Source organism: Pseudomonas entomophila (assembly GCF_013523125.1).
In the GTDB taxonomy this organism is placed as follows: Bacteria; Pseudomonadota; Gammaproteobacteria; order Pseudomonadales; family Pseudomonadaceae; genus Aquipseudomonas; species Aquipseudomonas entomophila_B.
On the sequence record NZ_JAAMQJ010000003.1, the window covers coordinates 110813 to 167213 of the forward strand.

The 56401-nt window shown below is 65.1% G+C and carries 53 protein-coding genes, 1 tRNA gene and 1 other RNA gene (1 of these 55 only partly in view); 41 read left to right on the plus strand and 14 right to left on the minus strand.

The window, feature by feature from the left end; translation table 11 throughout:
• The first annotated feature begins 192 nt into the window (after positions 1-192).
• The 4 genes from G7007_RS03070 to phnE are packed head-to-tail and all read left to right on the plus strand — an operon-like array spanning position 193 to position 3423.
• Entirely contained in the window at positions 193-1047 is an 855-nt protein-coding gene (locus tag G7007_RS03070; RefSeq protein ID WP_181098971.1) for a putative selenate ABC transporter substrate-binding protein, read from the plus strand.
• Positions 1044-1838: a phosphonate ABC transporter ATP-binding protein gene (locus G7007_RS03075; protein WP_181098972.1), complete on the plus strand. Its 795-nt coding sequence runs from the start codon at positions 1044-1046 to the stop codon at positions 1836-1838. The genes G7007_RS03070 and G7007_RS03075 overlap by 4 nt, the downstream gene beginning before the upstream one ends.
• A complete protein-coding gene (locus G7007_RS03080; protein WP_181098973.1) occupies positions 1832-2659 on the plus strand; it encodes a PhnE/PtxC family ABC transporter permease in 828 nt (275 codons plus the stop codon). The genes G7007_RS03075 and G7007_RS03080 overlap by 7 nt, the downstream gene beginning before the upstream one ends.
• Positions 2656-3423, plus strand: a complete 768-nt coding sequence (gene phnE / locus G7007_RS03085) for a phosphonate ABC transporter, permease protein PhnE (protein ID WP_181098974.1) — start codon at positions 2656-2658, stop codon at positions 3421-3423. The genes G7007_RS03080 and phnE overlap by 4 nt, the downstream gene beginning before the upstream one ends.
• Here the strand turns inward: phnE and G7007_RS03090 are convergent.
• Positions 3386-4315, minus strand: coding sequence for a bestrophin family protein (locus G7007_RS03090; protein ID WP_219858928.1), 930 nt, complete (start codon positions 4313-4315; stop codon positions 3386-3388). The two genes, phnE and G7007_RS03090, sit on opposite strands and share 38 nt — an antisense overlap.
• A 284-nt stretch (positions 4316-4599) precedes the next feature.
• Between G7007_RS03090 and G7007_RS03095 the strand changes: the two genes are divergently transcribed.
• From G7007_RS03095 to G7007_RS03120, 6 genes are all read left to right on the plus strand, one after another.
• Positions 4600-5664 (plus strand): diguanylate cyclase, encoded by a 1065-nt coding sequence (locus tag G7007_RS03095; protein ID WP_181098976.1) that lies wholly within the window; start codon positions 4600-4602, stop codon positions 5662-5664.
• A 164-nt stretch (positions 5665-5828) separates the two neighbouring features.
• On the plus strand, positions 5829-6311 hold the full coding sequence (locus G7007_RS03100; protein ID WP_181098977.1) for a thiol-disulfide oxidoreductase DCC family protein: 483 nt from the start codon (positions 5829-5831) through the stop codon (positions 6309-6311).
• A gap of 100 nt (positions 6312-6411) precedes the next feature.
• Complete coding sequence (locus tag G7007_RS03105; RefSeq protein ID WP_181098978.1) at positions 6412-7140, plus strand: CatB-related O-acetyltransferase; 729 nt, start codon at positions 6412-6414, stop codon at positions 7138-7140.
• Positions 7141-7237: 97 nt separating this feature from the next.
• Positions 7238-8041: a matrixin family metalloprotease gene (locus G7007_RS03110; RefSeq protein WP_181098979.1), complete on the plus strand. Its 804-nt coding sequence runs from the start codon at positions 7238-7240 to the stop codon at positions 8039-8041.
• Between the two features lie 49 nt (positions 8042-8090).
• A complete protein-coding gene (locus G7007_RS03115) occupies positions 8091-8840 on the plus strand; it encodes a hypothetical protein (protein WP_181098980.1) in 750 nt (249 codons plus the stop codon).
• Positions 8841-8968: 128 nt separating this feature from the next.
• Positions 8969-9349, plus strand: a complete 381-nt coding sequence (locus G7007_RS03120) for a hypothetical protein (protein ID WP_181098981.1) — start codon at positions 8969-8971, stop codon at positions 9347-9349.
• 261 nt (positions 9350-9610) lie between these two features.
• Here the strand turns inward: G7007_RS03120 and G7007_RS03125 are convergent, their stop codons facing one another.
• The 3 genes from G7007_RS03125 to G7007_RS03135 form a co-directional block, all read right to left on the minus strand.
• Positions 9611-10204, minus strand: a complete 594-nt coding sequence (locus G7007_RS03125; protein WP_181098982.1) for a hypothetical protein — start codon at positions 10202-10204, stop codon at positions 9611-9613.
• Entirely contained in the window at positions 10204-10734 is a 531-nt protein-coding gene (locus tag G7007_RS03130; RefSeq protein WP_181098983.1) for an ImmA/IrrE family metallo-endopeptidase, read from the minus strand. The genes G7007_RS03125 and G7007_RS03130 overlap by 1 nt, the downstream gene beginning before the upstream one ends.
• 293 nt (positions 10735-11027) lie before the next feature.
• Positions 11028-11112 (minus strand) — tRNA-Leu (locus G7007_RS03135).
• A gap of 108 nt (positions 11113-11220) precedes the next feature.
• On the opposite strand from G7007_RS03135, the gene queA reads away from it, so the two are divergent.
• The 6 genes from queA to G7007_RS03165 all read left to right on the plus strand — a co-directional run bounded on the left by queA (position 11221) and on the right by G7007_RS03165 (position 17323).
• Positions 11221-12270 carry a tRNA preQ1(34) S-adenosylmethionine ribosyltransferase-isomerase QueA gene (gene queA / locus G7007_RS03140; protein WP_181098984.1) on the plus strand — a complete coding sequence of 350 codons (1050 nt, stop codon included), beginning with the start codon at positions 11221-11223 and terminating at the stop codon, positions 12268-12270.
• Between the two features lie 14 nt (positions 12271-12284).
• On the plus strand, positions 12285-13400 hold the full coding sequence (gene tgt / locus G7007_RS03145) for a tRNA guanosine(34) transglycosylase Tgt (protein WP_172798486.1): 1116 nt from the start codon (positions 12285-12287) through the stop codon (positions 13398-13400).
• A gap of 64 nt (positions 13401-13464) precedes the next feature.
• Positions 13465-13803 carry a preprotein translocase subunit YajC gene (gene yajC, locus G7007_RS03150; RefSeq protein ID WP_060392656.1) on the plus strand — a complete coding sequence of 113 codons (339 nt, stop codon included), beginning with the start codon at positions 13465-13467 and terminating at the stop codon, positions 13801-13803.
• Positions 13804-13867: 64 nt separating this feature from the next.
• Positions 13868-15733, plus strand: coding sequence for a protein translocase subunit SecD (gene secD, locus G7007_RS03155; RefSeq protein WP_181098985.1), 1866 nt, complete (start codon positions 13868-13870; stop codon positions 15731-15733).
• A gap of 9 nt (positions 15734-15742) precedes the next feature.
• A complete protein-coding gene (secF, locus tag G7007_RS03160) occupies positions 15743-16651 on the plus strand; it encodes a protein translocase subunit SecF (protein WP_181098986.1) in 909 nt (302 codons plus the stop codon).
• A 123-nt stretch (positions 16652-16774) separates the two neighbouring features.
• Positions 16775-17323 (plus strand): glycine zipper 2TM domain-containing protein, encoded by a 549-nt coding sequence (locus G7007_RS03165; protein ID WP_060392659.1) that lies wholly within the window; start codon positions 16775-16777, stop codon positions 17321-17323.
• Positions 17324-17806: 483 nt separating this feature from the next.
• On the opposite strand, the gene G7007_RS03170 is transcribed toward G7007_RS03165, so the two are convergent.
• The 4 genes from G7007_RS03170 to G7007_RS03185 all read right to left on the minus strand — a co-directional run bounded on the left by G7007_RS03170 (position 17807) and on the right by G7007_RS03185 (position 21264).
• Complete coding sequence (locus tag G7007_RS03170) at positions 17807-18385, minus strand: BON domain-containing protein (protein WP_181098987.1); 579 nt, start codon at positions 18383-18385, stop codon at positions 17807-17809.
• A complete protein-coding gene (locus tag G7007_RS03175) occupies positions 18382-18975 on the minus strand; it encodes a phosphoheptose isomerase (protein ID WP_181098988.1) in 594 nt (197 codons plus the stop codon). Before G7007_RS03175 ends, G7007_RS03170 begins: the two co-directional genes overlap by 4 nt.
• 88 nt (positions 18976-19063) lie before the next feature.
• Positions 19064-19435 (minus strand): YraN family protein, encoded by a 372-nt coding sequence (locus G7007_RS03180; RefSeq protein WP_181098989.1) that lies wholly within the window; start codon positions 19433-19435, stop codon positions 19064-19066.
• Positions 19435-21264: a penicillin-binding protein activator gene (locus G7007_RS03185; RefSeq protein ID WP_181098990.1), complete on the minus strand. Its 1830-nt coding sequence runs from the start codon at positions 21262-21264 to the stop codon at positions 19435-19437. Before G7007_RS03185 ends, G7007_RS03180 begins: the two co-directional genes overlap by 1 nt.
• A 190-nt stretch (positions 21265-21454) precedes the next feature.
• Between G7007_RS03185 and rsmI the strand changes: the two genes are divergently transcribed.
• The 18 genes from rsmI (at position 21455) to lpxC (ending at position 40869) form a co-directional block, all read left to right on the plus strand.
• A complete protein-coding gene (gene rsmI, locus G7007_RS03190; RefSeq protein ID WP_181098991.1) occupies positions 21455-22330 on the plus strand; it encodes a 16S rRNA (cytidine(1402)-2'-O)-methyltransferase in 876 nt (291 codons plus the stop codon).
• Between the two features lie 55 nt (positions 22331-22385).
• Positions 22386-22745: RNase P RNA component class A (rnpB, locus tag G7007_RS03195), an RNA gene on the plus strand.
• Between the two features lie 307 nt (positions 22746-23052).
• A complete protein-coding gene (gene mraZ, locus G7007_RS03200; protein WP_181098992.1) occupies positions 23053-23508 on the plus strand; it encodes a division/cell wall cluster transcriptional repressor MraZ in 456 nt (151 codons plus the stop codon).
• The gene (gene rsmH / locus G7007_RS03205) at positions 23505-24452 is read left to right on the plus strand and encodes a 16S rRNA (cytosine(1402)-N(4))-methyltransferase RsmH (RefSeq protein WP_375139472.1); all 948 of its coding nucleotides are present in this window, start codon (positions 23505-23507) and stop codon (positions 24450-24452) included. Before mraZ ends, rsmH begins: the two co-directional genes overlap by 4 nt.
• Positions 24449-24742: a cell division protein FtsL gene (ftsL, locus tag G7007_RS03210; protein ID WP_060392667.1), complete on the plus strand. Its 294-nt coding sequence runs from the start codon at positions 24449-24451 to the stop codon at positions 24740-24742. Before rsmH ends, ftsL begins: the two co-directional genes overlap by 4 nt.
• Positions 24742-26475 carry a peptidoglycan D,D-transpeptidase FtsI family protein gene (locus tag G7007_RS03215; protein ID WP_181099054.1) on the plus strand — a complete coding sequence of 578 codons (1734 nt, stop codon included), beginning with the start codon at positions 24742-24744 and terminating at the stop codon, positions 26473-26475. Before ftsL ends, G7007_RS03215 begins: the two co-directional genes overlap by 1 nt.
• Positions 26475-27959: a UDP-N-acetylmuramoyl-L-alanyl-D-glutamate--2,6-diaminopimelate ligase gene (locus G7007_RS03220; RefSeq protein ID WP_181099055.1), complete on the plus strand. Its 1485-nt coding sequence runs from the start codon at positions 26475-26477 to the stop codon at positions 27957-27959. Before G7007_RS03215 ends, G7007_RS03220 begins: the two co-directional genes overlap by 1 nt.
• Positions 27956-29323 (plus strand): UDP-N-acetylmuramoyl-tripeptide--D-alanyl-D-alanine ligase, encoded by a 1368-nt coding sequence (locus G7007_RS03225; protein WP_181098993.1) that lies wholly within the window; start codon positions 27956-27958, stop codon positions 29321-29323. The genes G7007_RS03220 and G7007_RS03225 overlap by 4 nt, the downstream gene beginning before the upstream one ends.
• Positions 29323-30405 (plus strand): phospho-N-acetylmuramoyl-pentapeptide-transferase, encoded by a 1083-nt coding sequence (gene mraY / locus G7007_RS03230; RefSeq protein ID WP_181098994.1) that lies wholly within the window; start codon positions 29323-29325, stop codon positions 30403-30405. The genes G7007_RS03225 and mraY overlap by 1 nt, the downstream gene beginning before the upstream one ends.
• Before the next feature lie 6 nt (positions 30406-30411).
• Complete coding sequence (gene murD, locus G7007_RS03235) at positions 30412-31758, plus strand: UDP-N-acetylmuramoyl-L-alanine--D-glutamate ligase (protein WP_181098995.1); 1347 nt, start codon at positions 30412-30414, stop codon at positions 31756-31758.
• The gene (gene ftsW, locus G7007_RS03240; protein ID WP_060392672.1) at positions 31755-32969 is read left to right on the plus strand and encodes a putative lipid II flippase FtsW; all 1215 of its coding nucleotides are present in this window, start codon (positions 31755-31757) and stop codon (positions 32967-32969) included. Before murD ends, ftsW begins: the two co-directional genes overlap by 4 nt.
• Positions 32959-34038 (plus strand): undecaprenyldiphospho-muramoylpentapeptide beta-N-acetylglucosaminyltransferase, encoded by a 1080-nt coding sequence (murG, locus tag G7007_RS03245; RefSeq protein ID WP_181098996.1) that lies wholly within the window; start codon positions 32959-32961, stop codon positions 34036-34038. Before ftsW ends, murG begins: the two co-directional genes overlap by 11 nt.
• On the plus strand, positions 34031-35485 hold the full coding sequence (gene murC, locus G7007_RS03250) for a UDP-N-acetylmuramate--L-alanine ligase (protein ID WP_181098997.1): 1455 nt from the start codon (positions 34031-34033) through the stop codon (positions 35483-35485). Before murG ends, murC begins: the two co-directional genes overlap by 8 nt.
• On the plus strand, positions 35482-36441 hold the full coding sequence (locus G7007_RS03255) for a D-alanine--D-alanine ligase (protein ID WP_181098998.1): 960 nt from the start codon (positions 35482-35484) through the stop codon (positions 36439-36441). The genes murC and G7007_RS03255 overlap by 4 nt, the downstream gene beginning before the upstream one ends.
• Before the next feature lie 6 nt (positions 36442-36447).
• On the plus strand, positions 36448-37317 hold the full coding sequence (locus G7007_RS03260) for a cell division protein FtsQ/DivIB (protein ID WP_181098999.1): 870 nt from the start codon (positions 36448-36450) through the stop codon (positions 37315-37317).
• Between the two features lie 15 nt (positions 37318-37332).
• Positions 37333-38586: a cell division protein FtsA gene (gene ftsA / locus G7007_RS03265; protein ID WP_060392677.1), complete on the plus strand. Its 1254-nt coding sequence runs from the start codon at positions 37333-37335 to the stop codon at positions 38584-38586.
• A 56-nt stretch (positions 38587-38642) separates the two neighbouring features.
• On the plus strand, positions 38643-39845 hold the full coding sequence (gene ftsZ / locus G7007_RS03270) for a cell division protein FtsZ (protein ID WP_181099000.1): 1203 nt from the start codon (positions 38643-38645) through the stop codon (positions 39843-39845).
• Positions 39846-39957: 112 nt separating this feature from the next.
• Positions 39958-40869 (plus strand): UDP-3-O-acyl-N-acetylglucosamine deacetylase, encoded by a 912-nt coding sequence (lpxC, locus tag G7007_RS03275; RefSeq protein WP_060392679.1) that lies wholly within the window; start codon positions 39958-39960, stop codon positions 40867-40869.
• Positions 40870-40927: 58 nt separating this feature from the next.
• On the opposite strand, the gene G7007_RS03280 is transcribed toward lpxC, so the two are convergent.
• Positions 40928-41383: a DUF721 domain-containing protein gene (locus tag G7007_RS03280; RefSeq protein ID WP_181099001.1), complete on the minus strand. Its 456-nt coding sequence runs from the start codon at positions 41381-41383 to the stop codon at positions 40928-40930.
• Between the two features lie 396 nt (positions 41384-41779).
• On the opposite strand from G7007_RS03280, the gene secA reads away from it, so the two are divergent.
• The 3 genes from secA (at position 41780) to G7007_RS03295 (ending at position 47039) form a co-directional block, all read left to right on the plus strand.
• Positions 41780-44518 carry a preprotein translocase subunit SecA gene (gene secA / locus G7007_RS03285; RefSeq protein ID WP_181099002.1) on the plus strand — a complete coding sequence of 913 codons (2739 nt, stop codon included), beginning with the start codon at positions 41780-41782 and terminating at the stop codon, positions 44516-44518.
• A 124-nt stretch (positions 44519-44642) separates the two neighbouring features.
• Positions 44643-45860: a bifunctional glutamate N-acetyltransferase/amino-acid acetyltransferase ArgJ gene (gene argJ / locus G7007_RS03290; protein WP_181099003.1), complete on the plus strand. Its 1218-nt coding sequence runs from the start codon at positions 44643-44645 to the stop codon at positions 45858-45860.
• 234 nt (positions 45861-46094) lie between these two features.
• Positions 46095-47039: a Nudix family hydrolase gene (locus G7007_RS03295; RefSeq protein WP_181099004.1), complete on the plus strand. Its 945-nt coding sequence runs from the start codon at positions 46095-46097 to the stop codon at positions 47037-47039.
• A gap of 195 nt (positions 47040-47234) precedes the next feature.
• Here the strand turns inward: G7007_RS03295 and G7007_RS03300 are convergent, their stop codons facing one another.
• Genes G7007_RS03300 through G7007_RS03310 form a run of 3 tightly spaced genes read right to left on the minus strand, consistent with a single transcriptional unit; the run spans position 47235 to position 50785 of the window.
• The gene (locus G7007_RS03300; protein ID WP_181099005.1) at positions 47235-47801 is read right to left on the minus strand and encodes a cob(I)yrinic acid a,c-diamide adenosyltransferase; all 567 of its coding nucleotides are present in this window, start codon (positions 47799-47801) and stop codon (positions 47235-47237) included.
• Between the two features lies 1 nt (position 47802).
• The gene (locus G7007_RS03305) at positions 47803-49830 is read right to left on the minus strand and encodes a sensor histidine kinase (protein ID WP_181099006.1); all 2028 of its coding nucleotides are present in this window, start codon (positions 49828-49830) and stop codon (positions 47803-47805) included.
• A gap of 37 nt (positions 49831-49867) precedes the next feature.
• Positions 49868-50785: a putative 2-dehydropantoate 2-reductase gene (locus G7007_RS03310; protein WP_181099007.1), complete on the minus strand. Its 918-nt coding sequence runs from the start codon at positions 50783-50785 to the stop codon at positions 49868-49870.
• Positions 50786-50889: 104 nt separating this feature from the next.
• Between G7007_RS03310 and G7007_RS03315 the strand changes: the two genes are divergently transcribed.
• From G7007_RS03315 to G7007_RS03325, 3 genes are all read left to right on the plus strand, one after another.
• Entirely contained in the window at positions 50890-51375 is a 486-nt protein-coding gene (locus G7007_RS03315; RefSeq protein ID WP_181099008.1) for a YajQ family cyclic di-GMP-binding protein, read from the plus strand.
• 111 nt (positions 51376-51486) lie between these two features.
• Positions 51487-52329 carry a mechanosensitive ion channel family protein gene (locus G7007_RS03320; RefSeq protein WP_181099009.1) on the plus strand — a complete coding sequence of 281 codons (843 nt, stop codon included), beginning with the start codon at positions 51487-51489 and terminating at the stop codon, positions 52327-52329.
• A gap of 251 nt (positions 52330-52580) precedes the next feature.
• Complete coding sequence (locus tag G7007_RS03325) at positions 52581-53843, plus strand: MFS transporter (protein WP_181099010.1); 1263 nt, start codon at positions 52581-52583, stop codon at positions 53841-53843.
• On the opposite strand, the gene G7007_RS03330 is transcribed toward G7007_RS03325, so the two are convergent.
• Entirely contained in the window at positions 53844-55391 is a 1548-nt protein-coding gene (locus G7007_RS03330) for an AmpG family muropeptide MFS transporter (RefSeq protein WP_181099011.1), read from the minus strand. It abuts the gene before it with no gap.
• Between the two features lie 43 nt (positions 55392-55434).
• A complete protein-coding gene (locus G7007_RS03335; RefSeq protein ID WP_181099012.1) occupies positions 55435-55788 on the minus strand; it encodes an MGMT family protein in 354 nt (117 codons plus the stop codon).
• Between the two features lie 151 nt (positions 55789-55939).
• Here G7007_RS03335 and G7007_RS03340 point away from each other — a divergent pair, with 151 nt between their 5' ends.
• Positions 55940-56401 carry the 5' end (the start) of a DUF481 domain-containing protein gene (locus G7007_RS03340; protein ID WP_181099013.1) on the plus strand. It continues 546 nt past the right edge of the window, so 462 of the gene's 1008 nt are visible here — the first part of the coding sequence; the start codon lies at positions 55940-55942; its stop codon lies off the right edge, out of view.

Below are 56401 nucleotides of genomic sequence, written 5' to 3' on the forward strand. Positions count from 1 at the left end.
CCTTTGCGCCCGTGGCTCTTATAATCAGCCGACACGCGGCGACGGGTGTCAATCGGTGACAGGGCCTCAGGCGCGGTGGTTTTTCCATTACGGTCCGGGTTCTTCGGTCTTTCCGTCCAGTGTCATGCCAAGGCCGCGGGATCGCGGCCTGCGCCGCCTCTTTCGTTCGCTCATCCTCGATTCGGAGCTTTCATGTTCAAACGTCCTCTCCTGCTGGCTGCAGGTTTCATGCTGGCGTGCAGCGCCGTGCTCGCCCAGGCTGCCGACACCCTGCGCGTCAGCGCCATCCCCGACGAGGCGCCGACCGAGCTGCTGCGCAAGTTCAAGCCGCTGGGTGACTACCTCGAACAGCAACTGGGCATGAAGGTGCAGTTCGTGCCGGTCAGCGACTACCCCGCCGTGGTCGAGGCGCTGGCCACTGACCGCCTGGACATGGCCTGGCTAGGCGGCTTCACCTTCGTCCAGGTGCGCCAGAAGGACAAGACCGTGACGCCGCTGGTCCAACGGGAGCAGGATGCACGCTTCACCAGCACCTTCATCACCGCCAATCCCGACGTCCACAGCCTGGCCGACCTCAAGGGCAAGACCTTCGCCTTCGGCTCGATCTCCTCGACCTCGGGCAGCCTGATGCCGCGCTACTTCATGCTCAAGCACGACCACATCAAACCTGAGGGCTACTTCAGCCGCATCGCCTACTCCGGCGCCCACGACGCCACTGCCGCCTGGGTGCAGGCCGGCAAGGTCGATGCCGGGGTGCTCAACTCCAGTGTCTGGGACAAGCTGGTCGCCTCGGGCAAGGTCGATATCGACAAGGTCAAGGTGTTCGCCACCACGCCGACCTACTTCGACTACAACTGGACCGTACGCGGCAGCCTGGACCCGGCCCTCAAGGACAAGATCAAGGCCGCCTTCCTCGCCCTCGACCCGGCCAAGCCGGAGCAGAAGGCGATCCTGGACCTGCAGGCGGCCAGCCGCTTCATCGAGACGCGCCCCGAGAACTACGACGGCATCGAGCAGGCCGCGCGTGCCGCCGAGTTGCTCAAGTGAGCATCCACCTGCGCGGGGCCGGCCTGCGCCATGGCCAGGTCGAAGCCCTGCGCGGCGTGGAACTGCGCATCGAAGCGGGGGAGCGGGTCGCCATCATTGGCCCGTCCGGTGCAGGCAAGTCCAGCCTGCTGCACGCGATGGGCAGCGCCACGCGCTTGAGCGCAGGTCAGGTGGAGGTGCTGGGTGAAAACCCCTGGGCCTTGTCCAGCCGTGCCCGGCAACGGCTGCGCGCGCGCATCGGGCTGGTGCACCAGGCACCGCCGTTGCCGCCGCGCCAGCGGGTGGTCACGGCCGTCCTGGCTGGACGCCTGGGGCAATGGAGCAGCCTGCGTGGCCTGCTCAGCCTGCTGTACCCCACCGATGTCCCCGGCGCCCGCCAGGCGCTCGCCGAGCTGGGCCTGGCCGACAAGCTGTTCGTCCAGTGCGGCCAGCTGTCGGGCGGGCAGTTGCAGCGCGTGGGCATCGCCCGCGCCTTGTATCAACGCCCGGCGCTGTTACTGGCCGACGAGCCGGTCTCGGCCATGGATCCGGTGCTGGCCACCCACAGCCTGGCGCTGCTCAATCGGCAAGCCGAGGCTCACGGCATGACCTTGGTCGCCAGCCTGCATGCGGTCGACCTGGCCGTGGCGCATTTTCCGCGCATCGTCGGTATCCGCGCCGGGCAGGTAGCGTTCGACTGCCCGGCCGGCGCCGTCACCGATGCGTTGCTGGAAGGGTTGTACGCCAATGAACAGCTGACCTCGCCGCTGCGTTCGGGCCCCACGCCAGGCGTGCAGATGCCACGATGCTGACGGCCAACCCGCGTGATCCCGCGGCATTGCCGCGCCTGTTGCTGATAGCGGTGGCCCTGCTGGTGCTATGGCCCGGGGTGCACCTGAGCGAGTTGAACCCGGCCGTGTTGTGGCAGGCCGACAACCGTCAGCAGATGGCCGTATTCGTCGGCGCCTTCTGGCCACCGGCCCATGATTCGGAGTTCCTGACGCTGTTGCTCGACGCCACCGTGCAGACACTGGCCGTCGCCACGGCCGGGCTGTGCCTGGCGCTGGTGCCGGCCATTCCCGCCAGCCTGCTGGCCAGCCGTGCCCTGTCGTTGAGCGCGGCCTCCCGCGGCGGCCGGCCCATGTTGTTGGCGCAGCTGGCACGCTGGCCAGTGCGCGGGCTGCTGATCTTCCTGCGCAGCGTGCCGGAGATCGTCTGGGCGCTGTTGTTCGTGCGCGCCGTAGGGCTGGGGCCGACGGCCGGGGTGCTGGCCATCGCCATCACCTACAGCGGCATGCTCGGCAAGGTCTACGCCGAAATCTTCGAGTCGGTCGACCAGCGCCCGGCCCATGCCCTGCTGCAGGCAGGCAGCGGCCGCCTGGTCGCCTTCTGCTACGGCATCCTGCCCAGCGCCATGGCCGAGCTGGTGTCCTACACGGTCTATCGCTGGGAATGCGCGGTGCGCGCCTCAGTGGTCATGGGCTTCGTCGGTGCCGGTGGACTGGGCCAGCAGATCGACCTGTCGATGCGCATGTTCGACGGTGCGCAGGTGGCCAGCATGCTGTTGGCGTTCCTCGTGCTGGTGATGCTGGCCGACGGCTTGAGCCGGTTGCTGCGTCGGAGGCTGACATGAGCCGGGTGATCAATGGGCTGCTGCTGGTGGCGATCCTGGCCGCGATGCTGGCGTCGTTCGGCTATCTGGGCCTGGACCTGCCGGCGCTGATCGGCGACGGGGGCCTGGGCCAGATGGCCGATTACGCGGGGCGCTTTGCCCACCCGGACCTTTCGGCCGCCGCACTGCGCGCTGTCGCCCACGGCGCCTTGGAGACCTTGGCCATGTCCGGGCTCGGCACGCTGCTGGCCGTGATCATCGGCGTGCTGCTGGCGCTGCCGGCGGCGGGACGCTTCGGTTGGCCCCTGCAGGGCGCGGCGCGCCTGCTGCTCAACGCCTTGCGCGCCATCCCCGAACTGGTCTGGGCGGCGTTGACCGTGCTGGCGGCCGGGTTGGGACCGAATGCCGGCACCCTGGCCCTGGCGCTGCACACGGCGGGCGTGCTCGGGCGGCTGTTCGCCGAGTCGCTGGAGAACGCCCCGGTCGAGCCGGCCCGGGCCATTCGCCAGCAGGGCGGTGGGCAGCTCGTGGCGTTCTGCTATGGCACCTTGCCCAACCTCTGGCCGCAATGGCTGGCCTACAGCCTGTACCGCTGGGAGAACAACATCCGCATGGCCAGCGTGCTGGGCTTCGTCGGTGCCGGTGGGCTGGGGCAGATGCTCTACACCACCTTGAGCCTGTTCCAGGAAGCCCAGGCCAGCACGGTGATCCTGGCCATGCTGGCGCTGGTGGTGCTGGTCGATGCCTTCAGTGGCTGGTTGCGTCAGCGGTACGTTCGGGCGTGAGGACCGGCGCCTGCTCCGCCATGTCCACGTGCTGGGCTTCGCGCTGCATCGATTCGAGGTTGCGCTCGATGGTCTCGCAGATGGTGTCCATCGGGATCTGATGCTCGCTGGCGCGGAATGGACTCTGCAGGTCGGTGCCGATCCGCTCGATGGCCAGCAGCATGAAGCCCACCACCGTGGAGGCCAGCGGCGTGAACCAACCCAGGGACTCCACCAGGCCGACCGGCACGATCAGGCAGAACAGGCTGATGAACAGCCGTGGGAAGTACACGTACGGGTAGGGCAGGGGCGTGTTGGCGATGCGCTCCATGCCACCCTGGGCATTGGACAGGTCGACCAGCGTCGACTCCAGGCGCGCCAGGCGAATACTGTCCACCCGGCCTGCCTGGTACTCCTTGGCCAGTAGCGTGGCCGAGCCGCTGAGAATGTCGTTGGCAAAGTTGTTCGAGCTGTTGCGGCGATCGAATTCCGCGGGCGGAATGAAGGCCACCAGTTCAGGGGGGCAGGGCTCGCGACGCAGGTGCGCGGCCAGACAGTTGACGTAGGCCACGTGCCGACGCAGCAGGGTCGCCTTGACCGGGTTGGTGCCGTCTGCGTCGTTGTCGATCAGCGTCAGCACCTGGCGCGCGAAACTGCGCGAGCTGTTCACCAGGGCGCCCCACAGCGTGCGCGCTTCCCACCAGCGGTTGTAGGCGCTGCTGTTGCGAAAGCTGACCAGCACCACCAGGGCCGAGCCGAGCAGCGTCAGCGGAATCAGCGGCAGGGAGAACTTGCTGTCGAAGAACAGCATGAAGTCGATGGTGACCAGGATGTCCCAGATCAGCAGCCAGAACAGCGACCAGCCGATGTAGCCGATCGTCTTCACCACCAGGCGGTACTTGTGGATCAGCATGTCTTTCACAGGAAATGTCTCGCGCAGCGTCGGATCAGCTTCGGACGTTGCCGAGAGGACAAGGTTCGCGCCATACCGACGTGCGGCGCGTGCTAGACGGCCTGCTCGCTGAATGTTGGGGTGAAGGGCGCCATGCCTGGCGAAGGCTTCCGGCGTCCCTCGTCCGGGAGGTTTGAACTCCGCATTTCAATGGTGGCACAATAATGTTACCGCCGAGCCGCAAGCCTGCCTTGCCGACTGTCCGGTGCAGTAGCCATGGACAGCTCACAATTCGGTGAACCTCGATGAACGAACGAACAGGCAAGGGCCTTTCCTTTGTCAAACGCATGTACGTGCCCCGCGCCCTCGGCACGGGGCTGGGGTTCTTCTGCGTGATGATTGGCCTGTTGCCGCAACAGCCCGCGCCGTGGCTATGGGGGCTGTTGCTGGCCCACGGCTTCCTCTGGCCACACCTGGCCTACCAGCTGGCGCGTCGCTCCACCCAGCCGTTTCGCGCCGAGCAGCGCAACCTGGTCTGCGACGGCCTGCTCGGCGGCTGCTGGGCCGGCGCCATGGGCCTGAACCCGTTGCCGAGCGTGATCATCCTGTCGATGATCGCCATGGACAAGATCGCGGCCGGTGGCGTACACATGCTGGTCAAGGTGCTGCTGGCGCAGGGCGTGGGCATCGCGACGGTCCTGTGGCTCTATGCGCCGCCGCTGTTCCCGGAGACCACCCAGCAGCAGATGCTCGCCTGCCTACCGATCCTGCTGATCTACCCGATGGCGGTCGGCCTGGTCTGCTACCGCATCACCACCCAGCTCAGCGCACACAAGCGCACCCTGACGCACTTGAGCAAGACCGACAGCCTGACCGGGCTGATCAACCATGGCGCCTGGAAAGCGCTGTTGCGCCTGGAATTCCAACGCTGTCGCGACGCAGCCCACGTCAACACCCTGGCCCTGATCGACATCGACCATTTCAAGACGGTCAATGACCGCTACGGGCACCTGGTGGGCGATGAAGTGCTCAAGGTCATCAGCACCGCGCTCACCGGACAGCTGCGCAAGAGCGACCCGGCCGCCCGCTATGGCGGTGACGAGTTCTGCGTGATGCTGCCCGACGTGACGCCCCGCGACGCCATCGAGGTGCTCGAGCGCCTGCGCCAGGCCGTCGAAGCCTGGCAAGACCCGCAGCTGCCCGGCCTGCGCCTGAGCCTGAGCATCGGTGTCGCGCCGTTCGACCCCCGCCTGAGCAGCGCCGACGCCTGGCTGCACGCTGCGGACATGGCGCTGTACGAGGCCAAGGACGCTGGACGTAATCGGATCGTGATGACGGCCCCGGGGCAGCCGCAGCAGGCGGCGGGTTGAGCGCGGCCTGAGCGGCGAGTGGCAAGTTGCAAGCTGCAAGTGGCAAGCCGCAAGCTGTCAGCGAAAACTGCTAGCTTGTAGCTTGTAGCTTGTAGCTTGTAGCTTGTAGCTTGCAGCTTGCAGCTTGCAGCTTGCAGCTCGCCCCGCCATTGGAGACCGTCGCGATGCCCGTGCCCGAACGACGACCGACCCCCGCGCCCCTGCTTCGACCCGGTGAAACCGTCGTGCTGTACGACGGGGTCTGCAACCTCTGCAACGGTGTCGTGCGGTTCCTGCTGCGCAACGATCCCCAGGCACGCCTGCGCCTGGCCACCGTGCAGTCACCCGAGGGTCAGTCATTGCTGGCCTGGGCTGGGCTGCCCCAACAGCATTTCAATACCGTGGCCGTCATTCGCGACGATCAGGTCTGGGTGCGCTCCGATGCGTTCTTCGAACTCGTCCCGCAGTTGTCCAGGCGCTGGCATTGGCTGAGGGTGTTTCAGTGCGTGCCCAAGGCCGTGCGCGATGCGGTCTATGACCTCGTGGCGCGACACCGTTACCGCTGGTTTGGCCGGCACGAGCGCTGCCAGGTGCCGGACGCACGGGATCAAGAGCGCTTTCTGAGTGCCGACAGGCAAGCACCCGCGGGCAGGCGAGTCCCTGACTGAAGCGTGCCGCCGCGTGCGGATACAGGACAAGCCAGACCAGGCCGTTTAGTATCGACACCCTGCCGTCGGGCAGGGAACGCTGAGCCGAAGAGATCGATACATGAACCAGAACACCACCCCCTCTCCAGTCGACGATCCGGTCGATCAGGTCCTGACCGCCGCGCGCACCGCCTGGCAGGTCCGCCTGACGCGCCGACTGCTGGGGCCGTCGGCCGCCAAGAAACGCTTCCACAAGGTGCTGAAAAAGGGCATCAAGGGGCTGTCCAAGGTTGATCGGGGCCGCGCCGAGTTCCTCGCCCGCTATCCCCGCTACAGCATGGGGCGTGGCTCCTACGGTACGCCGACGGTGCAGGACTACCGCGCCGGGCAGACCCTGAGGGTCGGCGCCTACACCTCGCTGGCGGGCACCTCGCGTATCCTGCTGGGCGGCAATCACCGCATCGACTCGGTCACCTCGTACCCGTTCCACGCCTTCCTGTCCCTGGACATGCCCGACCCGACCCCGCCCACGGGCGATGTGGTGATCGGCAACGATGTCTGGGTCTGCACCGCCGCGACGATCCTGTCCGGCGTGACCGTCGGCGACGGCGCCGTGGTCGCCACGGGCGCGGTCGTGACCCGAGACGTGCCGCCCTACGCGATCGTCGGCGGCGTGCCAGCCAAGGTCATCGGCTACCGCTTCCCCGAAGACATCCGCCAGCGCCTGCTGGCGTTGGCCTGGTGGACCTGGCCTCACGAGGAGGTGCTGTCGATCGCGCCCCTGCTGTCGGTGCCGGACCTGCAGGCGTTCTTCGCCTATGCCGAGCAGCGCGCGCGTCGAGCGGGATGACACAAGGCAGGGCGGACGACCTCTGCCCGGGCTGCCTTGCGCTCGGCGCCTGCTCGACTAGGGTTTCAAGCATCCCCCTCGACGCAGGTAAGCGACCATGGCGCCCAGAATCCCCAAGCAGCCGCCCGACGAGCCCGTGACGGCAGACCCCTTCCGTCTCAAGTCCCACACCACGCCCGACACGGCGCACTCGAACGTGCACCGCTACGGGCCGCACAGCTCGATCATCTGCGACACCGAGTCCCGCGGCGGCGTGCGCAACATCGCCGAGCTGCAACTCGACGCCACCCAGGGCTTCATCCCGTTGTGGAGCGAAGGTTCGATCCTGCGCTGGCGCTTTCGCGAGCAGTCGCTGTTGCCGTTCGAGGACCCCGAGGCAGTCAAGGCCGCCATCGAGGCGCTGTTCTGCAAGGCGTTGCGCGCCTGGAGCGAGGCAGTCCCGGTGCGTTTCGCCCGCGACGACGACGCCTGGGACTTCCAGGTCGTGGTGCAGGCCGTCGAGCGCTGCGACGATAGCGGTGGCTGCGTGCTGGCCAGCGCGTTCTTCCCCGATCCCGGTCGGCATGACCTGGTCATCTACCCGACCCTGTTCAGGCAGGACGAAGCCGAGCAGATCGAGACGCTCGCCCACGAACTGGGCCATGTGTTCGGCCTGCGCCACTGGTTCGCCCCGCAGCGCGAAGCCGATTTCCCTTCGACGCCCTACGGCGCGCAGAACGCCGTGTCGATCATGAACTACGGCCCGGACAGCCAGCTGACCGACGATGACCGCCAGGACCTCAAGCAGCTGTACGAAGACGCCTGGAACGGTCGCCTGACCCAGATCAACGGCACCCCGATTCGCCTGGTCAGCCCGTTCCATACGCTCAGGGAACAGCCCAAGCGGGTCGTGATGATCTAGCGCGTGCGCGGTCGAACCGGCAGGCCTGTTCGAGCGGACGAGGATTCAGATGAGCGCGATGGTGTTCGTGGGGTGGGATGTAGGCGGTTGGAATTGCGACAAGAACCCCAGCAGCCGGGATGCGCTGGTGCTGCTCGACGACCAGCGACGGCCCCTCGGCAAGCCCTGGCGTGGCAATCTCAGGGCCGTATTCAACGATGCCACGACCGGCGCCGAATTGGTCGAGGCAGTGCTCGACTTGTGCCAGGTCGAGACCGCGATCGGCGAACGGCCCACGCTGCTGTTCGCCATCGACACGCCCCTGGGGTTTTCGACGCCTTTCATCGGCCTGGTGGTCCACGGGCGTGCCGTCGACACCCTTGGCGCGTCGTCCAGCAACCCGTACCTGCACCGCAAGACCGAGCACTTCCTGTTCCAGCGCGGGCTGTCACCGTTGTCACCGCTCAAGGACATGATCGGCAGCCAGGCCACCAAAGGCCTGCACTTTCTGGCCCGCTACGCAGCCCAGGTGGAACGCTGCGGCGTCTGGACCGATGGCCAGGGCCTCACCGCGATCGAGGCCTACCCGTCGGCCTGCAAGCGTTCGGCGTACATCGAGACGCTGAGGGCGCCGTTTCGAACAGCGCGTGAGGCAACGCATACCGAGGCGCTGCCGGTGCATCAGGACATCGACGATGCCCTGACCTGCGCCCTGATCGGCTGGACCTTCCGCCATGCGCCGGACCGGCTGGCACAGCCTGACGCGAGTATCGACCCCCGTGAAGGCTGGATCTTCGTGCCGCTTGATGGGCTGCGCTGATCAAGGCACGAAAGGGCAGGCATGAGCCGGCTGGCTGACCCTTCATGCCAGGAACGAAGTGCCAGCGGTCCACTCATAGCTGGCATGCCCCCGTCGTCCCCGTGCGACCTCAACCGTTGGAGCTTCCCATGAAGTGTGTGATCGCTGCCCTCCTGACCTCGATCAGCCTCGGCGCGCTGGCCGCCGGCCCTCAGCCTGACCTGCCCAGCTGCGACCTGGCCCAGCAGCGCCAGATCGCCGGCCAACCCGGCGGCGAGCTCTCCGACCCACGCCACGCGCATATCACGATGCGCGCCAACATCCTGCAGGCCGACATCGGCAACCTGCGCCGGGCACAACGCTTGACCCACGAGCAGGCGGACGTGTTGTGGAAGCAGGTGGATGCGATTCGCCAGCAGAGCGCCGGGTTCGTCAAGCAGCAGGGGTTCCTGAGCGCGGCCGAGCGGGCGAGCCAGGATCGGACGTTCGATGAGATTGCGCGGGTGATGTGTCCGGGGGTGAGTGGTTAGATAAGCACCTGAAAGCGAGCTCTGATGTCGAGGTCGAGCGAATTTGACGAAAGCAGGCTGAGATCAAAGGAAGAAAAAGCATGCTTCAGCATGTCTGTCGGTTGTCTAAGGTAGTCCTGAAATGACAGGAGTAATGTCGAGCTTGCAGGGCTACGAAACGGGCTCGCCGATGACTGCATGACACAGGTGGTGATCGGTTCTTGTGCGTTTCCTAGTGAAGGAAAGGTAGTGAATGTTGCGCAGGTGCCAAACGGCATGCATTCACTTGTCTTTTCCTCGTAGCGTATGGACAACGGCCCCAATCTCTTTGATCAATACGGCAAGGGCACCATACTCTTGATCTTTCGGCGGGTTGTGTTTGTCCGAAAGAACGAAGTTGGAGATGAATCGGGCAAGCGTGACCAGAATCAGAAGGCCTAATGCTGAAGAAAAGGTGGCCGGGATCAGAGGCGAAAGCAAGGTTATGCTGGAGAGGGGCGCTTCATTTCTCCCTGACGCAAGCATGTCAATAGACGCCGCGCTGGATAGCGCTTCACGGACATTTTTGTTTGGATCGGCCTGCACGAGCCCAGGGGCGTCAATCAATGTGCGGGCGTGTCGGGATACGGTTTCTTGATAGAGGGCATCATCGAACGTTGAAAGAAAGCGGTAGCCAGTCCACAAAGCGAAGCCGATACAGACGATACACAATACGCCCATGACCGTGGCGAAAACGATTGCCATCTTCCGCCCCAGCCGGTCTTTTTCGATTTCTTCATTGGCCAGTCGATCAGCGATAGAGTGAGAGCACCTGTTTCCAGAAAGGCCGGCCAGATCATCCTTTATGGCAAGGTCATTATCTGCCTCATCGCGCATTAGATAATCCCTAGATTCTTCAACCTGAAACGCATCGCTGCAGTGGATACACCAAAGGCCTCTGCCAGCTGTTGAATGTCTCGCGCAGACCTGTACAGTTTGCGGACGAACTTTTCAGGCATGAGTAGGGCAGCGGCAAACGCATTGGCATAGCGTTCGTCTGGATCGTCGTTGGCAAAGGTCGTGTCGCGCTTAGGTGAGCGTTCATCGGTCACATGGCCTAGCACGACGTGCCCTAATTCATGCGCAAGGGTGAAGCGCGTGCGATAACTGATTTCGTCACGGTTGAACTCGCACAGGTAGTACCAACCGTCTTCGTCATCGTGGCGAAGACGGGCTTGCCCGCTAGCACCTTCTAGATGCTGTGACGATCGTGCCTTGACGACAACAGGAATTTTTCCCCCGTTCGCTCGCCCATAATCCCTAACGAGCAAGTTTTCCGCCAGCGCCTTTGGGTTGACTGGAAGTCTTCCATCCCAACACATGTCGAGGATCTTGCCCGCCTTGGAGGCGGCTTTCTGTACTGACATGGTTCCTGCCTCCTGATCGATGAAACGAGCGCCACATGCAGAGGTTTGAATGCTGTACTGTCGAGGCCAAGAAGCGAGCAGGTACCTGCCGAGACGTTGCGATCATTGGGTAGCAAAAGCATCAAGGACGCTATGCAATCTGCCCCAAAGACATTTTTTATGCAAATGGGGCGCTGGCGCTGCCGGGACCGTCTGACGCATAGGTAGGAAAGATCCGGTAAAGCCTATGCCATCGCATCCTAAAAGCGGCAGGCACAAAAAAACCGACCATCAGGTCGGTTTTTTCTGGATCTTGGTGCCCCGAGGGAGACTCGAACTCCCACTCCTTTCGAAAACGGATTTTGAATCCGCCGCGTCTACCAATTCCGCCATCAGGGCTTGTGGGGGCGCAGTATAGAGAGGCGCCAAGAGCCGGTCAATCGGCTTTCATGGTGAATTTTCACGCGTTGGGCTAAACTTCCCGGCCCTGTCGAACCGAACATCATCATGCGCGTCGCCGATTTTTCTTTCGAACTCCCTGATTCCCTGATCGCCCGCCATCCGCTGGCTGAGCGCCATGGCAGTCGTCTGCTGGTCCTGGATGGGCCGAGCGGGGCGCTGGCGCACCGGCAGTTCACCGACCTGCTGGAGTACCTGCAGCCCGGTGACCTGATGGTGTTCAACAACACCCGGGTGATCCCGGCGCGGCTGTTCGGCCAGAAGGCCTCCGGCGGCAAGCTCGAGGTGCTGGTCGAGCGCGTGCTCGACAGTCACCGGGTGCTGGCCCACGTGCGCGCCAGCAAGGCGCCCAAGGCTGGTACCGTGCTGCTCATCGACGGCGGCGGCGAGGCCGAGATGGTCGCGCGCCACGAGACCCTGTTCGAGCTGCGCTTCAGCGAAGAGGTGCTGCCGCTGCTCGAACGCGTCGGGCACATGCCGCTGCCGCCCTACATCGACCGCCCGGACGAGGGCGCCGACCGTGAGCGTTACCAGACCGTCTACGCCGAGCGCGCCGGGGCGGTGGCGGCGCCCACGGCAGGCCTGCACTTCGACGAGGCGCTGCTGGCCAAGATCGCCGCCAAGGGTGTCGAGCAGGCCTTCGTGACCTTGCACGTCGGAGCTGGCACCTTCCAGCCGGTGCGGGTCGATCGCATCGAAGACCACCACATGCACAAGGAGTGGCTGGAGGTCAGCCAGGACGTGGTCGACGCGGTGCAGGCCTGCCGTGCCCGCGGCGGGCGCGTGGTCGCCGTGGGCACCACCAGCGTGCGCTCGCTGGAGAGCGCGGCGCGTGATGGCGAGCTCAAGGCCTTCAGTGGCGACACCGACATCTTCCTGTACCCCGGCCGGCCCTTCCACGTGGTCGACGCCCTGGTCACCAACTTCCACCTGCCGGAGTCCACGCTGCTGATGCTGGTCTCGGCCTTCGCCGGTTACCCGCAGACCATGGCCGCCTATGCCGCGGCGGTGGAGCAGGGGTACCGCTTCTTCAGTTACGGTGATGCCATGTTCATCACCCGCAATCCCGCGCCACGCGGCCCAGAGGATCAAGCATGAGTCGCACCTGTCGTATGTCCTTCGAACTGCTGGCCACCGACGGCAAGGCCCGTCGCGGCCGGCTGACCTTCCCCCGTGGCACCGTGGAGACCCCGGCGTTCATGCCGGTGGGCACCTATGGCACGGTCAAGGGCATGCTGCCGCGGGACATCGAGGCCATCGGCGCGGAGATCATCCTGGGCAACACCTTCCACCTGTGGCTGCGCCCGGGCACCGAAGTGATCAAGAAGCACGGCGGCCTGCACGACTTCATGCAATGGAAAGGCCCGATCCTCACCGACTCCGGCGGCTTCCAGGTGTTCAGCCTGGGCGCCATGCGCAAGATCAAGGAGGAGGGCGTCACCTTCGCCTCGCCGGTCGACGGCTCCAAGGTGTTCATGGGTCCGGAGGAGTCGATGCAGGTCCAGCGCGACCTGGACTCGGACATCGTGATGATCTTCGACGAGTGCACCCCGTACCCGGCCGAGCCGGACGTCGCGCGCACCTCGATGGAGCTGTCGCTGCGTTGGGCGCAACGCTCGAAGAACGCCCATGGCGACAACACCGCTGCGCTGTTCGGCATCGTCCAGGGTGGCATGCACGAAGACTTGCGCATGCGCTCGCTGGAAGGCCTGGACAAGATCGGCTTCGACGGCCTGGCGATCGGCGGCCTGTCGGTGGGCGAGCCCAAGCACGAGATGATCAAGGTGCTGGACTACCTGCCGGGGCAGATGCCGGCTGACAAACCTCGTTACCTTATGGGGGTAGGCAAACCGGAAGATCTGGTCGAGGGTGTGCGCCGCGGCGTCGACATGTTCGACTGCGTGATGCCGACGCGCAATGCGCGCAACGGCCATCTGTTCATCGACACCGGGGTGATCAAGATCCGCAACGCGTTCCATCGCCACGATGATTCGCCGCTGGATCCGACCTGCGACTGCTACACCTGCACGCACTTCTCCCGCGCCTATCTGCACCACTTGGACAAGTGCGGTGAAATGCTGAGCAGCATGTTGAATACCATTCACAACTTGCGCCATTACCAGCGCCTGATGGCTGGTTTGCGCGAGGCTATTCAACAGGGTAAATTGGCCGCCTTCGTCGACGCCTTCTATGCCAAACGCGGGCTTCCCGTGCCGCCTTTGGCGTGACTGTCCTTCCTGTGACATCGCAGACGATGACGTCGCGATCACGAGTTAACAACCGGAGTGTCAAATGAGCTTTCTGATTCCAGCCGCCTATGCGGATGCTGCCCCTGCTGCTGCCGCAGGCCCTGCCGGTACCGGCTTCGAGTGGATCTTCCTGGTCGGTTTCCTGGTCATCTTCTACCTGATGATCTGGCGTCCGCAGGCCAAGCGTGCCAAGGAGCAGAAGAACCTGCTCGGTGCCTTGCAGAAGGGCGACGAAGTGGTGACCACCGGTGGCATCGCCGGCAAGATCGTCAAGGTCGCCGACGACTTCGTGGTGCTGGAAGTGTCCGACAACGTCGAACTGAAGTTCCAGAAGGGCGCCGTGGCGGCGACCCTGCCGAAAGGTACGCTCAAGGCTATCTGAGTTACCGGTTTTATTTTTCCAGTCGGGGCGCGCAACGCGCCCCGCGTCTTGAACGGGCGGCGTGATGCTCAACAAATACCCTCTGTGGAAATACGCACTGATCGTGCTGGTACTGGCGGTCGGCTTCATTTATTCCGCTCCCAACCTCTATCCGGACGATCCGGCGGTGCAGATCAGCGGTGCCAGTACGGCGCTGCAGATCAACCAGGCCGATCTCGACCGTGCCAGCAAGGCCTTGACCGATGCCGGCATCACCGTCAAGGGCACCAACCTGGGCGAGCAGGGCAAGGGCGCGCTGTTGCGTCTGGCCAACCAGGAAGACCAGCTGCCTGCCAAGGACGTAGTCCGCAAGGTGCTGGGCGATGACTACGTGGTGGCGCTGAACCTGGCTCCGACCACCCCGCAATGGCTGCGCAACCTCGGCGCCAGCCCCATGAAGCTCGGCCTGGACCTGTCCGGTGGCGTGCACTTCCTGCTGGAAGTGGACATGGACAAGGCCATGAGCGCGCGCATGAAAGTGTACGAAGGCGAGGTCAAGACCTTGCTGCGCAAAGAACGCATCCGTTACCGCAGCCTGCCACAGCAGGACGGCGCGATCATGCTCGGCTTCGCCGACGATGCGACCCGCGAACAGGCCCGCAGCCTGGTGCGCAAGAATTTCAACGATTTCGACCTGACCACCAATGAGCGCAACGATCTGGCGGTCCTGCGCCTGGCCCTGACCCAGGCCAAGGTCACCGAGATTCGTGACTATGCGGTCAAGCAGAACCTCACCACCGTGCGCAACCGTGTCAACGAGCTGGGCGTCGCCGAGCCACTGGTGCAGCGCCAAGGCGCCAACCGCATCGTGGTCGAGCTGCCGGGCGTGCAGGACACGGCCGAAGCCAAGCGTATCCTCGGCAAGACCGCCAACCTGGAGTTCCGCTTCGGCGCCGAACCCGGTGCCTCGCGCGCGACCACCGAGGTCTTCGAGTTCCGTGATGGCGGTCGTTCCGCTGCCGTCGAGCGTGGCCTGATCATCACCGGTGACCAGGTGACCGATGCCCAGGCGGGCTACGACGAGCACGGTCGCCCGCAGGTCAACATCCGTCTGGACGGCCATGGCGGCGAACTGATGAACCGTGCCACGCGCACCAACGTCGGTCGCAGCATGGCGGTGATCTTCATCGAGCAGAAGCCGGTCACTCGCTACGAGAAGAAAGTCGTCGACGGCGTCGAGAAGGACGTCGCGGTGCAGACCTTCCAGGAAGAGAAGAAGATCATCAGCCTGGCGACCATCCAGTCCGCTCTGGGCAGCCAGTTCCGCATCACCGGCCTCAACGGCCAGGGCGAATCGTCCGAACTGGCCCTGCTGCTGCGTGCCGGTGGCCTGGCCGCACCGATGTACTTCGCCGAAGAGCGCACCATCGGCCCGAGCCTGGGTGCCGACAACATCACCAAGGGTATCGATGCGTCGCTGTGGGGCATGCTGTTCGTCTCGCTGTTCATCATCGCCATCTACCGCGGCTTCGGCGTGATCGCCACCATCGCCCTGGCGGGCAACATGGTCCTGCTGCTGGCGCTGATGTCGCTGCTCGGCGCGACCCTGACGCTGCCAGGCATCGCCGGTATCGTGCTGACCATGGGCATGGCGGTCGACGCCAACGTGCTGATCTTCTCGCGGATTCGCGAAGAGCTGAAGGCGGGCATGTCGGCGCAACGCGCCATCCATGAAGGCTTCAACCGCGCCTACACCGCGATCATCGACGCCAACCTGACCAGCCTGCTGGTCGGCGGCATCCTGTTCGCCATGGGCACAGGGCCGGTCAAGGGCTTCGCGGTCACCATGTCCCTCGGGATTTTCACCTCGATGTTCACCGCCATCATGGTGACCCGTGCCATGGTCAACCTGACCTGCGGCGGGCGTGACATCAAGAAGCTGTGGGTTTAAGGGGCTGCCATGAAAACCATCAACTTCATGGGCGTACGCAACGTCGCGTTCGCCATTACCGTGCTGCTCACCGTGCTGGCCTTGTTCAGCTGGTGGCAGAAGGGCCTGAACTTCGGCCTGGACTTCACCGGCGGTACCCTGATCGAGCTGACCTACGAGCGCCCGGCGAACTTGCAGACGGTGCGTGACGAGCTGTCCAAGTCGGGCTTCCACGAAGCGGTCGTGCAGAGCTTCGGTGCCACCACCGACCTGCTGGTGCGCATGCCGGGCGATGACCCGCAACTGGGCACCAAGGTCGCACAGGCCCTGCAACAGGTCGGCGGCGACAACCCGGCCGTGGTCAAGCGCGTCGAGTTCGTCGGCCCGCAGGTGGGCGAGGAGCTGCGTGACCAGGGCGGTCTGGGCATGCTGCTGGCCCTGGGTGGCATCCTCATCTACCTGGCCTTCCGCTTCCAGTGGAAGTTCGCGGTCGGCGCGATCATCTCGCTGATCCACGACGTGGTGGTGACCCTGGGGATCCTGTCGTTCTTCCAGATCACCTTCGACCTGACGGTGCTCGCGGCGGTACTGGCGATCATCGGCTACTCGCTCAACGACACCATCGTGGTCTTCGACCGTGTGCGCGAGAACTTCCGCGTCATGCGCAAGGCCTCGCTGATCGAGAACATCAACGTCTCTACCACCCAGACGCTGCTGCGCACCATCGCCACCTCAGTGTCGACCTTGCTGGCCATCGCCGCCTTGCTGTTCTTCGGCGGCGACAACCTGTTCGGCTTCTCGCTGGCCCTGTTCATCGGTGTTCTGGCCGGTACCTACTCGTCGATCTACATCGCCAACGTGGTGCTGATCTGGCTGAACCTGAACAGCGAAGACCTGATTCCGCCGGTCAAGGCCGAGGGTGTGGACGACCGTCCATGATCCTGCCCTGACGCCCCTGGGCGGACACGAAGAAGGCGCGAGCATTGAACTCGCGCCTTTTTTTTCGCTCCAAGGCCGGGAAGAGCGCGGGCGCGGACCCGCAGACAAGATCAGGAGGTTCAGGTGAACAAATCAATGCTCGTGGGTGCGGTCCTGGGTGCTGTCGCAGTGACTGCCGGAGGTGCATTCGCCACCTACAGCTTGGTCAACAAGGGGCCTGAGTATGCCCAGGTGACCGACGTTCAGCCGATCAAGAAAACCATCAAGACCCCTCGCCAGGTGTGCAAGGACGTGACCGTCACGCGCCAGCGGCCGGTTCAGGACCAGCATCAGATCGCAGGGAGCGTGTTGGGCGCTGTGGCCGGTGGCCTACTGGGCAACCAGATCGGCGGCGGTACCGGCAAAAAGATCGCCACCGTGGCGGGTGCCGTGGGTGGCGGTTACGCAGGTAACAAGGTGCAGGAGCACATGCAGAACGGCGACACCTACACCACCACGCAGACGCGCTGCAACACGGTCAATGACGTGAGCGAAGAGGTGGTGGGGTACAACGTGAAGTATTCGATTGGCGACAAGGCCGGGCAGGTGAAGATGGACCGTGACCCAGGCTCGACCATCCCGCTGGATGACAACGGTCGGTTGGTGCTAAGCGAGGCGCGGACCGGGCAGTGAGTCGGGGCTGATACGAGGCAGGCTTGCGCGTGCAGGAGCAGCCCCGACAGGGCCTCATCGCTGGCAAGCCAGCTCCCATCCAGATTTCTGCAACTTGTCGATGTAGATATGGCTGCGCAAGCAATCTGTGGGGCGGGCTTGCCCGCGATGCAGGCGGCGCCTGACAGGGCCCTATCGCTGGCAAGCCAGCTCCCACCCAGCTCTCTGCAACTTGTCGATGTAGATATGGCTGCGCAAGCAATCTGTGTGGGCGGGCTTGCCCGCGATGCAGGCGGCGCCTGACAGGGCCCTATCGCTGGCAAGCCAGCTCCCACCCAGCTCTCTGCAACTTGTCGGTGTAGGCATGGCTCGCAAGCAGTCTGTGTGAGCCCCTGTGCCGCGATTGGGTCCGCAGGACCCATAAGATCAGCCATGCAAGGCATGCTGGGCCCGCAGGGCCCATGAAATCATTTCTTCAGGCGTCCTAGGTGAGCGCCCGCCTCATCAGTCGATGTACTCGAACAATTTCACGATCTTCTGCACACCGGCCACGCCCTGGACCACAGCGGTCGCCTGGTTGGCTTCCTGCTGGCTCACCAGCCCCAGCAGATAGACGATACCGTTCTCGGTGATCACCTTGATTCGCGAACTGCGGACGTCGGCATTGCCCAGCAGCTGAGCCTTCATCTTGGTGGTCAGCCAGGCGTCGTTGTTGCGCGCCAGGAGGGAGGAGGGCTGCATCACTTGCAGCTCGTTGTGTACTTTCTTGACCCGCTGGACCTGGCCAGCGGTCTGCTCGGCCAGGCTCTTGAGGTCGGCCCGCGGCGTCTGGCCGGCGAGCAGCACCACGCCGTTGTAGCTGCTGACGACGATGTGCGAGTTGTTGTCCAGGTCAGGGCTGGCCTTGGCGATGTTCACCTCGACCTTGGTCTCGATCAGCGAGTCGTCGATCTTGCTTCCCAGGGTGCGGGTGCTGCGATCGTCCTCGATCGGCTTTTCCCGTGCAGTGTTGATGACCGAGCTGCAGCCCGAGAGGCTCAGGCAAAGGGTCAAGGTCATCAGGCCGAAACGTCGTGGGCTCATTCTTCACTCCCGAACAGTTGGCTGTCGATCAGATCGCACAGGCAATGGATCGTCAGCAGGTGGACTTCCTGGATACGTGCGGTGACCGTCGAGGGCACGCGGATCTCGACGTCCTCGGGCAACAGCAGCGAGGCCATGCCGCCACCGTCGCGTCCGGTCATGGCTACGACAATCATTTCGCGATCATGTGCCGCCTGGATCGCCTGAATGATGTTGGCGGAGTTGCCGCTGGTGGAGATCGCCAGCAAGACGTCGCCAGGCTGACCCAGCGCGCGGATCTGCTTGGAGAAGATCTCGTTGTAGCTGTAGTCGTTGGCGATCGAGGTCAGTGTGGCGCTGTCGGTGGTCAGGGCGATCGCCGGCAGGCTTGGACGTTCGCGCTCGAAGCGGTTGAGCAGCTCGGACGAGAAGTGCTGGGCATCGCTGGCAGAACCGCCATTGCCACAGGCGAGCATCTTGCCCTCGTTGAGCAGGGCGTTGACCATGACTTCGCTGGCCAGCTCGATGTGCGGTGCCAGGATGTCCATCGCCTGTTGCTTGGTGTCGATGCTGGCCTGGAACAGCCGGCGAATTCGGGATTGCATGTCCATCTGGTGAGACCTTAAAGGGGGCGGTGGCCGGCGCGGCGCGCACCACGAGACCAGCCCGCGAAACACGGAGCAGAGTGATAGAACGGATTCAGCATTCGAAGGCGTTTTTCAGCCATTGAAGCGGTTGGCCGGCATGATGGCTGCCCTGCAGGGCGACCACGTCGAACCGGCAGGGGTAGCTGGCCCAGCGAGGTGCCTGGTGCAGGAAGTGGCTGGCGGCCAGCGCCAGTCGCTTCTGCTTGCGCCCATCGATGCTGCCCAGGGCGCCGCCGAAGTCCGCGTGCAAGCGGTAGCGGACTTCGACGAATACTACTGTATCGCGGTCGAGCATGACCAGATCGAGCTCGCCACCCCGACAGCGCCAGTTCTGTGCCAGCAACTGCAGGCCCTGCGCCTGGAGAAAGGCCAGGGCCTGGCGTTCAGCCAGCTGGCCTTGCGACGTGGGGGACGACACGGGCATCAGCGTGGGGTGTCCGGCAGACGTTGAACCTGGCCTCCGGTGAACTGCGCCCAGGGCAACTGACGCTCCACACGCTGGTTCTGGTTGACGCTCAGGCTGCCGGACAGGCCATCGATGCGGTTGTCAGGCAAAGCCTTGAGCTGCCCCAGGCGCGGCGCCAGGGCGTAGGCATCGGCGCCCATGGCGTACAGGCGGCCCAGGCTGCCTGCCGCTTGCGGCCACTGCTGAACCACCTGCTGACGCAGCGCATTGCCGTTGCTGGTATCGAGCAGCCATGGGGTCTCGCAGAACACGACGCCGTTCAGGTCGTTGTACTGGTTGACGTCACCGCTGGCGCTGTACAGGTTGGAAGTGGCATACACCGGCAGGTTGCCAGCGTACTGGAAGTTCAGGGTCGGCTTGATCTGCTGGGCCTGTTGCGGTGTCGCGGCCAGGAACAGGAAGTCGATGTCCTGACGGCGTGCCGGCTGGGCGGCGACATCGCCGCCGACGGCGCTTTGCAGGCTCTTGGCACGGCCTTCGCTTTGGCGTAGTTGCAGCAGGTCGGCGATCTGTTGGGCCAGGGCCACGGGCTGGGCGATGTGGTCGGCGGCCAGCAAGGTACCGCCACGGGCTTCCCAGTCCTGGCGGAAGGCCTTGAGCACACGATCGCCCCATTCACCGCTCGGCACCAGCGCCACGGCGCGCACTCGACCATCGGCATGGGCGCGGCGGGAGACTTCACGGGCCTCGTCTTCGGCCGCCAGGCCGAACTGGAACAGCTGGGCGGGCGCTTTCTGGCCGGCGTCGGCGTAGTTCAGGGCCAGCGTGGTGATCGGCAGTTGCGGGTAGTCGGCCAGCTTCTTGACCAGCGGCTTCTCCAGCGGGCCGACCACCAGCTGAATACCGGCAGCCTGGGCGTCACGGTAGAAGTCGTCCAGCGAGGTGATGCGCGAGCTGTCGAACACCTGGATCTTCGGCGCGGGCTGACCGGCCTGGGTGGCCTGGAAGTGCGCGGCCATGAAGCCGTCGCGCAGGGCCTTGGCCACGTTGGCCAGGGGACCTTCCTGGGGCAGCAGCAAGGCGATGCTGGTCAGCGGCTGGTTGGCCAGTTCGCGCAGCTTGGCCAGGGATTCAGGCAGTTGGCGGGCGGCAGGATGGTTCGGATACTTCGCGCGCCAGGCGTCGATCGCGGCCTGCTGGGTTTCCAGCGTGCCGGCGCGCTTGACCGCCAGGGCCAAGCTGGCCCAGCCCGCCAGGTCGTCGGTGCCCTGGCTGGCGCCTTCCAGTTGTTCGGTGGGCAGGGCGGCGACCAGCGTCCAAAGGGCTTCCTGGTTCTTGGCCGCTTGCGCCGGCTCGCTCAGCAGGGGCGCCAGCAGCGTGCGCTGGCGGGCGGCCTCGAGCGGTTGGCCATCGGCTTCCAGAGCAGCCGCATGAACGCTGTACGTACGTACCTGCAGCTCGGGCGGCAACTGACCGACGTACTGCAGGCTCGGGTGCGACAGGGCGTCGACCGCGGCCTTGGGCTGGTTGCGGCTCATGGCCAGCTCCGCCGACAGGGCGCTGGCGAAGACCTGCTGGGCCGGCTTGAGCGAGTCGAGCTTCACCTGCTCGAGGATGTGCGTGGCGCGCGGATAGTCTTTCTGGCGATAGGCTTGATCGGCCGCGCTCAGGCGCAACAGGGCAGCTTCTTCCGGCGACTGGCTTGCAGCCGCCTGTTCGAGCAGTTGCTCGATGCTGGCATCCGGGGTGCGCGGCAGCTCGCCCAGGCGGGACGAGGGCGAGCTGGCGCAGGCTGCCAGCAAGGCAGCGAAACAGAGGGCTGCAAGCAGCCGCAGGCAAGCGATCATGGAAAGGTCCTGTTACCTGATCAAATAGGTCGACGATTGTACCCAAGCCGTGGCCGGGGTGCGATGTCGCTGACGTGGATCCTCCAATATAGGCGGTATGCGCCCGTCGGCGGGCAAAGATGTTTGCGCCTTGTGACCGACGGTCGGGCTACAATGGCGCTTTCGATTCGAATCAAGACAGGTGTACGCAGTGACAGAGGTTCCAGGCGCTTCGAAATCCACGACCGGGACGTTGTACGTCGTCGCCACGCCGATCGGCAACCTGGACGACATCAGCGCGCGCGCGCTGAAGATCCTGGGTGCGGTGAAGCTGATTGCCGCCGAGGACACGCGTCATTCGGTACGCCTGCTGCAGCATTTCGGCATCCAGACACCGCTGGCGCCCTGCCACGAGCACAACGAGCGAGATGAAGGCAGCCGTTTCATCGCTCGCCTGCTGGCCGGCGACGACGTGGCCCTGGTGTCCGATGCCGGCACACCGCTGATCTCCGATCCGGGTTATCACCTGGTACGCCAGGCACGCGCGGCCGGCATCGCCGTGGTGCCGGTGCCGGGTGCCTGTGCGTTGATCGCCGCGTTGTCGGCCGCCGGGCTGCCGTCCGATCGCTTCATGTTCGAAGGGTTTCTGCCGGCCAAGGCCGTGGGGCGGCGTGCCAGGCTCGAACAGGTCAAGGAAGAGCCGCGCACCCTGATCTTCTACGAAGCGCCCCATCGCATCCTGGAGTGCCTGCAGGACATGCAGGCCGTGTTCGGCGACGAGCGTCCGGCCGTGCTGGCCCGCGAACTGACCAAGACCTTCGAGACCCTCAAGGGGCTGCCGTTGGCCGAGTTGAGCGCCTTCGTGGAAAATGACAGCAATCAGCAGCGCGGCGAGTGCGTGGTGCTGGTGGCGGGTTGGAGCGCACCGGAGGACGATCAGGCCGTCAGCACCCAGGCCCTGCGCGTGCTCGACCTGCTGCTGGCGGAAATGCCGCTCAAGCGCGCAGCCGCCCTGGCGGCGGAAATCACCGGTGTGCGCAAGAACCTGCTGTACCAGGCAGCGCTGGAAAAACAGAAGGGCGACTGATCCGACGCATCTAGCGCTTGTCCCGCGTGGCGTCTGTCGGTACCCTTGTCGGCGGAGAGTCGATTGGACAGTCGCTGCCAGCATTCGTTCCGCGAAGGCTGGGGGAGGAAAGTCCGGGCTCCATAGGGCAGAGTGCCAGGTAACGCCTGGGAGGCGCGAGCCTACGGAAAGTGCCACAGAAAACAACCGCCTAAGCGCTTCGGCGCCGGTAAGGGTGAAAAGGTGCGGTAAGAGCGCACCGCACGTCTGGCAACAGTGCGTGGCTAGGTAAACCCCACTCGGAGCAAGACCAAATAGGGTTCCATATGGCGCGGCCCGCGTTGGAACCGGGTAGGTTGCTAGAGGCGTCCAGTGATGGCCGTCGTAGAGGAATGACTGTCCTCGACAAAACCCGGCTTACAGATCGACTCTCCACCTCTTTTCCCTCGGCCAGTGCCCGCCGAGCGGTCCTGGGTAAGATGAAAAAATCTTACTCCTGATGCAGTGCCTCAGCATTGTCGCCCAAGTCCTTGAAAGGGCAGCCAATCGCTCTTCGATTCGTCTTCAAAAGCCCTGTCCTTCGATCGTTTGCGACGCTAAATCTTGGCCCCGTAAAGGATTTCCTTATGAACGTGCCTTGACGGTGCGGCGAGCGGATTCCTATAGTGTGCGCGAGTGGCGAAAAGTGGGATGAAGTGGGTTTTTTTGCCATCATCCAGCTCACAATGTAGGGAATCGCAGCCGTGTTTCGCGGAGCCAATGCCATCAGCCTCGACGCAAAAGGCAGGCTCGCCATGCCGAGTCGGTATCGCGACGAGCTGGATTCGCGGTGTGCTGGTCAGCTGATCGTGACGATCGATGCCTCCGACCCCTGCCTGTGCGTGTACCCGCTCGACGAGTGGGAGCATATCGAAGCCAAGTTGCGCGCGTTGCCTTCCTTGCGCGAAGAGAACCGTCGCCTTCAGCGTCTGCTGATCGGCAATGCGGTGGATCTTGAGCTCGATGGCAGTGGGCGCTTTCTGGTGCCACTCCGACTGCGTGAGTACGCGCGGCTCGACCGCAAGGCCATGCTGGTAGGGCAACTGAATAAATTCCAGCTGTGGGATGAAGAGGCCTGGGACACCGTCTCGGCCGCCGACCTTGCAGCTATTCGACAACCGGGCGCCATGCCCGATGATTTGCGTGATCTGATCCTGTGACCATAGATAGCGGCTTCAACCATATCACCGTGCTGCTCAACGAGGCTGTCGATGCCCTGGCCCTACGTGCCGATGGCTGCTACCTCGACGGTACTTTCGGCCGCGGTGGGCATAGCCGTCTGATCCTCGAACGACTGGGGCCACAGGGCCGACTACTGGGCTTCGACAAAGACCCACAAGCGATTGCCACGGGGCAAGCGCTGGCGGCCGAAGACGGCCGCTTTGTCATTGTGCAGCGCAGTTTTGCCGAGATGGGCCAGGAGCTGGCCGCGCGTGATCTGGCGGGCAAGGTCAACGGCGTGCTGCTCGACCTGGGCGTGTCCTCGCCCCAGCTGGACGACCCCGAGCGCGGCTTCAGCTTCATGAACGATGGCCCCCTGGACATGCGCATGGACCCCGAACGTGGCCAGAGCGCCGCACAGTTCATCGCCAGCGCGCCGGAAGAAGAAATCGCCCGGGTGTTCAAGGAGTACGGCGAAGAGCGCTTCGCCAAGCGCATGGCCCGGGCCGTGGTCGAGCGCCGCGAGCAGACCCCGTTCACCCGCACCAGCGACCTGGCCGACGTGATCAAGGTCGCCAACCCGGCTTGGGAGAAGGGCAAGAACCCGGCGACCCGTGCGTTCCAGGGGTTGCGCATCCACGTCAACAACGAACTGGGCGACCTCGAGGCCGGCCTGCAGGCCGCGCTGGATGCCTTGGAAGTGGGCGGTCGCCTGGTGGTCATCAGCTTTCACTCCCTGGAAGACCGTATCGTCAAACTGTTCATGCGCAAGCTGGCCAAGGGCGAGGCCGACAACCTGCCGCGCAACCTGCCTGTGCGCCATGAGCCGTTCCAGCCCTTCATCAAGGTCCATGGCAAGGCCCAGTTCGCCTCCGAGGCCGAGCTCAAGGCCAACCCACGGGCACGCAGCGCCGTCATGCGCGTGGCGGAGAAGCTCAGGTGAGCCGTCTGTTCGCCAAGCCGCTGCCCGGTGGGAGCTTTCTCATGCTGCTGATGTTCATCGGCGTGCTGGTCTCGGCCATCGCCGTGTCCTACAGTGCGCACTGGAACCGCCAATTGCTCAATACCCTCTATGGCGAGCTCAACGAGCGCGACAAGGCGCAGGCCGAATGGGGCCGCCTGATCCTCGAACAGAGCACCTGGACTGCCCATAGCCGCATCGAAAGCCTGGCGACCGAGCAGCTCAAGATGCGCGTGCCTGCGGCGGACGAAATCCGGATGATCGCGCCATGATGAAGCTCGAAGGCGCACTGTATCCCTGGCGTTTCCGTGTGGTCATCGCCCTGCTGGCGCTGATGGTCGGTGCCATCGCCTGGCGCATTATCGACCTGCAGGTGGTCGACCGCGACTTCCTCAAGGGGCAGGGTGATGCCCGCAGCCTGCGCCACATTCCGATCCCTGCGCACCGTGGTCTGATCACCGACCGCAACGGCGAACCGCTGGCGGTCAGTACTCCGGTGACCACCTTGTGGGCCAACCCCAAGGAAATGCAGGCCTCCAAGGACCGTTGGCCGGAACTGGCCCGTGCGCTGGGGCAGGATCCGCGACAGCTGACCGAGCGCCTGACGCACCTGGCCAACAAGGAGTTCATCTACCTGGTGCGCGGCCTCACGCCCGAGCAAGGCCAGCAGGTGGTCGACCTCAAGGTGCCGGGCGTCTACGGCATGGAGGAGTTCCGCCGCTTCTACCCGGCGGGCGACGTGACGGCGCACATGGTCGGCTTCACCGACCTGGACGACCACGGTCGCGAAGGCGTCGAACTGGCCTACGACGAATGGCTGGCCGGCGTGCCGGGCAAGCGCCAGGTGATCAAGGACCGTCGCGGTCGCCTGATCAAGGACATCCAGGTCACCAAAAACGCCAAGGCCGGCAAGACCCTGGAGCTGTCGATCGACCTGCGCCTGCAATACCTGGCCACCCGCGAGCTGCGCAACGCGATCGCCGAGCAGGAAGCCAAGGCCGGCAGCCTGGTGATCATGGACGTCAAGACCGGCGAAGTCCTGGCCATGGTCAACCAGCCGACTTACAACCCCAACAACCGCCGCAGCATGTTCCCCGCCGCGATGCGCAACCGGGCCATCATCGACGTGTTCGAGCCCGGCTCGACGGTCAAGCCGCTGTCGATGAGCGCCGCGCTGGAAAGCGGCCGCTGGAAGCCGACCGACAAGGTCGAGGTCTACCCCGGCAGCCTGCAGATCGGCCGCTACACCATCAAGGACGTGTCGCGCAGCGAGGGCCCGGTCCTCGACCTGACCGGCATCCTGATCAACTCCAGTAACGTGGGCATGAGCAAGGTCGCCTTCGACATCGGCGGCGAAGCCATCTACCGGGTGATGTCGCAGCTGGGGCTGGGTCAGTACACCGGCCTGGGCTTCCCGGGCGAGCGTGTCGGCAACCTGCCCAACCACCGTGAATGGCGCAAGGCCGAGACGGCGACTTTGTCCTACGGCTACGGCCTTTCGGTGACCGCGTTGCAGCTGGTGCACGCCTATGCGGCCCTGGCCAACGACGGCAAGATGGTGCCGCTGAGCATTCTCAAGGTGGACAAGGAGCCTGAGTCGACCCAGGTCGTGCCGAAAGAGACGGCCGAGACGATCCAGGGCATGTTGCAGCAGGTGATCGAAGCACCACGTGGCGTCTACCGGGCCCAGGTGCCGTTCTATCACGTGGCCGGCAAGAGTGGTACGGCGCGTAAGGCGACGGTCGGCGCCAAGGGCTACACCGAAAACGCCTACCGCTCGCTGTTCGCCGGGTTCGGCCCGATGAGCGATCCGCGCTACGCCGTCGTTGTGGTCATCGACGAGCCGAGCAAGGGCGGCTACTTCGGCGGCCTGGTGTCGGCCCCGGTGTTCAGCAAGGTCATGTCCGGCACCCTGCGCCTGATGAACGTACCGCCTGACAACCTGCCTGCGCCGACCGAGCCGCAGCAGGCCAGCGCAGACCCCGCCAAGGGAGGGCGTGGATGATGACGATGCCATTGAGCAAACTGTTTCCCCAGGCCAGTCGCGATCCGCTGATCCGTGAATTGACCCTGGACAGCCGGCAGGTGCGCCCAGGCGACCTGTTCCTGGCGGTGCCCGGGGCCAAGGTCGATGGCCGAGCACACATCGCCGACGCTCTGGCGCGCGGCGCTGCCGCCGTGGCCTACGAAGAGCAGGGGGCGAGCGTGCTGCCCTTGACCGACGTGCCCCTGATTCCAGTGCGCGGCCTGATCGCCCAGCTGTCGAGCCTGGCAGGCCACTTCTACGGTGAGCCGAGCCGCCAGGTGCCGATGATCGGCGTGACCGGGACCAACGGCAAGACCAGTGTCACCCAGCTGGTGGCGCAGGCGCTGGACCTGCTGGGGCAGCGCTGCGGGCTGATCGGCACCTTGGGCACCGGCTTCTACGACGCCTTGCAGAGCGGCCGCCTGACCACGCCCGACCCGATCGCCGTGCAATCGACCCTCAACGACTTGAAAAAGGCTGGGGCCAAGGCCGTGGCCATGGAAGTGTCGTCCCACGCGCTCGAGCAGGGCCGCGTGGCGGCCGTCGACTTCGATGTCGCCGTGCTGACCAACCTGTCGCGCGACCACCTCGACTACCACGGCAGCATGCAGGCCTACGAAGCGGCCAAGGCCAAACTGTTCGCCTGGCCGAGCCTGCGCAGCCAGGTGGTGAACCTGGACGATGCGTTCGGCGAGCGGCTATGCCAGGCCTACGCACAGCGTCCTGCCAGCGATCATGTCGAAACGCGCCTGATCACCTACAGCCTGGTACGTCCCGAGGCGTCCTTGTACGCACGCGAGGCCCTGTTCAGCGATGAAGGCGTGCGCGCCACGCTGGTCACCGCACAGGGCGAGCGCACGCTGCGCAGCCCGCTGCTGGGCCGATTCAACCTGAGCAACGTGCTGGCCGCCGTCGCCACGCTGCTGGCACTGGACTACACGCTCGACGAGATCCTGGCCGTCACGCCGCGACTGCAGGGCCCGCTGGGTCGCATGCAGCGCCTGGGCGGCGGCGAGCGACCGCTGGTGGTGGTCGATTACGCCCACACCCCCGACGCCCTGGAAAAGGTCCTCGACGCCTTGCGCCCCCATGCGCGTGGCAGGCTGTTGTGTCTGTTCGGCTGCGGCGGCGACCGCGACCGTGGCAAGCGTCCGTTGATGGCCGAAGTGGCCGAGCGCCTGGCCGATCAGGTGTGGGTGACCGACGACAACCCGCGCAGCGAGGCGCCGCAGCAGATTTTCGACGACATCCGCCCAGGGTTCACGGCCTCGGCCGACGTCACCTTCGTCGCCGGTCGCGGCGACGCCATCGCCTCGTTGATCGCCAGCGCCCATGCCGATGACGTGGTCGTGCTGGCCGGCAAGGGCCATGAGGACTACCAGGAGATCGCAGGCCAACGCCACGCGTTCTCCGACCTGATCGAAGCCGACAAGGCGCTGGCAGCCTGGGAGGCTCATCCATGATTCACCCCTTCACCCTGAGCACACTGGTCGAACCGCTGCACGCCCGTCTGGTCGGGGGCGACGCCACCTTCACCGGCGTCAGCATCGACAGCCGCAGCGTTGTCCAGGGCCAACTGTTCGTGGCCTTGAGTGGGCCGCGTTTCGATGGCCACGATTACCTGGCCGAGGTCCAGGGCAAGGGCGCGGTTGCCGCCCTGGTGCAGCGCGAAGTGCCGGGCATCGACCTGCCCCAGTTGCTGGTCGACGACACGCGCCTGGCACTCGGCCAACTCGGCGCACTCAACCGTGAGGCCTTCGACAAGCCCGTGGTGGCGATCACCGGCTCCAGTGGCAAGACCACGGTCAAGGAGCTGCTGGCCAGCATCCTGCGCACCGCTGGGCCGGTCCTGGCCACCCGGGGCAACCTCAACAACGACCTGGGCGCGCCGTTGACCCTGCTGGAGATCGGCCGCGAGCACACTGCCGCGGTGATCGAGCTGGGCGCCTCGCGGCTGGGCGAGATCCGCTACACCGTGGGCCTGGCCCGACCTCAAGTGGCGATCCTCAACAACGCCGGGACCGCCCACGTCGGCGAGTTCGGCGGTCCGGACAAGATCGTCGAGGCCAAGGGCGAGATCATCGAAGGCCTGGAAGCCGACGGCACCGCCGTACTCAACCTGGACGACAAGGCCTTCCCAATCTGGCAACAGCGCGCCGCGGGTCGTCCGATTCTCACCTTCGCGCTGCGTGACCCGCACGCCAGCTTCCATGCCTCGGACATCGCCCACGATACCCGTGGCTGTCCGTCCTTCCAGCTGCATGGCCCGGAGGGTTCGGTGGCCGTGCAACTCAACCTGCTTGGCACCCACAACGTGGCCAATGCCTTGGCCGCCGCCGCCGCGGCCCATGCCCTGGACGTCGAGCTGGACGCGATCGCCGCCGGGCTGGGTGCACTGCAGCCGGTCAAGGGCCGCACGGTGGCGCACGTGACGCCCAGCGGCGCGCGCGTGATCGACGACACCTACAACGCAAATCCCACCTCCATGTGCGCGGCGATTGATATACTCGCCGGCTTTTCCGGCCGCACCGTCCTGGTGCTGGGGAATATCGGCGAATTGGGTGACTGGGCCGAGCAAGGCCACCGCGAGGTCGGGGAGTATGCCCGCGGCAAGGTCGATGCGCTGTATGCGACGGGCGTCGACATGCGGCATGCCGTGCAGGCCTTCGGGGCCGACGGCCGCCATTTCGCCACTCAGGCTGAGCTGATCGACGCCGTGCGCGCCGAGAACGCCAGCGACACCACCATTTTGATCAAAGGCTCACGCAGCGCCGCGATGGAACACGTCGTGGCGGCATTGTGCGGTGCCGGCGGGGAGAAACATTAATGCTGCTGCTGTTGGCCGAGTACCTGCAACAGTTCTACAAAGGCTTTGCGGTCTTCCAGTACCTGTCCCTGCGCGGGATTCTCGGCGTCCTGACCGCCTTGTCGCTGGCACTGTGGCTGGGGCCCTGGATGATCCGTACGCTGCAGACCCGCCAGATCGGCCAGGCCGTTCGCAATGACGGCCCGCAATCGCACCTGTCCAAGTCCGGCACGCCGACCATGGGCGGTGCCCTGATCCTGTCCGCCATCGGCATCAGCACGCTGCTGTGGGCCGACCTGACCAACCGCTACGTGTGGGTCGTGCTGATCGTCACCCTGCTGTTCGGCGCCATCGGCTGGGTCGACGACTACCGCAAGGTGATCGAGAAGAACTCCCGTGGCCTGCCGAGCCGCTGGAAATACTTCTGGCAGTCGGTGTTCGGCCTGGGCGCTGCGGTCTTTCTCTACGTGACCGCGCCCACCAGCGTCGAGACCACGCTGATCGTGCCGATGTTCAAGGACCTGACCCTGCCCCTGGGCGCAGGCTTCATCGTGCTGACCTACTTCGTCATCGTCGGCTCGAGCAACGCGGTCAACCTCACCGACGGCCTCGATGGCCTGGCGATCATGCCGACCGTGATGGTCGGGGGTGCCCTAGGCATCTTCTGCTACCTGTCGGGCAACGTGAAATTCGCCGAATACCTGCTCATCCCGTACGTGCCAGGCGCCGGCGAGCTGATCGTGTTCTGCGGCGCGCTGATCGGGGCAGGCCTGGGCTTTCTCTGGTTCAACACCTACCCGGCCCAGGTGTTCATGGGTGACGTCGGCGCCCTGGCGCTGGGCGCGGCCCTGGGCACCATCGCGGTCATCGTCCGTCAGGAAATCGTGCTGTTCATCATGGGCGGCGTGTTCGTGATGGAGACCCTGTCGGTGGTCATCCAGGTCGCTTCGTTCAAGCTGACCGGCAAGCGGGTCTTCCGCATGGCGCCCATCCATCACCATTTCGAACTCAAGGGCTGGCCCGAGCCGCGCGTGATCGTGCGCTTCTGGATCATCACGGTGATCCTGGTGCTCATCGGCCTTGCCACCCTGAAACTGAGGTAGTCGCGCGTGTCATTGATCGCATCTGACCACTTCCGCATCGTCGTCGGCCTCGGCAAGAGCGGCATGTCCCTGGTTCGCTTCCTGGCGAGCCGGGGCATCGCCTTTGCGGTCGCCGATACGCGCGCGCGCCCGCCAGAGCTCGAAACGCTGCGCCGCGACTACCCGAACGTGGACGTGCGCTGCGGTGAACTGGACGTCGAGTTCCTCTGTCGGGCCGACGAGCTGTACGTCAGCCCGGGCCTGGCCCTGAGCACGCCTGCACTGCAAGCGGCGGCAGCGCGGGGCGTGCGGCTGTCGGGGGACATCGAACTGTTCGCCCGGCAGACCAAGGCACCGATCGTGGCCATCACCGGCTCGAATGCCAAGAGCACCGTGACCACCTTGGTCGGCGAGATGGCAGCCCAAGCAGGCAAGCGTGTGGCGGTCGGCGGCAACCTGGGCACGCCGGCGCTGGACCTGCTGGACGACGATGTCGAGCTGTACGTGCTCGAGCTGTCGAGCTTCCAGCTGGAAACCACCGATCAGCTCGACGCCGAGGTGGCGACCGTGCTGAACATCAGCGAAGACCACATGGACCGCTACAGCGGCCTGCCGGCCTACCACTTGGCCAAGCACCGGATCTTCCGTGGGGCACGCCAGGTGGTGGTCAACCGTCAGGACGCCCTGAGCCGACCGTTGCCGGTCGAAGGCCAGCCCTGCTGGACCTTCGGCCTCAATGCGCCGGACTTCAAGGCGTTCGGGCTACGCGAGGTAGCGGGCGAGAAGCACCTGGCGTTCGAATTCCAGCCCTTGATGCCGGTTCGCGAGCTGAAGGTCCGCGGCGCCCACAACCAGAGCAATGCCCTGGCCGCGTTGGCCTTGGGCCATGCGGTCGGTCTTCCCTTCGCACCGATGCTCGAAGCCCTGCGTGCCTTCACCGGGCTGGCCCACCGCTGCCAGTGGGTACGTGAGCGCGAGGCGGTGAACTGGTACGACGACTCCAAGGCCACCAACGTCGGCGCGGCCCTGGCCGCGATCGAAGGCCTGGGCGCCGACATCGACGGCAAGCTGGTGCTGATCGCCGGTGGCGACGGCAAGGGCGCCGACTTTTCGGCCCTGCGCGGCCCGGTGGCGCGTCATTGCCGCGCCGTGGTGCTGCTGGGGCGAGACGCCGAGCGCCTGGCCGAGGCGCTGGGCGACGAGGTTCCTCAGGTGCGCGTGGCCACCCTTGACGAGGCCGTGCAGCGCTGTGCTGCGCTGGCCTTGCCGGGCGACGCCGTACTGCTGTCGCCCGCCTGCGCCAGCCTCGACATGTTCCGCAATTTCGAAGAGCGTGGGCGTCTGTTCGCCCAGGCCGTGGGAGCACTGGCATGATCTTCAACGTCATCAAGCCATATCCCTCGCCGCTGATCAGCGGCCGTGGCATCGACCTGGACTTCGCCTTCCTGGCCGGCTGCCTGGCATTGCTCGGCCTGGGCCTGGTGATGATCACCTCGGCATCGTCGGAAGTGGCGGCCGTGCAATCCGGCAACCCGCTGTACCACATGTTCCGCCACCTGGTGTACGTGGCCTTGGGCCTCGGCGCCTGCGGCGTGACCATGCTGGTGCCGATCGCCACCTGGCAGCGCATGGGCTTCACCATGTTGCTCTGCGCCTTCGGGCTGCTGGTGCTGGTGCTGGTGCCCGGCATCGGCCGTGAGGTCAACGGTTCGATGCGCTGGATCGGTTTCAGCTTCTTCAACGTGCAGCCCTCGGAGATCGCCAAGGTCTTCGTGGTCATCTACCTGGCCGGTTACCTGGTCCGGCGCCAGCAGGAAGTGCGTGAGAGCTGGATGGGCTTCTTCAAGCCGTTCATCGTGCTGCTGCCCATGGCCGGCCTGCTGCTGATGGAGCCTGACTTCGGCGCTACCGTGGTCATGATGGGCGCTGCGGCGGCCATGCTGTTCCTCGGCGGGGTGGGGCTGTTCCGCTTCAGCCTGATGGTGGTGCTGGCCGTGGTGGCGGTGTTCGTGCTGGTACAGGCCCAGCCTTACCGGATGGCCCGTCTGATCACCTTCACCGACCCCTGGTCCGACCAGTTCGGCTCGGGCTACCAGCTGACCCAGGCCCTGATCGCCTTCGGCCGTGGCGAATGGCTGGGCGTGGGCCTGGGCAACAGCGTGCAGAAGCAGTTCTACCTGCCCGAGGCACACACCGACTTCGTGTTCTCGGTGCTGGCCGAAGAGCTGGGCGTGGTCGGTTCGCTGGTCACCGTGGCCCTGTTCGTGTTCGTCACCGTGCGCGCCCTGTACATCGGCCTGTGGGCCGAGAAAGCCAAGCAATTCTTCGCGGCCTACATGGCCTTCGGCCTGTCGTTCCTGTGGATCGGCCAGTTCCTGATCAACATCGGCGTGAACGTCGGCCTGCTACCGACCAAGGGGCTGACCTTGCCCTTCCTCAGCTACGGGGGCAGCTCGCTGGTGATCTGCTGCGCCTGCGTCGGGCTGTTGCTGCGCATCGAGTGGGAAAGCCGAACGCACCTGGGCAGCGAAGAGCACGAATTCAACGAGAGTGATTTTGCCGAGGAGCCTGCCCATGGCCGATGACGGCAAGAACGTATTGATCATGGCCGGCGGCACGGGTGGGCATGTCTTCCCGGCCCTGGCCTGTGCGCGTGAGTTCCAGGCCCGCGGTTACCGTGTGCACTGGCTGGGCACGCCGCGCGGCATCGAGAACGAGTTGGTGCCCCAGGCGGGGCTGCCCCTGCACCTGATCCAGGTCACCGGGCTGCGCGGCAAGGGCAAGCTGTCCCTGCTCAAGGCGCCATTGACCCTGGTCAAGGCGGTGGCCCAGGCCCGACGCATCATCCGGCAGATCAAGCCGGTCTGCGTGCTGGGGTTCGGGGGGTACGTGACCGGCCCTGGCGGCGTGGCGGCGCGTCTGTGCGGGGTGCCGCTGGTGATCCATGAACAGAATGCCCGCGCCGGTACGGCCAACCGCCTGCTGGCGCCGTTGGCGGCACGTGTCTGCGAAGCCTTCCCCGAGACGTTCCCGCCGAGCGAGAAACGCCGCACCACCGGTAATCCAGTGCGCGCCGAGCTGTTCCTGAATGACGCTCGCGTGCCCCTGAGCGGGCGCCGTGCACGCCTGCTGGTGCTGGGCGGCAGCCTGGGGGCCGAGCCGTTGAACGTGCTGCTGCCCCAGGCGTTGGCCAAGGTGCCGGGCGAGGTGCGCCCGGAGGTCTTCCACCAGGCCGGCCGGCAGCATGCCGCGATCACCGCCGAGCGCTACCGCGAGGCCGGGCTCGAGGCCCAGGTCGAACCGTTCATCAAGGACATGGCCCAGGCCTATGGCTGGGCCGACCTGGTGGTGTGCCGCTCCGGCGCGCTGACCGTGAGCGAACTGGCTGCCGCCGGGCTGCCGTCGGTGCTGGTGCCCTTGCCCCACGCCATCGACGATCACCAGACCCACAACGCTCATTATCTGGCACGCGAAGGCGCCGCCTTCCTGATGCCACAAGCGACAACCGGCGCAGCGCAGCTCGCTGAACGCCTGAACGAGGTGCTGATGCAACCCGAGAAACTCAACGCCATGGCCGGCACCGCACGCCGCCTGGCCACGCCTGACGCAACCGGCACCGTGGTCGACCTCTGCCTGGAGGTCGCCCATGGTTGAAAGTCAGAAAGCCATGCCGCAACCCGAGATGCGCCGCATCCGCACGATCCACTTCGTCGGCATCGGCGGCGTCGGCATGTGTGGCATCGCCGAGGTGCTGCTCAACCTGGGCTACCAGGTGTCCGGGTCGGACCTCAAGGCCTCGCCCGTGACCGAGCGACTGCAGTCGTTCGGCGCCGAGATCTTCGTCGGCCACCGCGCCGAGAACGCCGCCAAGGCCGATGTACTGGTGGTGTCCAGCGCGGTCAACAAGGCCAACCCCGAGGTGGCCACCGCACTGGAGCGGCGTATCCCCGTGGTGCCGCGTGCAGAGATGCTCGCCGAACTGATGCGCTACCGCCATGGCATCGCGGTCGCCGGCACCCACGGCAAGACCACCACCACCAGCCTGCTGGCGTCGGTGTTCGCCGCCGGTGGCCTGGACCCGACCTTCGTCATCGGTGGTCGCCTGAACGCAGCGGGTACCAACGCGCAGCTGGGCACCAGCCGCTACCTGATCGCCGAGGCGGACGAGAGCGACGCCAGCTTCCTGCACCTGCAGCCGCTGGTGGCGGTGGTGACCAACATCGATGCCGATCACATGGCCACCTACGAAGGTGACTTCAACCGGTTGAAGAAGACCTTCGTCGAGTTCTTGCACAACCTGCCGTTCTACGGGCTGGCGGTAATGTGCCTGGACGATCCGGTGGTGCGCGAGATCCTGCCGCAGGTCAAGCGCCCGTCGGTCACCTACGGCTTCAGCGAAGAAGCCGACGTGCGCGCCATCAACGTGCGCCAGCAGGGCATGCAGACCTACTTCACCGTGCTGCGCCGTGATCGTGCGCCGCTGGACGTGTCGGTGAACATGCCCGGCAACCACAACGTGCTCAACGCCTTGGCGACCATCGCCATCGCCACCGACGAGGGCATCAGCGACGAAGCCATCGTCCAGGGCCTGTCGGGCTTCCAGGGCGTCGGTCGACGCTTCCAGGTCTACGGCGAGCTGCCGGTGGACGGTGGCAGCGTGATGCTGGTGGACGACTATGGTCACCACCCGACCGAAGTCGCCGCCGTGATCAAGGCCGTGCGTGGCGGCTGGCCGGAGCGCCGCCTGGTGATGGTGTACCAGCCGCACCGCTACAGCCGTACCCGCGACCTGTACGACGATTTCGTCCAGGTGCTGGGCGATGCCAACGTGCTGCTGCTGATGGAAGTCTACCCGGCGGGCGAAGAACCGATCCCGGGCGCCGACAGCCGCCAGTTGTGCCACAGCATTCGCCAGCGTGGCCAACTCGACCCGGTCTACATCGAGCGTGGCACCGAGCTGGCCCCCGTGGTCAAGCCGATGCTGCGTGCCGGTGACATCCTCATCTGCCAAGGCGCCGGCGACATCGGCGGCCTGGCTCCGCAATTGTTGCGCAGCCCGCTGTTCGCGGCTGCCCAGGTGAACCAGGAGCATTCGACATGACGGCGGCCCAGTACCAAGCCCTGCATTCGACCCTCGACCCCAAGGCCTTCGGCCGAGTCGCGGTGCTGTACGGCGGCACGAGCGCCGAACGTGAGGTATCGCTCAAGTCCGGCGCCGCCGTGCTCGACGCCTTGCAGAGCGGTGGCGTCGATGCATTCGGCATCGATGTCGGCGACGACCTGCTGACCCGCCTGCAGCAGGAACGCATCGACCGCGCCTTCATCATCCTGCATGGCCGTGGCGGCGAAGACGGCAGCATGCAAGGTCTGCTGGAGTGCCTGGGCATTCCCTACACCGGCAGCGGCATCCTGGCCTCGGCCCTGGCCATGGACAAATTGCGCACCAAGCAGGTCTGGCAGAGCCTGGGCATTCCCACGCCACGTCACGCCGTGCTGGGCAGCGAAAACGATTGTTTTTCCGCTGGCCAGGAACTGGGCTTTCCTTTGATCGTCAAACCCGCGCATGAAGGTTCAAGTATCGGCATGGCCAAGGTGAACAGCGTGCAGGAACTGGTCACCGCATGGAAGGAGGCTGCCACGTACGATTCGCAGGTACTCGTCGAGCAATGGATTCACGGCCCCGAGTACACCATCAGCGTATTGCGCGGGCAGGTGTTGCCGCCAATCGCCCTCGGCACGCCGCACGTGTTCTACGACTACGATGCCAAGTACCTGGCCAACGACACGCAGTACCGCATTCCGTGCGGATTGAGCAGTGAGCGTGAGCAGGAACTGGTCGAGCTGACCGCACGTGCCTGCGAGGCCATCGGCATCGAAGGCTGGGGGCGACTCGACGTCATGCAGGACGAGCAGGGCCGGTTCTGGCTGCTCGAAGTCAACACCGCACCGGGCATGACCGATCATAGCCTGGTGCCCATGGCGGCGCGTGCTGCCGGCCTGGACTTCCAGCAACTGGTGCTGGCGATCCTGGCGGACAGCGTCGAGAAACGAGGTTAACGAGCCATGCAAGGCGCGATGGTACGTCAGCAGCAACCCGCCCCCGGCCGCAACAAGCCGGTGCCGCGTGGTGCCAGTCGTCTGGTGGCTGAGGAGCCGGTCGCGGCGCGCCTGAAGAAGACCCACTTCGGCTTCTTCAAGCGGCTGTTCTGGCCCGTGCTGCTGGTGGCGGCAGGTTTCGGCGCCTACGAGGGCGCCATTCGCCTGATGCCCTATGCCGACCGTCCCATCACCAAGATCGCCGTGCAGGGCGACCTGAGCTACATCAGCCAGCAGGCCGTGCAGCAGCGGATCGCCCCGTACGTCGCCGCCAGCTTCTTCACCGTCGACCTGAGCGCGATGCGCGCCGAACTCGAGCAGATGCCCTGGATCGCCCATGCCGAAATGCGCCGTGTCTGGCCGGACGAGGTCGTGGTGCGGCTCGAAGAGCAACTGCCCGTGGCGCGGTGGGGCGACGACGCCTTGCTCAACAACCAGGGCCAGGCCTTCGCGCCGCGCGAGCTGGCCAACTACGAACACCTGCCCAAGCTGGCCGGGCCGCAGCGTGCGCCGCAGCAGGTCATGCAGCAATACCAGGTGCTGAGCCAGATGCTGCGTCCGCTGGGCTTCTCCATTGCCCGGCTGGAGCTGCGCGAGCGCGGCAGCTGGTTCCTCACCACCGGCTCCGGCACCGCCGGGCCGGGGATCGAATTACTGTTGGGACGTGACCACCTGGTAGAAAAGATGCGCCGTTTCATTGCCATTTACGACAAGACACTCAAAGAGCAGATCACCCACATCGCCCGCATCGATCTGCGTTACGCCAACGGCCTGGCCGTTGGTTGGCGGGAACCGATTGCACCGACGACGGCCCAACCCGCCGTTGCCAAGAATTAGAGAGAGGCAGGACAAATGGCAAACGCGCATAGCGGAAAGATGATCGTCGGGCTGGACATCGGCACCTCCAAGGTGGTGGCGCTGGTGGGCGAAGTCGGTGAAGACGGGACGCTGGAAATCGTCGGCATCGGGACCCACCCGTCCCGCGGCCTGAAGAAGGGCGTGGTGGTGAACATCGAATCGACCGTGCAGTCGATTCAGCGCGCCGTGGAAGAAGCCCAGCTGATGGCCGGCTGCCGCATCCACTCGGCCTTCGTCGGCGTGGCGGGCAACCACATCCGCAGCCTGAACTCCCACGGCATCGTCGCCATCCGCGACCGCGAGGTCAGCACCGCCGACCTGGAGCGTGTGCTGGACGCCGCCCAGGCCGTCGCCATCCCGGCCGATCAACGCGTCCTGCACACCCTGCCGCAGGACTACGTGATCGACAACCAGGAAGGCGTGCGTGAGCCCCTGGGCATGTCCGGCGTACGTCTGGAAGCCAAGGTGCACGTGGTGACCTGTGCGGTCAACGCCGCGCAGAACATCGAGAAGTGCGTGCGTCGCTGTGGCCTGGAAATCGACGACATCATCCTCGAGCAACTGGCTTCGGCCTACTCGGTGCTGACCGACGACGAGAAAGAGCTGGGCGTGTGCCTGGTGGACATCGGCGGCGGCACGACCGACATCGCCATCTTCACCGAAGGTGCCATTCGTCACACAGCCGTGATTCCCATTGCCGGTGATCAGGTTACCAACGACATTGCCATGGCCTTGCGCACGCCGACCCAGTACGCTGAGGAGATCAAGATCCGTTATGCCTGCGCCCTGGCCAAACTGGCCAGCGCGGGCGAAACGATCAAGGTGCCGAGCGTCGGTGATCGCCCACCGCGCGAGTTGTCGCGTCAAGCCTTGGCCGAAGTGGTCGAGCCGCGCTACGACGAGCTTTTCACCTTGATCCAGGCAGAATTGCGCCGCAGCGGCTATGAAGACCTGGTGCCTGCGGGCATCGTGTTGACCGGTGGTACCGCGAAGATGGAAGGTGCCGTGGAACTGGCCGAAGAAATTTTCCACATGCCGGTGCGCCTGGGCGTACCGCATAGCGTTCGGGGGCTGAGCGACGTCGTGCGCAACCCGATCTATTCCACAGGCGTGGGATTGCTCGCCTACGGTCTGCAGAAGCAGTCCGACGACATCCCGCAGGCCGGGCACGGCGGCAACAGTTACGGCGAAGAAACGAAGGCCCCAGTGCTTGAGCGCTTCAAGCGCTGGGTCCAAGGCAATTTCTAAGTTTCAAAAGCAGTAGTGGCAGGCGCACAAAACTAGAGAATGTAAGGAGAGGGAAAATGTTCGAGCTCGTAGACAACGTCCCGCAAAGCCCGGTCATCAAGGTGATCGGCGTCGGTGGCGGCGGTGGCAACGCCGTCAACCACATGGTCAAGAGCAACATCGAAGGCGTCGAGTTCATCTGCGCCAACACCGATGCTCAGGCGCTCAAGAACATTGGTGCGCGCACTATCCTGCAGCTGGGGACCGGGGTCACCAAGGGCTTGGGCGCTGGCGCCAACCCGGAAGTCGGTCGTCAGGCCGCGCTGGAAGACCGCGAACGCATCGCCGAAGTGCTGCAAGGCACCAACATGGTGTTCATCACCACCGGCATGGGTGGCGGTACCGGCACCGGTGCGGCCCCGATCATCGCCGAAGTGGCGAAGGAGATGGGCATCCTGACCGTGGCCGTGGTCACGCGTCCGTTCCCGTTCGAAGGCCGCAAGCGCATGCAGATCGCCGACGAGGGGATTCGCTCGCTGGCCGAGAGCGTCGACTCGCTGATCACCATTCCCAACGAAAAACTGCTGACCATTCTCGGCAAGGACGCCAGCCTGCTGTCCGCTTTCGCCAAGGCCGATGACGTACTGGCCGGTGCCGTGCGCGGTATCTCCGACATCATCAAGCGTCCCGGCATGATCAACGTCGACTTCGCCGACGTGCGCACCGTGATGGGCGAGATGGGCATGGCCATGATGGGCACCGGCTGCGCCAGCGGTCCGAACCGTGCGCGCGAAGCGACCGAAGCGGCCATCCGCAACCCGCTGCTCGAAGACGTCAACCTGCAAGGCGCCCGCGGCATCCTGGTCAACATCACCGCCGGTCCCGACCTGTCCCTGGGCGAATACTCCGACGTTGGTAGCATCATCGAGGCCTTCGCCTCCGACCACGCCATGGTCAAGGTCGGTACCGTCATCGACCCGGACATGCGCGACGAGCTGCACGTGACCGTCGTGGCCACCGGCCTGGGCGCGCGCATCGAGAAGCCGGTCAAGGTGATCGACAACACGCTGCAGTCGACGGCCGCTTCGGCCTCCCAGCAGACCCCGGCACCGGCGCCCGTACGCAACGAGCAGTCGTCGGTCAACTACCGCGACCTCGAGCGCCCGACCGTCATGCGCAACCAGGCGCACCAAGGTGCCGCAGCCGCTGCCAAGCTCAACCCGCAAGACGACCTGGATTACCTGGACATTCCAGCCTTCCTGCGCCGTCAGGCCGATTGATGGAATTTATCAGGGCTATGCAGGTGATTGGTGTTCAGCAAAGGTCGGGTCTGTTATCATCCCTGGCCTTTGTTGATACCTGTTCGCAATTTGCGCTGAAGCGGCCGAAGCCATGATTAGACAACGCACCCTGAAGAATACCATCCGTGCCACAGGCGTCGGCCTGCACTCGGGGGAAAAGGTCTACCTGACCCTCAAGCCCGCGCCTGTCGACACTGGCATCGTCTTTCGCCGCGCCGACCTGAACCCGGTCGTGGAAATCGCCGCCTGGGCGAAGAACGTCGGTGAGACCACCATGTCGACGACCCTGGTCGACGGTGGAGTGAAGGTCGATACCGTCGAGCACCTGCTGTCGGCCATGGCGGGCCTGGGCATCGACAATGCCTATGTGGAGCTTTCCGCGTCGGAAGTCCCGATCATGGACGGCAGCGCCGGTCCATTCGTGTTTCTGATTCAGTCGGCCGGCCTGGAAGAGCAGGACGCGCCGAAGAAATTCATCCGGATTCTGCGTGAAGTCACCGTCACCGACGGCGACAAGCGCGCCACCTTCAAGCCGTTCGAGGGCTTCAAGGTGAGTTTCGAAATAGACTTCGACCACCCGGTGCTGCGCAACCGCACGCAGACGGCCAGCGTCGACTTCTCCAGCACCTCGTTCGTCAAGGAAGTCAGCCGCGCCCGTACGTTCGGCTTCATGCGCGACCTGGAATACATGCGCAAGCACAATCGCGCATTGGGTGGCAGCGTGGCCAACGCCATCGTCGTCGACGAGAGCGGTGTACTCAACGAAGATGGCCTGCGGTACGAGGACGAATTCGTCAAGCACAAGATCCTCGACGCCATCGGCGACCTGTACCTGCTGGGCAAGAGCCTGATTGGCGAGTTCTATGGCTTCAAGTCCGGCCACGCGCTGAACAACAAGCTGTTGCGCCGCCTGATCGACGAGACCGATGCCTGGGAAGTCGTGACGTTCGAAGACGCCAGCACGGCGCCGATTTCCTACATGCGGCCTGTCGCCGCCGTGTAAGCGATCGTTCTGCGATGCACTGAAAAGGCCGCCCTCCGGGGCGGCCTTTTTCGTGGGGTCAGGGTTTGGCCGGCGCGTGTTTGGCCAGACGCTCCAAGGCCTGCCGCAAGCGCGGATCGCTGATCCCTTCGGCCGAGTCACGGATGCTGGCGGCCGCATCGTTCGATAGCACCAATGGCTGACTGATCCGGGGTGCAGACACCAGAGGGGGGCGGACCTGAAAGCGGATTTTCTGCAGGTTGCCAAAGGCCTCCAGTGCCTGGAGCTGGCGTTGCAGGCGTTTTTGCTGATAACGCAGGCGCGTGGCCCAATGCCCGTCGGTGACCACCAGCGACAGGACGCCGTCGCGCCATGCCGCGATATGGCAATGGGCGCGTGCCGCCGGCTGCAGCTGGCTTTCCAGCAGGCGCTGCAAATGCGCCAGACGCTGGGCCTGGTTGAGCAGCAGCTTGAGCGGACGCGCGCCACGCAGCAGTTCGGACGGCGGGCGGGCGGGGGAGGGCTTGTAGGCCATGGATAGAACAACCGACGTGGACGTGGGGGTTAGCTTACCAGACGGGGAAGCGGGGAGTGGCACGCTGCACGTGGCAGGCCGATGTTCAGCCCTTTGTGGGCGCGGGTAAGCCCGTTCCCACAGGCGGCACCAGGACGACGGCTGGGCTTCCCTGGGGTGGACTTCGTTGATCGGCGTCAAGCGCACGGCTCACCGCTTTTTCCTCATGCCTTGAACTCCCCGGAATCGTCCTTATCTTACAAGAGCCCCGTCACAGCGCTGTGCCAGTATCGTGGACATCCGCCACTTTCCTCACCATCGTTTCCGGGTAGAATGCTCGTTCGCATGCGGCCTCCGGCTGCACGGGCGACTTCACGGGGCCGCCCTCCATCCCCACGTGTGGAAGATCCTGCCGATATGTTTGCGCCTTTGTTAAAAAAACTTTTTGGAAGCAAGAACGAGCGTGAAGTCAAACGCATGCTCAAGACGGTGAACACCGTCAATGCCTTCGAAGAGAAGATGGTGGCCTTGTCCGATGAGCAACTGCGTGCCAAGACCGCAGAGTTCAAGGAGCGCTTGGCCAAAGGCGAGACGCTCGACCAGTTGCTGCCCGAAGCGTTCGCCGTGGCCCGTGAGGCCGGCAAGCGTGTCATGGGCATGCGTCACTTCGATGTCCAGCTGATCGGCGGCATGACGCTGCACGAAGGCATGATCGCCGAGATGCGCACCGGTGAGGGCAAGACCCTGGTCGGTACCCTGGCCGTCTACCTCAACGCACTGTCCGGCAAGGGCGTGCACGTGGTCACGGTCAACGACTACCTGGCGGGCCGCGACGCCAACTGGATGCGTCCGCTGTACGAATTCCTCGGCCTGACCGTGGGTATCGTCTCGGCCTTCCAGCCGCCGGAAGACAAGCGCGCCGCCTACGCCGCCGACATCACCTACGGCACCAACAACGAATTCGGCTTCGACTACCTGCGCGACAACATGGCGTTCAGCCAGGACGAGAAATTCCAGCGCGAACTCAACTTCGCCGTGATCGACGAAGTCGACTCGATCCTCATCGACGAAGCCCGTACCCCGCTGATCATCTCCGGCCAGGCCGAAGACAGCTCCAAGCTGTACATCGAGATCAACCGCCTGATCCCGCGCCTGACCCAGCACATCGAGGAAGTCGAAGGCCAGGTGACCCAGGAAGGCCACTACACCATCGACGAGAAGACCCGTCAGGTCGAACTCAACGAGGCCGGGCACCAGTTCATCGAAGAGATGCTCACCCAGTCCGGCCTACTGGCCGAGGGCGAGAGCCTGTACTCGGCGCACAACCTGGGCCTGCTGACCCACGTGTACGCCGGTCTGCGCGCGCACAAGCTGTTCCACCGCAACGTCGAGTACATCGTGCAGGACGGCCAGGTGCTGCTGATCGACGAGCACACCGGCCGCACCATGCCGGGCCGTCGCCTGTCCGAGGGCCTGCACCAGGCCATCGAGGCCAAGGAAAACCTCAACATCCAGGCCGAGAGCCAGACCCTGGCATCGACCACCTTCCAGAACTACTTCCGTCTCTACACCAAGCTGTCGGGCATGACCGGCACCGCCGACACCGAGGCGTTCGAGTTCGCCCAGATCTACAACCTCAACGTGATGGTCATCCCGCCGAACAAGCCGTTGGCGCGCAAGGACTTCAACGACCTGGTGTACCTGACCGCCGACGAGAAGTACGCCGCGATCATCGCCGACATCAAGGAAAGCATGGCCCAGGGCCGTCCGGTGCTGGTCGGTACCGCGACCATCGAGACGTCCGAGCACATGGCCAACCTGCTGGTCAAGGAAGGCATCGAGCACAAGGTGCTCAACGCCAAGTACCACGAGAAGGAAGCCGAGATCATCGCCCAGGCGGGTCGTCCCGGCGCGCTGACCATCGCCACCAACATGGCCGGTCGTGGTACCGACATCCTGCTGGGCGGCAACTGGGAAGCCGAAGTCGCCGCACTGGACAACCCGACCGCCGAGCAGATCGCCCAGATCAAGGCCGACTGGCAGAAGCGTCACCAGCAAGTGCTGGAAGCCGGTGGCCTGCACGTGATCGCCTCCGAGCGTCACGAATCGCGCCGGATCGACAACCAGCTGCGTGGCCGTGCCGGCCGTCAGGGCGACGCCGGTTCCAGCCGCTTCTACCTGTCGCTCGAAGACAGCCTGATGCGCATCTTCGCCTCCGACCGCGTGAAGAACTTCATGAAGGCCCTGGGCATGCAGTCCGGCGAGGCCATCGAACACCGCATGGTCACCAACGCCATCGAGAAGGCCCAGCGCAAGGTCGAAGGCCGCAACTTCGACATCCGCAAGCAGTTGCTCGAATACGACGACGTCGCCAACGAGCAGCGCAAGGTGATCTACCACATGCGCAACAGCCTGCTGGCGGCCGAGAACATCGGCGAAACCATCACCGCGTTCCGCCAGGAAGTGCTCGATGCCACCATCAGCCAGCACATCCCGCCGCAGTCGCTGCCCGAGCAGTGGGACGTGGCCGGTCTGGAAGCGGCGCTGGCCAGCGATTTCGCGATCAAGCTGCCGATCCAGCAGTGGCTCGACGACGACGAGCGCCTGTACGAAGAGACCCTGCGCGAGAAGCTGCTGAGCGAGATCACCACCGCCTACCACGAGAAGGAAGACCAGGCCGGTGCCGAGGCGCTGCGCTCGTTCGAGAAGCAGATCGTGCTGCGCGTGCTGGACGACCTGTGGAAGGACCACCTGTCGACCATGGACCACCTGCGTCACGGCATCCACCTGCGCGGTTATGCGCAGAAGAACCCCAAGCAGGAATACAAGCGCGAGTCCTTCACCCTGTTCCAGGAACTGCTCGACTCGATCAAGCGCGACGCCATCCGTGTGCTCTCGCACGTTCAGGTGCGCCGCGAAGACCCTGCCGAGGAAGAGGCGCGTCTGCGCCGCGATGCCGAGGAGTTGGCCAGCCGCATGCACTTCGAGCACGCCGAGGCGCCAGGTCTGGAAGAGCAGCCGGTCGTGGAAGGCGAGGCTGCCGATACTGCCGTCGCCACCGCGCCCGTGCGCAATGACCAGAAACTGGGTCGCAACGAGCCGTGCTGGTGTGGTTCGGGCAAGAAGTTCAAGCATTGCCATGGCCAGATCGACTGATCGGTCCTGACCCCGCGATACCCCGCTACTGAACACTGCGCCGCGCCGGTTTCGACCGTCGCGGCGTTGTTCCTTCTGCTGCTTCGCCTTACTCTGTGCGATCTATCTACCTAGGAGCGCTTACATGGCTGTTGGTCTTGGTCCCCTGCCTACCTTGCACCCGGTTCCCGGTTTCGAACTTGGCATCGCTTCGGCGGGCATCAAGCGTCCCGGACGCAAGGATGTGGTCGTCATGCGCTGCGCCGAAGGCGCCAGCGTGGCCGGTGTGTTCACCCTCAACGCGTTCTGCGCCGCGCCGGTCATCCTGGCCAAGCAGCGCGTGCAGGGCTCCGTGCGCTACCTGCTGACCAACACCGGCAACGCCAACGCTGGCACGGGCGCGCCGGGCCTGGCGGCTGCCGAGCGCACCTGTGCGACCCTGGCCGACCTGGCGGGTGTCGACGCCAGTGCGGTGCTGCCGTTCTCCACGGGCGTCATCGGCGAACCCCTGCCGGTGGAAAAGATCGAAGGCGCCTTGCAGGCCGCGCTGGATGACCTGTCGGAAGACAACTGGGCCGACGCCGCCACGGGCATCATGACCACCGACACCTTGCCCAAGGGCGCCAGCCGCCAGTTCCAGCACGCGGGCGTCACCGTCACCGTGACCGGCATCAGCAAGGGCGCGGGCATGATCCGCCCGAACATGGCCACCATGCTCGGCTACATCGCCACCGACGCCAAGGTCGCCCCAGGCGTGCTGAAGGACCTGATGCTCGACGGCGCCAACAAGTCGTTCAACCGCATCACCATCGACGGCGACACCTCGACCAACGACTGCTGCATGCTGATCGCCACCGGCAAGGCCGACCTGCCGGAAATCACCGAGGCCAGCGGTGCGCTGTTCGAGGCGTTGAAGGCCGCCGTGTTCGAGGTGTGCATGGAGGTGGCCCAGGCCATCGTCCGTGACGGCGAAGGCGCGACCAAGTTCGTCACCGTGCAGGTCAATGGCGGTGGCAACCACCAGGAGTGCCTGGATGTCGGGTATGCCGTGGCGCATTCGCCGTTGATCAAGACCGCGCTGTTCGCCTCCGACCCCAACTGGGGCCGTATCCTGGCGGCCGTGGGCCGTGCCGGTGTGCCGGAACTCGACGTCAGCCTGATCGACGTGTACCTGGGTGACGTGTGCATCGCCAGCCAGGGCGGGCGCAGCCCGAGCTACACGGAAGAGCAGGGCGCTGCGGTCATGGCGCAGGAAGAGATCACCATCCGCATCGACCTGGGCCGTGGCGCGTGCAGCGAAACGATCTGGACCACCGACCTGTCCCACGAGTACGTGAAGATCAACGCCGAATACCGGACCTGATCGATCGTCCTTCGCCCGCCGCCGCCCGTGATCCACGAGCGCGGCGACGGGCATCGGGCCTGTGGCCCGTCTGCCTCATCGTCTGCGATATCCCAGGGAGTTCCCCATGCGCCATCACCTGATCCTCGGCCTCGCGCCGTACGCGTCCTCTTCGCGTTCATCGCTGGCCTGTCGTTCAACGTCTTGCGCGGACTTCGCCTCGCGCGATGCCCGGCACCGTGAGGAGGGCGCGCGATGAAGCGGATCCATGTCGCCGCAGCAGTCGTCCGTGGCCAGGATGGGCGCATCCTGATCGCTCGACGCGCCGATACCCAGCACCAGGGGGGATTGTGGGAGTTTCCTGGTGGCAAGGTCGAGGAGGGAGAGGACGTCAGTACCGCACTGGCCCGTGAGCTGCACGAGGAGCTGGGCATTCACGTGGTGCATGCCCAACCGTTGATCAAGGTGCGTCACGATTACCCCGACAAGCAGATTCTGCTCGATGTGCACGAGGTGATGGCATTCGAAGGCGAGCCCCATGGTGCCGAAGGTCAGCCTGTGGCCTGGGTCGCGCCCAGGGCGCTGGGCGACTACGCCTTTCCCGAGGCCAACAAGCCGATCGTCGCCGCCGCACGCCTTCCCGAGCAGTACCTGATCACGCCCGATGGGCTCGACGTGCCAGCGTTGCTGCGAGGCATCCGCCAGGCCGTGGCCCAGGGCTGCAAGCTCATCCAGCTGCGCGCCCCGGACCTGTACGACCCCAAGTACCGTGACGTGGCGGTGGATGCCATCGGGCTGTGCGCAGGCAAGGCGCAGCTCATGCTCAAGGGGCCGCTGGAGTGGCTGGGCGACTTCCCCTCGGCTGGCTGGCATCTGACCGCACAGCAGTTGCGAAAGTACGCGGCCAAGGGCCGACCGTTCCCGGTCGACCGCTGGCTGGCGGCGTCTTGTCACGATGAAGAGGAGCTGAGCCTGGCGCGGCAGATGGGTGTGGATTTCGTAACGCTTTCACCCGTGCAGGCGACCCAGACCCACCCTGAGGCGACACCGCTGGGGTGGGAGACCGCTGAACGGCTCATCGACGGATGTGGGCAGCCAGTGTTTCTGCTCGGAGGCGTAGGGCCGCAGGACAGTGCGCGCGCACGTATGATCGGGGCACAGGGCGTGGCGGGCATTCGGGCGTTCTGGCCGGCGGATTGAAGACACGCCTGCAGGCGGTGCAGGTGCTCTACGGGCGGCGGTTTGTGCTGACAGAGGGTGTGGGCCCTGCGGGCCCAATCGCGGCACTGGGGCCGCTCCCACAGGTGACCGCGATAGCCTGCAACCCCGCGGTGGGACTACGGGTGTAGGAGCGGCCCCCGTGCCGCGATTGGGCCTGAAAGGCCCACAGAACCCTCAACACGGCGCCCGCTTCGCCGCCTGCCACAACACCTCGTCCACCCCCTGGCGGCGCCCGATGATCCGCGCGGCCACGAACAGCAGGTCCGACAGCCGGTTCACATAGGCCAACCCCACCCCGGCCAGCGGCTCCACCTGGTTGAGCTGCTGGCAACGCCGCTCGGCCGTGCGCGCCAGGCTGCGGCACACATGGGCCTGGGCCACCAGCGCCGAGCCGCCGGGCAGGATGAAGTTCTCCAAGGGTCCCAGCTCCTCGTTCCAGCGATCGATCGCCGCCTCCAGCCGCTCGACCTCGACAGCGTCCAGGGCCTGGTAGCTGGGCATCGCCAACTCGCCCCCCAGGTCGAACAGCCGGTGCTGACAAGGCGCCAGTACCGCGCTCACCTCGTCCAGGCCGGCTTCGGCCAGCCCGGCCAGCAACAGGCCGAGCTGGCTGTTCAGGCTGTCCACCTCGCCGATGGCCTCGATACGCGGGTGATCTTTGGGCACCCGGCGGCCATCGCCCAGCCCCGTCTCGCCCTTGTCGCCAGTGCGTGTGTAGATCTTGGAAAGCCGAAAGCCCATGTCATGATTCCTCGGTGTCCACAGGCAGCGCTGGCGTGTCCAAGGGGAGCCGCAGCGTGAAGCAGGTCCCCTGGCCGGGTGCCGAGTGCACTTCCATCTGCCCTTTGTGGTTGTTGGTGATGATGAAGTAGGACACGGACAGCCCCAACCCGGTGCCCTGGCCGATCTCCTTGGTGGTGAAGAACGGCTCGAAAGTGCGCTTGCGCACGGCCTCGGGCATGCCGACGCCATTGTCCTCGACGTGGATTTCCGCCCAAGGCGGGTTGAGCCGGGTGCGCACGGTGATTCGTCCAGGCTCGCCGTCGTCGGGCCGCTGGTGGATCGCCTGCGCGGCATTCTTCAGCAGGTTGAGCAGCACCTGCTCCAGCTCGTTCGCCGTGCACGGCACCGGCCCCAGCTCGGGGTCGAACTGGCGCACGATCGACTGGCCCTTGAAGTCGAAGCCGATGGTCAGGTCGAAATCGTTGCCGGCGATTTCCACGGCCTGGTCGATCAAGGCCGCCAGGTCGCATGGCACCAGCTGTCGATCGCTGCGGCGGCTGAAATTGAGCATGTGCGTGACGATCTTGGCGGCGCGGCCACCGGCTTGCTGGATGCCATCGAGCAACGATGGAATGTCCCGGGCTGCCAGGTAGCGGTTGATGTCGGCCAGGTCCAGCTGCAGCGTCTCGGCCTGTTCCAGGTTGCGTGGCAGCTCGGGGGAGAGGCGGCGGCGGATGTTCTGCACGTTGTGCACGATCGCCCCGAGCGGATTGTTGATCTCGTGCGCCATGCCAGCGGCCAGGGCACCTACCGACAGCATCTTCTCGGACTGCACCATCATCTCTTCCAGCGACAGCCGCTGGGTGATGTCGTCGATCCGGATCACCACGCCACGACCACCGCCACCGGTCAGTGGGTAGAACGTCAGGGCGTAGTGGCGCGGCTCGTCGTGCTTGGGCCAGGTGACCCGTTCGATCTTCTCCACCCGGTGCTGCTGCACGCTGGCCCTGAGCTGCGACAGGAACGGCTTGAGCGGCTCGAAGGCGAGAAACACCGGCTGGTTCAGCGCCTCCTCCAGGCGCGTGCCGGAGAGGGCGGTGGCTTCCTGGTTCCACTGGGTCACGTAGAGCTGTTCGTCGAGCGCGATCAGTGCCGAAGGCATCGAGTCGATGATGCTGTTGAGGTAGTTCTGAAACCCCGTGAGCTTCTTTTCGATCTTGCTGCGCACCTGGACTTCCAGCTCCAGCTTGCGGTTGGTGTGGCGGGTTTCCTCGGCCAGCCCCTGGGCCTGGTCGAAAGCCGACTGGAACTCGTCGCGGGCGCGCTTGAGCTGCTGCTCGCGCGCCTCGATGCGCGAGAGCATGGTGTTAAAGGCCTGGGCCAGGCTGCCGATCTCATCGTCGTTGCCGGGCTGGGCGCGCAGGGCGTAGCTCTCTTCGCGGGTGACCTGGCGGCTGAGCTCTTCGAGCTGATGAATCGGTTGGGTGACCAGGCGCTTGATCTGTCGCGCCACCATCAGCCAGAGCAGGATGCTGAACACCAGGATGCCCAGGCTGGCGGTCAAGGTACCGGTGTAGAAAGCCATGGGCAGTTCGCTGCTGGCTACCAGCAGCAGGTGCGACGGTGGGCTGCCGGGGCGCGGCAGGCGGATCAGTTGCGTGCTGCGAAACTCGGTCAGGCGCCAGGCCTCGATGTTGCGGTAGCGCTTGGGCAGGGTCAGCGATTCGCCGTGCTGGATCTGCGCCAGCAGGCGTCCGTCGCTGCCGTAGATCGCGCCTGCGCGTAGCGGCGCGTAGTCGTGCAGCGTCTCGAGCAGGGCAGAGGCAGAGGCGGGCGACTCACCGGCACGCGCCGCCAGTTGGGGGTTGGCGACCAGCCGGCCGATGGTCTGCAGGGCCTGGGGCGCCATGCTTTCCTGGGTGATCCAGTAGGCCGCGCTGATGAAGGTCAGGTTGGCGACCACCAGAATGGTCACCAACAGGACCAGCAAGGCCGCCAGCAGTTTCTGCCCGACCGGGAGGTTTTCCAGGCGTTGGCGCAAGGTCATGAGCGTGGCACTGTCCGTCAAGGTGGAGGGCGGGCCGTCAGTCAGTGGGCAGGCCGCGCGCCGTGAGGGTATCGACCAGGCGTTGCTGCAGGCGTTCCAGGCGCGGCACCCGCAGCCCATGGTGCGCCGCCTTGCGGCAGGCATGACCAAGCAGGTAACGGTGCTCGGTCCGGCGTCCCTGCTGGACGTCCTGGTGCATCGAAGAGTAGTTGGTGGCGGTCGCGTCGATCACCTGTTCGACCGCCTGCAGCAGACCATGGGCAGCCTCTGGCCGACCACAGCGCTCGAGCAGGGCAGTGAGCTCTTCGCACAACGCTGCCACCTCGTCGGCGTGCTGGCGCAATGCGCCGTTGCGGCAGTCCAGCAGCACCGTCAGCGGGTTGATCGCGCAATTGAGCGCCAGCTTGCGCCATAGCTGCCCGAGGATGTCATCGCTCCACTGCGCCGGGATGCCCGCCTGCCGCAGCTCGTCGAACCAGACCGGCAGCGTCGGATCGGCGGGGTCGCCCAGCCAGTTGGACCCCTGGCCGGCGAAACGTACCTGCCAGGGCGCTTCACGAAAGGCGCCTTCGGTGCTGGAGGCGAACAGACAACGCGCCTGGCCAGCCTGCGCGACCGCCTCGTCCTGACTGCCCAGGCCGTTCTGCAGCAGGATCAGGTCGGCGCCAGGGGCCAGGCGCGGCTTGAGTCGGCGCACGGCCTCGGCCACATCGTAGGCCTTGCAGGCCAGGACCAGACGGTGGATCGGTTCATCGTGGTCGGGCGTCTGCGCCGGGATGGCGTGGCGCGTCGAGCACGCGCCTTCGACCAGCGTGAGGCCACCAGCCGCCCGATAGGCGGCCAGGCGACCGGCGTCGCGCACGATCAACCGGACCGGCTTGGCGGCCCGTGCCAACCGGCAGGCCCACAAGGTACCCAGGCTGCCCGCGCCGAGAATGTGCCAGGTGCTGCTCATCTGCGTTTCACAACCCGTTATAATCAGCGCACATTTTACCCCTCAATCCCCACGCGCTCCATCGTCGGTCTCGACGCGAGGGGCGCCTACATCTGGAGAGCAGCATGCCGTCGTTCGACGTGGTATCGGAACTGGACAAGCACGAGGTGCACAACGCGGTCGACAACGCCATCAAGGAACTCGATCGCCGCTACGACCTCAAGGGCAAAGGCAACTTCGAGTTCAAGGAAAAGGACAAGACCGTCGTGCTGACGGCCGAAGCCGAGTTCCAGCTCGAAGCGATGGTCGAGATTCTTCGCCTGGCGCTGGTCAAGCGCAAGATCGACGTCAAGTGCCTGGAGGTCAAGGACGCCTATCCGTCCGGCAAGGAGATGAAACAGGAAGCGATCTTCCGCGAAGGCATCGACAAGGAACTGGCCAAGAAGATCGTCGCCAAGGTCAAGGACGCCAAGCTCAAGGTGCAGGCGGCCATTCAAGGCGAGCAGGTGCGCATCACCGGCAAGAAGCGCGACGACCTGCAGGAGGCCATCGCCACCCTGCGCGGCATGGACTTCGACATGCCCCTGCAATTCAACAACTTCCGCGATTGATGGCCGGCCGGGCCGGAACCTTGCCCGCCTGACACAGTCCACCGCTTCCCGAGGCCGCCGATCCAGGCGGCCTGTTTTTGTGTTCCTGCCGCTCTATTCCGGGAGACGTAGATGGATTTGAACGCCGAAGTGGACCATCTGGTTCGCACCTCGCAAAGCTGGATTCCCCTGATCCTGCAATACAGCGGCCGCCTGCTGCTGGCCCTGGTGACGCTGGCGATCGGCTGGTGGATCGTCAACCGCCTGAGCGCCCGTCTGGGCAAGCTGGTCGGCCTGCGCCACTCCGATCCGGCGCTGCAAGGGTTCATCAGTACCTTGGCCAACATCATCCTCAAGATCCTGCTGTTCGTCAGCGTGGCCTCGATGATCGGCATCGAGACCACCTCCTTCGTCGCCGCCATCGGTGCCGCGGGCCTGGCCATCGGCCTGGCGTTGCAAGGCAGCCTGGCGAACTTCGCCGGTGGCGTGCTGATCCTGCTGTTCCGTCCTTTCCGCCTGGGCGACTGGATCGAAGCGCAAGGCGTCAGCGGGACCGTCGACACCATCCAGATCTTCCACACCGTGCTGCGCACCGGTGACAACAAGACCGTGATCGTGCCCAACGGCAGCCTGTCCAACGGCATCATCACCAACTACAACCGTCAGCCGACGCGCCAGGTGGTGTTCAACGTCGGAGTCGACTACGACGCCGACCTGCAGAAGGCCCGGCAGGTGCTGCTCGACCTGGCCAAGGACCCGCGTGTGCTGCCCGATCCGGCGCCTGCCGCCGTGGTGTCGGAGCTGGGCGACAGTTCGATCACCGTGTCGCTGCGGGTCTGGGTCAAGACGCCGGACTACTGGAGCCTGATGTTCATGCTCAACGAACAGACCCGCGATCGTCTGCGCGCCGAAGGCATCGACATCCCGTTCCCGCAGCGGGTGATCCGCGTGGTGCAGGAGCCGGTGGCGCAGTGAGCTTTGAGATTTGAGCGGCAAGCTGCAAGCTGCAAGCTGAACCAGGTGACTGACAGCTTGCCGCTCGAAGCTTGTAGCTTGTAGCTTGTAGCTTGTAGCTTGTAGCTTGTAGCTTGTAGCTTGTAGCTTGTAGCTTGTAGCTTGTAGCTTGTAGCTTGTAGCTTGTAGCTTGTAGCTTGTAGCTTGTAGCTTGTAGCCGGTGCCCCGCAGCCTGTAGCCTGCGCGCCACCTTCCTGCCTTCGAACCTCGTCATGACGCCTCTTCTGCACATCACCCCACGCCGCGCGCTGGCCTTCGGCCTGATCCTGGCGCTCTTCGAGCTCTTGACCTACCTGGCCAGCGATGCCGTCATGCCAGCCATGCCGGTGGTGGTCGCCGACCTCCAGGCCAGCCCTGACTACATTCCCCATGCGCTCAACCTGTACCTGCTCGGCGGGGTGGTGCTGCAATGGCTGATCGGCCCGTTGGCCGACCGTTATGGCCGGCGGCCCTTGCTGCTGAGTGGCTGCGCCTGCTTCGCCGTCGCCTGCCTGGCTACCTACTGGGTGCATGACATCGGCTTGTTCAATCTGCTGCGGCTGCTGCAGGGCATCGGCCTGGGCTTCGTCGTCACGGTCAGCTACCCCGCGCTGAACGAGGCGTTCAGCGAGGCCGACGCGGTGCGCATGATGGCATTGCTGGCCAATATCGCCTTGCTGTCGCCGCTACTAGGGCCATTGATCGGCACCCTGATGCTGCAATGGCTCGACTGGCGCTGGCTGTTCGTGGCTTTCGCTGCGGGCGCGGTGCTGACCTGGCTGGCGCTCTACCGACTGATGCCGGAAACCTTGGGCGTGGAGCGCCGCGATGGATCGCGCCTGCCGTTCACGCCGATCCATGTGCTGCCCTTGGTGCAAGGCTATGGGCGTTTACTGGCCAATGGCCGCTTCATCGCCGGCAGCGTGGCCCTGGGGCTGGTCAGCCTGCCGTTGATCGGCTGGATCGGCCTGTCGCCCGTGCTGCTGATCCACGACGAAGGACTCAGTACCCTGGCGTATGCGCTCTGGCAGCTTCCGGTCTTCGCCGGGCTGATCGGCGGCAACCTGATCATCAACCGCATCGCCGATCGCTACCCGCTGCACCGGCTGGTGCAAGGCGCACTGTGGCCGTACCTGGCCGGCCTGCTGGGCATGCTGCTGGCGACGGCTTGGTGGCCGAGCGTGCTCAGTCTCGTGATCGGGCTGACGGTCTACGCCTTGGGCCTCGGCGTGGCCAACGCCGTGCTGTACCGGCTGACGCTGTTCGCCAGCGATCAGAGCAAAGGGCTGGTGTCGGCGATGCTGGGCATGATCACCATCGCCTTGCTGGGGCTGGGGGGTGTGCTGATGGCCATGCTCGGGGCGGGTGCCAGTCTGCTGCACTTCGCCGTGATTGCCGGCGTGGCCGGCGCCTTGGCCCTGTGGCCATTGCGCCGGGTGATCCGCGACAGCCGTGGAGCGTTCGAGGGCGCCAGAGGCGAGCCTTCCGCGCTCTGATCAGGGCGTGTCGGTGGTCTGCGGTTCGCTCAGTGCCTGCTTGCCGCGGCCGACCTCCTGATGCCAGTGCAGGGCGATCAGGATCAGGGTCGGGACCCCGAGCAGGGCGGTGATCAGGAAGAAGTTGTGGTAGCCGAGCTTTTCCACCATGACCCCCGAATAACCGCCGATCAGGCGCGGAAGCAGCAGCATGATCGAGCTGAGCAGGGCGTACTGGGTGGCGGAGAACTTCAGGTTGGTGAGGCTCGACAGGTAGGCCACGAAGGCCGAGGTCGCCAGCCCCGAGCTGAAGTTGTCCAGCGAGATGGTCACCACCAGCATCTGCAGGTTCGGCCCCATGTCGGCCAGCATCAGGAACAGAATGTTGGTGGCCGCCGATGCCGCGCCGCCGATGAACAGGATCGGCAGGATGCCGAAGCGCACGATCAGCAGGCCGCCAGCGCCGGCGCCGACCAGGGTCATGATCAGGCCGAAGATCTTGCTCACGCTGGCGATCTGGTCCTTGGTGAAGCCCTGATCGATGTAGAACACGTTGGCCATCACGCCCATCACCGTGTCGGACATCCGGTAGGTGGCGATCAGCCCCAGCAGCAGCAACGCCTGCCAGCGGTAGCGCACGATGAAGTCGTTGATGGGCGTCAGCACCGGCGCCAGGCCGCGCCGGCCCATGGAGGACAGGCAGGCCCAGGTCAGGCTGGTGTAGAGGATCGCGCGCAGGAAGGCCCGGTCCTCGAGCAGCAGGTCCAGCGGCGTGGCGCTGCCGAAGACCATGCTGGCCCAGTCGGTGTTGAACAATTGCGTGAACATCGCCGGCACCGAGACCAGCAGGATGATCAGCACAAACACCGAGGCCAGCTGGTGGGTCAGGCCATAGCGCGCGGCCGACAGCTGGGTCTGCAAGGCGACCGGCGGTTCGCGCATGACCAGCGTGGTGAACACCGCCGGCAGCATGATCAGGCCGAACAGGACGTAAGTCCCGGTCCAGGCTTCGTGCAGGTAGCTGAAGCCGGTGGAGCCGAACCACTCGGCGAAGAATAGCGCGCCGGCGGTGGCGAGCAGGGCGGCAATGCGGTAGCCGGCCATGTAGCTGGCCGCCAGGGCCGCCTGACGCTGGTCGTCGGCGATCTCCAGACGGTAGGCGTCCACGGCGATGTCCTGGGTGGCCGAGGCAAAGGCCACCAGCACGGCCAGGGCGATCAGCCAGGAAAGATGCTTCTGTGGATCGCACAGCCCCATGCCGATCAGCCCGGCCATCACCAGGACCTGCGACAGCAACAGCCAGGAACGTCGTCGACCCAGCCGCCCGAGCACCGGCAGGCGCCATTGGTCGAGCAGCGGCGACCACACCCATTTGAACGCATACGCCAACCCGATCAGGCTGGCATAGCCGATCGTTTCCCGGGCCACACCGGCCTCGCGCAACCAGACCGACAGCGTCGAGAACACCAGCATGTACGGCAACCCGGCAGCGAATCCAAGCAGCAGTAGCACCAGCGTGGACGGGCTGGCATAGGCAGCGAGCGCAGCGCGCCAGGTTTTACGGGGCATGGAGCAACATCTGCCTCAAGGTTGCGAAAACAAAGCGCGCACTCTAACCGCTGTGCTCCACCGGGCGCCAGCCATGGCGCAACATATCCACACGATTGTTTCGCACGGTCACGCCTTCGGCACGCAGCCGTGCGCGCTGCTCGTCCCCTGAGACCGTACCGGATGCCAGGCAGAGACGCCCTCCGGCACCCAGGACCCGGTGCCACGGCAGCCGGGTGCCGTCAGGCAACTGACTCAAGGCGCGCCCGACCCAGCGCGCGATCGGCCCCAGTCCGGCTAGGTCGGCCAGTTGGCCATAGCTGACCACCTTGCCAGGTGGCACCTGATCGAGCACCAGGAACAGCGCCATTCGTCGGGCCTCTGCCTGCTCGGCGGTCAAGCTGCCGGCCTTGGCCATCAGCGTGACGCCTGATGAGACGGGACAGTGAGGAAGGGGCAGGGCAAGATGAGAACGGAACTCAGGTGCATGGGCGTGGTCTGTCCTTGCTTGAATGAAAGGTAGCCGGATAATGCCTGCCTTTGTCCCTGAATCTAACCCATAGTCGCTTATGTACTCACGCCTTCTGTTGTGCCTCACCACTGTTGCATTGTCCTCGCCTGCGTTGGCCGACACCGTCTGGATGAAGAACGGTGACCGACTCAGCGGCAAGATCAAGGTGTTCGATGGCGGCAAATTGCTGCTCGACACACCTTATGGTGGTTCTGTCGCTCTGGATTGGAAGCAGGTCAAGACCCTCGAAAGCGATCAGGAGCTGCTGGTCAAGCAGGATGCCTACAGTGGCGAGAAGGCCAAGGCACTCACGGCTGCTGACGCAGGCAAGGTCACCCTGGCCAATGGCGAAGCGCCCAAGACCGTGGAGCTGGCGTCCATCCAGCAGATCCTCAAGCCCAAGCCGCTGGTGCAGGATCTGGTCTGGAAAGGCAACGTCGACCTGGCGCTGGACTACAAGCGCGCCGAGAACGACACCGACGACTACGACATCGACTTCAAGACCACCGCACGGCACGGT

Bases quoted from the DNA above. Each gene is read 5' to 3' on its own strand.
- secD (WP_181098985.1), top strand. From the start codon at position 13,868: ATGCTCAACAAATACCCTCTGTGGAAATACGCACTGATCGTGCTGGTA.
- queA (WP_181098984.1), top strand. From the start codon at position 11,221: ATGCGCGTCGCCGATTTTTCTTTCGAACTCCCTGATTCCCTGATCGCC.
- G7007_RS03090 (WP_219858928.1), bottom strand. From the start codon at position 4,315: ATGCTGATCCACAAGTACCGCCTGGTGGTGAAGACGATCGGCTACATC.
- G7007_RS03185 (WP_181098990.1), bottom strand. From the start codon at position 21,264: ATGATCGCTTGCCTGCGGCTGCTTGCAGCCCTCTGTTTCGCTGCCTTG.
- G7007_RS03325 (WP_181099010.1), top strand. From the start codon at position 52,581: ATGACGCCTCTTCTGCACATCACCCCACGCCGCGCGCTGGCCTTCGGC.
- G7007_RS03105 (WP_181098978.1), top strand. From the start codon at position 6,412: ATGAACCAGAACACCACCCCCTCTCCAGTCGACGATCCGGTCGATCAG.
- argJ (WP_181099003.1), top strand. From the start codon at position 44,643: ATGGCTGTTGGTCTTGGTCCCCTGCCTACCTTGCACCCGGTTCCCGGT.
- lpxC (WP_060392679.1), top strand. From the start codon at position 39,958: ATGATTAGACAACGCACCCTGAAGAATACCATCCGTGCCACAGGCGTC.
- mraY (WP_181098994.1), top strand. From the start codon at position 29,323: ATGCTGCTGCTGTTGGCCGAGTACCTGCAACAGTTCTACAAAGGCTTT.
- G7007_RS03310 (WP_181099007.1), bottom strand. From the start codon at position 50,785: ATGAGCAGCACCTGGCACATTCTCGGCGCGGGCAGCCTGGGTACCTTG.
- yajC (WP_060392656.1), top strand. From the start codon at position 13,465: ATGAGCTTTCTGATTCCAGCCGCCTATGCGGATGCTGCCCCTGCTGCT.
- G7007_RS03305 (WP_181099006.1), bottom strand. From the start codon at position 49,830: ATGACCTTGCGCCAACGCCTGGAAAACCTCCCGGTCGGGCAGAAACTG.
- G7007_RS03100 (WP_181098977.1), top strand. From the start codon at position 5,829: ATGCCCGTGCCCGAACGACGACCGACCCCCGCGCCCCTGCTTCGACCC.
- G7007_RS03125 (WP_181098982.1), bottom strand. From the start codon at position 10,204: ATGCGCGATGAGGCAGATAATGACCTTGCCATAAAGGATGATCTGGCC.
- G7007_RS03175 (WP_181098988.1), bottom strand. From the start codon at position 18,975: ATGGACATGCAATCCCGAATTCGCCGGCTGTTCCAGGCCAGCATCGAC.
- tgt (WP_172798486.1), top strand. From the start codon at position 12,285: ATGTCCTTCGAACTGCTGGCCACCGACGGCAAGGCCCGTCGCGGCCGG.
- G7007_RS03095 (WP_181098976.1), top strand. From the start codon at position 4,600: ATGAACGAACGAACAGGCAAGGGCCTTTCCTTTGTCAAACGCATGTAC.
- G7007_RS03170 (WP_181098987.1), bottom strand. From the start codon at position 18,385: ATGAGCCCACGACGTTTCGGCCTGATGACCTTGACCCTTTGCCTGAGC.
- G7007_RS03225 (WP_181098993.1), top strand. From the start codon at position 27,956: ATGATTCACCCCTTCACCCTGAGCACACTGGTCGAACCGCTGCACGCC.
- phnE (WP_181098974.1), top strand. From the start codon at position 2,656: ATGAGCCGGGTGATCAATGGGCTGCTGCTGGTGGCGATCCTGGCCGCG.
- G7007_RS03115 (WP_181098980.1), top strand. From the start codon at position 8,091: ATGAGCGCGATGGTGTTCGTGGGGTGGGATGTAGGCGGTTGGAATTGC.
- G7007_RS03295 (WP_181099004.1), top strand. From the start codon at position 46,095: ATGAAGCGGATCCATGTCGCCGCAGCAGTCGTCCGTGGCCAGGATGGG.
- G7007_RS03180 (WP_181098989.1), bottom strand. From the start codon at position 19,435: ATGCCCGTGTCGTCCCCCACGTCGCAAGGCCAGCTGGCTGAACGCCAG.
- G7007_RS03260 (WP_181098999.1), top strand. From the start codon at position 36,448: ATGCAAGGCGCGATGGTACGTCAGCAGCAACCCGCCCCCGGCCGCAAC.
- secF (WP_181098986.1), top strand. From the start codon at position 15,743: ATGAAAACCATCAACTTCATGGGCGTACGCAACGTCGCGTTCGCCATT.
- secA (WP_181099002.1), top strand. From the start codon at position 41,780: ATGTTTGCGCCTTTGTTAAAAAAACTTTTTGGAAGCAAGAACGAGCGT.
- ftsA (WP_060392677.1), top strand. From the start codon at position 37,333: ATGGCAAACGCGCATAGCGGAAAGATGATCGTCGGGCTGGACATCGGC.
- G7007_RS03315 (WP_181099008.1), top strand. From the start codon at position 50,890: ATGCCGTCGTTCGACGTGGTATCGGAACTGGACAAGCACGAGGTGCAC.
- G7007_RS03220 (WP_181099055.1), top strand. From the start codon at position 26,475: ATGACGATGCCATTGAGCAAACTGTTTCCCCAGGCCAGTCGCGATCCG.
- G7007_RS03130 (WP_181098983.1), bottom strand. From the start codon at position 10,734: ATGTCAGTACAGAAAGCCGCCTCCAAGGCGGGCAAGATCCTCGACATG.
- G7007_RS03120 (WP_181098981.1), top strand. From the start codon at position 8,969: ATGAAGTGTGTGATCGCTGCCCTCCTGACCTCGATCAGCCTCGGCGCG.
- G7007_RS03080 (WP_181098973.1), top strand. From the start codon at position 1,832: ATGCTGACGGCCAACCCGCGTGATCCCGCGGCATTGCCGCGCCTGTTG.
- ftsZ (WP_181099000.1), top strand. From the start codon at position 38,643: ATGTTCGAGCTCGTAGACAACGTCCCGCAAAGCCCGGTCATCAAGGTG.
- G7007_RS03070 (WP_181098971.1), top strand. From the start codon at position 193: ATGTTCAAACGTCCTCTCCTGCTGGCTGCAGGTTTCATGCTGGCGTGC.
- G7007_RS03335 (WP_181099012.1), bottom strand. From the start codon at position 55,788: ATGGCCAAGGCCGGCAGCTTGACCGCCGAGCAGGCAGAGGCCCGACGA.
- G7007_RS03255 (WP_181098998.1), top strand. From the start codon at position 35,482: ATGACGGCGGCCCAGTACCAAGCCCTGCATTCGACCCTCGACCCCAAG.
- G7007_RS03280 (WP_181099001.1), bottom strand. From the start codon at position 41,383: ATGGCCTACAAGCCCTCCCCCGCCCGCCCGCCGTCCGAACTGCTGCGT.
- murC (WP_181098997.1), top strand. From the start codon at position 34,031: ATGGTTGAAAGTCAGAAAGCCATGCCGCAACCCGAGATGCGCCGCATC.
- G7007_RS03320 (WP_181099009.1), top strand. From the start codon at position 51,487: ATGGATTTGAACGCCGAAGTGGACCATCTGGTTCGCACCTCGCAAAGC.
- G7007_RS03215 (WP_181099054.1), top strand. From the start codon at position 24,742: ATGAAGCTCGAAGGCGCACTGTATCCCTGGCGTTTCCGTGTGGTCATC.
- G7007_RS03300 (WP_181099005.1), bottom strand. From the start codon at position 47,801: ATGGGCTTTCGGCTTTCCAAGATCTACACACGCACTGGCGACAAGGGC.
- murG (WP_181098996.1), top strand. From the start codon at position 32,959: ATGGCCGATGACGGCAAGAACGTATTGATCATGGCCGGCGGCACGGGT.
- G7007_RS03110 (WP_181098979.1), top strand. From the start codon at position 7,238: ATGGCGCCCAGAATCCCCAAGCAGCCGCCCGACGAGCCCGTGACGGCA.
- G7007_RS03330 (WP_181099011.1), bottom strand. From the start codon at position 55,391: ATGCCCCGTAAAACCTGGCGCGCTGCGCTCGCTGCCTATGCCAGCCCG.
- ftsW (WP_060392672.1), top strand. From the start codon at position 31,755: ATGATCTTCAACGTCATCAAGCCATATCCCTCGCCGCTGATCAGCGGC.